Here is a 57,671-nt window from a genome sequence, read left to right as displayed (position 1 = left end):
TGTAAAAGCGAGGATATTGACATCATTCTTGGTCTCAGCATGGGCGGCGATGATTATATGACGAAGCCGTTTAGCCCAAGTCAGCTCGTGGCCAGAGTCAAAGCTCTCCTCCGTCGGAACTCGATTCGAGAGCAGCATCAGGATGATCCGCAATTAGTCAAATTCCCCGGACTAGAAATCGATCTCGTTAGCCACATCGTCCGAGCGAATGGTCAAACGATCTCCCTTTCTGCCAAGGAATTTGACTTACTGTCCCTCATGGCCAAAACACCAAATCGCGTTTATAAAATCGAGCATCTGTTTGAGCTTATCTGGAGCTTGGACAGCATGGGCGATCCACGCACACTCATTGTACATATCAGCAATCTACGTAAAAAAATTGAACTTAATCCAGCTGAGCCTCGCTACATCATTACGGTAAGAGGCGTTGGGTATAAATTTAACGGATCCGCTGTATAAATTTAGCGATTCAACCAATTGGTTATGAGTTGCTGAAGAGGTACAGCGGCCGCGGCTATGACAAGTGCTGGCAGCATATTCGCCACGTTGATTTTTTTGATTTGCAAAATATTGATACCTACGCCGATTACAAGGACGCCGCCTACCGCGGTGATCTGGACAATCATCGCGTCCAGCGACGCTTGGCTGAACGCCATGGCGATCACTGTAGCTAACAATGCGATCGTTCCTTGCATCACAAAAACGGATGCCGCGGAGAAAACAACGCCAATCCCCAATGTCGATGCGAAGATGATGGATAAGAACCCGTCGAGCAGCGACTTGGTGTATAAAATATCGTGATTATGCCGCAGGCCGCCATCCAATGGACCTAATATCGCCATGGCGCCGATGCAATAGATGAGTGTACAAGTGACGAAGCCTTCCGATATGCTGGCTGGTGCTGCTGGATGAGACGTCGGTTGCTTGCTCATCTTGGTCTGAAGCCAGTCGCCAAGCTTCGTTAGATTGGCTTCGATCCGCATCAACTCTCCGAGAATACCGCCAACCACAATACTCATGATAACGATCACGATTTGATCTGATTTGAGTGCCATTGTAATACCCAACACAGTTATTGCGAGCCCTAGGCCCTGCATGACTGTGTTTTTAATACTTTCTGAGATGCGGGGCAGCAGCATGCCAAGTAATCCTCCGATAATAATGGCCACTGCATTCACGATCGTCCCCCATAAAGCCATGCCTTTCATTCCCCTCTGCGTACAAACTATGATGACCTTCTCATTCTACATGATTCTTCTCATAATTTCCTAGCTCGTTGGAAATGGTAAGGATAAGCAACAGGAAAGGAGGCATGGAGAATGTCTAAAGACAAAACAATGGATCCCATGACAGGCGATACGGTTGAAACCGACGGTATTTATGCGAATGAGGCTGGGCAAGAGGTTACGCTTAAACGAGGTGATGAGTTTCCAGCCGATCTTGTTCTAGGACGCAGCACGTATGAGCTGCAAGGCTTTGCCGATGAGGCGGAGATTGATCACGATCAGTCGGAGCTTAACCCTATGCGTAAGCGCGTAGATGCACGAACCTAGTTTGACCGAGCATGTTTCTCTAGCTTGATTTGATGTACAGCTGAACCGAGCAGCCTCCATGGCTTCTCGGTTTTTTGTTCGAAACATACGGTCCTGCCAGGACAGCGTAACCGTTTATTCCAACTATGTTATACTAATGGGATGATATTGTTTATTTTGCCCTGGGGGATACGGATATGACACGCATAATAATAATTACAGGCGGCACACTGGGTGATTGGGCCTTAGAGGAGATTCGTTCGGATGATATCCTTGTAGGCTCCGATAGGGGGGCGCTGTTTCTCATTCAAAACGGCTATAATCCTCATATTTCGATGGGGGATTTCGACTCCGTGACTGCTGACGAGCTCGCCATTATTCGAGCTTCGAGCAAAGAGTTCATTGATTGCGATCCGATCTACAAGGATCTGACGGATACGGAGATGGCTTTCAATTGGGCGCTGGATCAACATCCGAGCCAAATTCTGCTCGTCGGCGCGTTAGGTACGCGGTTCGATCACTCGCTTGCCAATGTGCATTTGCTCCGCAAAGGCATGGCCCAAGGGATTCCCTGTGCGATTATGGATGCCAACAATCTCATCATGGTGATCGATCAATCCACACGCGTACGAAAGGGTCCATACACACATATTTCGCTGCTCCCTCTTAGCTTGGAGGTCAAGGGAATCACGCTGCACGGCTTCCAATACCCCCTCCAGCAAGCGACACTTGAAATCGGGATGTCGCTTGGCATCAGCAATGTTCTCCTTGAGCCAGAGGGGCTCATCGAGCTGTCATCAGGCCTATTGCTTGTTATTCAGAGCAAGGACTAGAGAGAAAGTACATAAAAACTTGGAAATTCGACACTCTCATCTACGCCATAGGGCATAATGAGCACAAAGAAACGCCAGCTGCTTAACAGTTGGCGTTTCTTTTATGCTCATACAAATGTGGCTAGACGCCTGCCCTACATCGCAGCGGCGAGCTTTTGCACAAACTGCTCCAGATAGCGCTGGTCGATGTCGTCGAATCGGCTGAGGCTCGGGCTGTCGATGTCTAGTACACCGACGAGCTCGCCGCCCGCAACAATCGGGATCACGATCTCCGATTGCGAAGCTGCATCGCAGGCGATATGCCCAGGAAATGCGTGGACATCGGGAACAAGCACAGTTTCCCTGCGCTCAGCGGACGTACCACAAACCCCTTTACCGAAAGGGATTCTCACGCAAGCCGGCAATCCTTGAAAAGGTCCCAACACGAGCTCCTTCCGATCAAGCTGCTCATCCACCAAGTAGAACCCTACCCAGTTCACGTCCTCCAGAAATTGCCCAAGCAATGCAGACGCGTTCGCCAGATTAGCAATGCGGTTCGGTTCATCATGTATCAAAGCTTCAACTTGCCCAATCAGCAAGGTATATTGTTCTTCTCTAGTTCCACTATAGTTCGATTTCGCAAACATCTGTCATCATCCTCTTCTACCTAGTCTATCTTTCATCATACCAAATGAATGGCATCACGCCAAAAGATAGCGGAAACAGACTAACTCTGGCGCGATAGCCTCGATCGGCAGCCACTTAGTCGATTATTTCGACGATCTCAGACCGCAGAGCGCTTTTTCCCTCGAGTTAGTCGATTATTTCGACGATCTCAGACCGCGGAGCGCTTTTTCCCTCGATTTAGTCGATTATTTCGACGATCTCAGACCGCGGAGCGCTTTTTCCCTCGATTTAGTCGATTATTTCGACTAAAACTGGGCACTCAGGCTGCTTTGGCGGTCACTAAGTCAAAAATCGACTTAACCTGCCTCTCATGCGTAATCGACCGTCCGTAAATCGACAAATGTCGATTTAGTAAAAAGGAGAATCGGCTGACTCAGCCGACTCCCCTATATTATTCTTACTTTTGCCCATCATATAAATCAACTTGTATGTATAACTTATCCAAACCTTTTAAGAATGAATGATAGAGAAAACGATCGTCTTCCCATCCGACTCCAACCGTGTTTCCACCGAGAAGTTGCCTATTTGCGTCGTTGTTGTTTCGAGCTCACCTTTCGCTGCTGCACGCTCGCACGCGTCCGTAAATTGACGATTAAAAATGTCTGCGTCATACCCAAATAGGAAATCTGTGAACTTGCGAATGCTTTCCGTATTGCGGGCAAGCACCCCATCCTCCAGTTGTACCGTCACCCCATAGGTTGCAAACTGTGGATCCAACCATAGAGAAGCTTCGTTGCTGTTGCGCGCTTCTGCCGTTGCCCCGCTTAAAGCTTGTGCTTTGGCTTCCGCATTCCGAAATAGACGCAGTGTCGTCTCTTCCAAATCATAATTCGTCCCGCGCAGCTTGCCTGCCTCTTCCATCACTTCATACGCTTGCAGCATGCGCTCATCTGGGAAAACGAGCTTCTTATAGCTGCCATCCTTGGTAGGTACTACTTTAATAAAAGCGTCGTTATCGTTCTTCACGATGAGCCGCTTCGATTTCGTTTGCAAACGTGTAATGATTTGCAGTGCTTCCGCACGTGTCACATATTGCCCTACCCCGAAGTAACCGTTCGGATACCCTTCCATGATCCCTTTGGTCATCGACTCGCCGATAAACTTCTGCTGTCTGCTCGTTGCGCTCTGCAGATCGCCGAATTGGGATGCGGCCTGAAGACTGTACGTTTCATCCTCCAGATATTCGGTTTCCTTCAACAAATAGTACAAGATCTCTGCAACATCTTCCCGCTTCAAGGAAGCTTTATAATCAACGAATTGTCCCTTGCTGATAAAATGAAGGTCGCTTGCCAGATCCAAGTAGGGCTTCGCCCAGTAACCGACGGTGTTCGGCTTAAACGTGAAGTCCCGGTAATCCTGCTGCAAAATATTTTGATTACTCGCACTTAACGTTTGCAAAAAGCTTGTTTTCCACTTCCGTTCGCCATTCGGGAACTTATCTGTGAAGGCTAACAGCACAATTTTCACAAATTGGTCTGCGGTGACAGTCTCATCAGGTCGAAAAGTCCCATCTGGAAATCCATCAAGTAAACCCTGCTGTACCATTTGAACGATCGTCTGCTCCGCCCAATGTCCTCCAATATCCTTGAAGCCCGCCGCTTCACTTCTACCTTGCAGGCTACCTATCGTTAATAGGCAACCGATTGTTGCAATCGTCAGCCATTTCGTCCATCGTTTCATCGCATTTTCTCCGCTTCTATGCTAATTTTCGGCACTCACTTCCACCATTCTCTAGGATAAGCCTTCTACTAGTCTTTGAGAACATGCTAAAAAGCCTATTCACCCAGGCCGGATATGCCCACCCTTACTGGGACTATAGCCGTATAAAATGGCAAAAAGACCCTGCCCTCTACTAGGTAGAAAGCAAGATCTGCTATTTCGAACGATGATTAACCTTTTATTTTGGTGCCTGCTACCGCCTTGGCAGAGTTGTAGTAACGCATCCAGTCGACGATGTACATCATTTTAGCTAGGTAATCAGGTGCACTCCCTTGTAAATGGCTGTACTGCTCTTCTTGCAGTAATTGGTGCAGCTCGTACCCCTTCGTAAAAAGGGCCTTGGTGAATGCTTCTTCTGTTTGGGGCTTGTAGAGATCCGTTCCTCGAGAAAGTTCAATTTCCTCAATAATCGTGCCGCGATAGTAGGGGTAAACATTCACCTGCAGGCCCATATCGATGTAAGCTAAACCTGTATATTCAAAAGGAAGCCAAATTAAATTCGTTTTCTTGTCTTCTAGCTTCACGGTGTACACTAAACCTAAGTTCAGGGCAATCGGCTGCGGATAATTACTTATTTGTCCGGATCGCAAATGATCTGCTATATGCTCAACGAAATTCATGCTGCTCTTCCTCTCCAAAGGATCTAGTCCTTCCTTCATATTGCGTGCTATGGCGCTTCGTTGTCAACTCCTACTTCTTCTCTTGTCTAGGTGCTTTTTCCTGCCAATTACGACCTAGCCTATTAGGAATTCCTTCATTCGGATTAAGTCATGAACAGACGGATGAACGAATACGTTCAGATGAGGCGTAAAGGGGCGGCGGCTTACGAATGGTGTGAGTAAAACTGTGGAAAGTGTTTATTTACCAATGAACTTTTCACGACTTCATGCGTCTATATAGGAGAGGTGAGAGAATTGGAAACGACCGGTGTCCATGTATTTGATTATTTGAAGTACATCGCAGAAACAACAGATCAGAAGGTGATCCTTCGCAATTTAATGGAAGCCTACGGAAATGATGTGTGGAATTATGCATTCAGCATTTGTCGCAATAAAGATGCAGCCGACGATATTGCTCAAGATGCTTTCTTAAAAGTATATCGCAATCTGACGACTTTCCGTGGTGAGGCTGCGGTAAAAACTTGGTTGCTTACGATAACCCGCAATACCGCTTATGATTATATGCGCAAAGCTTTTTGGCGCAAGGTGACCCTTGTAGGCTTCGTCCAATCGGGTGGCACCACAAGCTCCGCAGAAACAGAAGCGGTCGAAAATTTATATGCAAGTGAGATTTGGCAAAAGGTTATGTCTTTATCCGCAAAATATAGAGAAATTTTAATTCTTCATGCGCATTATCAGATGACCACCAAGGAAATGGCAGCTATTCTGGCCATCTCGGAAGGAACGGTTAAATCCAGGCTTCACCACGCCAGACTTAAGGTTCTTAGTCTGAAGGAGCGTGAAGCGCTTGAAAACTCCTGATCCGGATGACTTCCAGAAGCAATTGGAAGATGGGCCCCTTCAGCAGAAGGGGTTCACCTCCAAGCTTCAGCGTGACATTGAGGAAACGATTCGACACAAGGAACGAAACAAGTCCAAGGTAAAGCCTCTTCTCTGCGTCGCTGGTTTGGGTACTGTCTTAGCTCTCGTTCTTCTTTTCCCATGGCATACCCTGCATACGCAAAGCGAGGCGGCGGCTCTCGAAGGGAAACTGATGACGGCGGAAGTAACTGTCTCCACTCCCCCTCCTGCTCCCATCAGTACAGCGCTGCTAATTGGACTACGGACGGAGCACGAGCCTTCCACAAGCGATCCAGGAAGCGTTTTGCCACCGCTTCGTTACAGCACCTATCGGACGATGCTCATAGCGCCCGTTCGCGGGCAATTGCAGAAAACCTCTGAAGGAACAGGCATTTTGATGCCGTATAAGCAAAATTTCTGGAAAATTGACTCCGTCACACATACGACGAGCAAGGGTGAGTCTCACTATTTATCTGCTCATTTGGCAGATCAGCCTGCTAAGTCTGAACGCTTCGCGACACCAGTTGATCAGGAGTTCAATCGTGTTGAAACCCTGTTGTTTGCAGGCAACCAATATGTCTCTGTTGCTGAAACTGAGGAAGCTTGGAATGGCAATGCCCCTTACCGAGCGGATCGCATTTGGGTGCGTACACTCCCACAGTTGAAGGAAGCGCGCACCATGCAATTCTACAAAAAGCCAGTGGACAAGAATCATGTGTCTATTATGGATGTCTTTGGCGGCGCAAGTATAAATAGTGAGCTTGCCTCGATGTCGAGCGTCGGAGACAATGCGTCAAGTGAGGTTTCTGGGCAGAGCTGGACGGTGCAGCGTGAGCCAGGCCAGTGGGTTGGCAAAGTTGCTGAAACAACAAAAGTTGGTTTATCAAGACCTGATTCTTACGTGCTTCGGGATTTCCCGCGCGAGCTACCGGATAAAGTCGTCAATCACGACGATATCTGCTGCTCCTGGAGCAATATCAAGGCTTCGTGGCCGCAAGCCACGGATGTGTTAACCTCGCCGATGGACGATATGCTTGTCATTTTCGAGGGAGATAAGCTCAAATTCTACTCCTACGGGCAGGCACCCGGCAGTATGCCTCAGCTTACCTTGGATTTGCAGCCTGGCGAACAGCTTGTCATGGCGCAATGGGCCACCGATCACTATGTCCAGGAATGGATTGAGAAGGTCGGTCGCTATTTGTCGACTGAGACTGGGATCGTGAGCAGGAGCCCATCGACAGCGGCAGCCAAAGAGAGTGCTGCCACTCGCTGAAACATAAATACACAACAGCATGATGCAAAAACCCGCTACGTCTCTCGGACATAGCGGGTTTTATTGCGCTTTCAGCTTCGCTGGTGATTACCAGCCTTTGCGATCACGCAAGCTCGTGATATGAGCAATATGATGATTGCCATGCCATGCGTAGTTGCCAACATTCCAATCCAGTCGAATGGTATTCCCTGACTCTGGATGGACGAACGCACGTGCAAACTGCTCCTGCTGCATATCGCGAAGAAGGATCATCCAGCGGCTGTGCAAGGCGTCTAGCAGCGCAAGCGACAGCTCTACTGGCGCGGACTTCCCGTCGCTAAGCTCAGCCCAGCGATCCTCGTAATACGGCCGAATCGTCGGCTCTTCTTCTGTCAGTGCCAATTTGAACCGTGTGTAGCTGTTCATATGGCTGTCTGCGACGTGATGTACGACCTGACGGAGCGTCCACCCTCCTGGGCGATACGGAGTGTCCAGCTGCTCGTCCGAGAGCCCAGCGACAGCCTCACGCAGTCTGCTTGGCGTCAGCTTAATATCAGTCATCCACTGCAGGAGCTGTGACTCCGAGATTTCACCTTCGTGTTCAAACAATCCGATCGGGAAACGCAAAGTATCCATATGACCAACCTCCTGAATATTGAGTCAATTCAACTTCTACTTCTAACATACTTCAACCATCTTATCTAATCAATTTCTATCCTGCTGCTACCCTATTTCTATCCTATACCTAGCCTTTAGCTCAAACTATGCCTAACCTACCACTCCTACAGCTACGCCTTGTACGCGTCCATAAAGCCCTGAACAAAACGGGGATCCCACTGGGTCCCCTTCCCCTCCGCGAGAATGGCCATTGCCTTCTCGACCGGCATTCCCTTCCGATACGGACGATTGGACGTCATCGCATCGAACGCATCGGCTACCGCAATGATGCGGCCAAACACAGGGATATCCTGGCCCTTCAGGCCATCCGGATAACCGGCACCATCATAGCGCTCATGATGTGAGCGCACGCCTGGGAGCAACGGAGCCATCGCCTCGGCGGGCTCAATCTGCTTTAAGATCGATTCACCCAGATCAGGGTGACGCTTGATTTGCTCGAATTCCTCTTCGGTTAATCGGCCATCCTTCAAGAGAACCGCATCGCGTACACCGATTTTGCCGATATCGTGCAGCAGCGCTGTCTTGTTCAACCAATCTAGCTCCTGCTCGCTCAGGTTCACCGCTCGTCCAATCAGCAAGGAGTACTCGGCAACGCGCGTTGAATGCCCTGCCGTGTACGCATCTCGAGCATCGAGAGCTGCCGCAAGTGTAGCATAATAGCTCTGCAGGAGCTGATTGTTCATTTTTTCACGGGCATCAAGGCCCTTCACCATATGGTTAAAGCCCGCAAACAACCGCGAGAACTCATCCGAATATAAGTCGGAGGCTCTTACTTGGAGATCACCGGACTGAACTTGCTTCATCACTCTATGTAAATCTTCAATCGGCTGTTGAATATCACTGGCCAGCATGCGTGCACCTAAAGAGGAGAAGCCGACGCCCAGCAAAAGAATAATTGCCGCCCACTTCCAATAATCAGCGATCAGCTGGGAGGAATCCACGCTTGTGCTCAACCGAATTTGCGTTGCTAAGCTAAAAAGAAATAGCGGCATCGTGCCGATAAGAAATGCACTCAGCTGAAACTTCCGCCCAATCGATACGATGACGCGTCCATCCAACGAGACGTCTTCGCCATAAATCCGCTGCCCTAACTCGCGTATATGTATCAGCATGGGCCGAATGGCTTGCGCGGTCGTAAAAAACTCAAGCAACGCATGCATACTTGCTATCAATATGGCCCCTATGCCCGCCAGCCCGACATAAAAAGCAGGCAGTGTCAACCAACCCCACGCAATCCCCAAGCTTGCCATGGTCATAGCAGGAATAGATAATCCCAAAAAGTGCGGCCCCATAATCCGCATTACCGACAAGGCAGGGAAGCGATGTGTCTGTAGATATGCCGCTCGAATTGTCGCCAGCGATGGCGTCTCTTGACCCATCATTTCGCGGATAGGCCTCATGTGCCTCCGAAAAACCAGAAACTCGGCAAGCATCATCACGCATAACGAAGAAATCATAATAATAAAAACACGGAATAATTCAACGCCCGAAATCGTGAGCGTCGTCGAAATAATGACCCCGCCTACAACAAGCACAGCAATACCCGAACCCATCATATAATTTCGTAAAAGATCACGTAGAAATTTCCTATATATAAGCATACGACTCCCCGCCTCTATTCAAGCTATCCTCACTGCGAAGTAGACTCGCATCCCCTCCATTGTATCGTAATCTGCTAAATTCCGCTTGCTATCTCTATGATTAGAACAGGCATTCTACCATTCTGATTAAAAGAAATAGGCCATACTCTATAAGTGAGAGTATGACCTTGATTGTTGGGTGCGTGTGCGCCCGGCCCCCATCCTTACCCTTCCCGTTTCAACGTCGGGTCGGCATCCGTCCCCAAGAACGCGCGTGCCAAGTCGGTCACGCTTTTGCCTGTGAGTGTCTGGGTGATTTCCGGCACCTGAGCGATCATTTTGGCAATATCACCAGTGATCCGATTCACGCCAGACGTCGAGCCGTCCTGCGAAATCACGGTGATCTTATCCACGTTGCTCAGCGGAGCCGCAATTTTCTCCGCCAGCTCCGGCAGGATGCGGAGAATTTCAACCGTAACCGCAGCCTGCGTGTACTGTTTGTAGGCTTCCGCCTTCTTCTCCAGCGCTTCCGCTTCCGCAAGCCCCGCTAGGCGTACAACTTCGGCGTTCGCCTTCCCTTTGGCAAGCTCCGCTTCCGCCGTGGCCTCGCCGCGCTTTCTCGTCGACTCCGCATCCGCCTCGGCTTCAAGAATTTGCCGCTGCTTGCTTACCTCAGCGCGCATGATGGCCGCCAGCTTCTCCGCTTCAGCCGGCTTAATAACAGAAGCCTCAAGCTCCTTCTGCTTCAGCTCGACCTCGATCTGGCGAACGGTTTTGTTCGCCTCCGCTTCCATCTGACGGATACGTACCTGCTCCGTCACGAGCAACTGCTGAATTTGCTTTTGCTTCAATTCATATGCCAAATCCGCTTCCGCCTGACGACTCGTCGTCTCCTGCTTGAACTCGGCTTCCTTCATGCTGAGCTCCTTACGGTACTGGGCTTCCTTCGCGGACGCGGCACTCTCCGCTTCAATCGTCAATTGATGCGCTTCCGCCTTACGAATGGCCGATTCCTTTTCCGTATCCGCCTGCCGAATTTGAATATCTCGCTCTACTTCAGCTTTGGCAATGCTCGCGCTTTTGCGAATCCGCTCCACCTCAGGTACACCCAAGTTCTCGATGTAGCCCTGATCGTCAGCCACTCGCTTCAGCACGAAGGAAATGAGATTGAGCCCCATTTTATCCAAATCCTCTGAACACGTTTCCCTCATCTTGCTGTTGAGCTCATCCGGGTTCTTGAGAATGGATTCTACCGTCAATTGCCCAACTAACCCCCGTAAATGCCCTTCTACAGAATGCAAAATCATCGCTTCCCGCTCCGCCATCGTATGATCGAGAAATTGCTCGGAAGCGGTTGCGATCGCGATGGGATCACTTTGGATTTTGATTTGAGCGACAGCTTCGATCTTGAGACGAATACCTTGCAGAGAAAACATCGGCTGATCTGGCTTCACATCAAAGCTCGTGAGCATCATTGAGATGGTTTTGTAGCTCTGAAAGCCGGGGATCACGAACGTCCCGCCGCCTTGCACGACCCTTTTGCCACCTAAACCATACACGATCATCGCCTCATTCGGCGGCACTTTCTTATATGCTTTAACAATTGAAGCCAGTAAGATAAAAACAACAACCACAATAGCAACTACCATAATAAGTACGGAATACATCATATCTGCCCTACCTCCCAATCATTCCTAACTATTGTTTAAAGCAAGAACCTGCTAGTCAAATTCACTAAATTCCGTCACCGTACCAACACCTTTGCTTATGTTCAAAATAACAACCTTCGTCCCTTTCGCTAGGGACTCACCATTCTCCGAACGAACACTAATGGAGCGAGTGGTTCCTTGGAGCACATACACCATTTCACCCATGCCTTTCCCGATAATCGGAACTGTCAGCTTACCTAACTGACCGCTAAGCTCAAAATCGCTCTCCTTCATGCTGTCATCATGCTTATAAATGACCTTGGCGTACAAAAGGAAGAAGAGCCACGCCATCACAAAACCAGCAGCAATGGCAAGGAGTAGAATGAGTACACCACTCGTCATGCCAACCTTGTTAAGGATGTACCCCATGCCGCCGAACACGGTCAAACCCGCGAGCAGCGAAGACATGTTGAACATCGAGGGTCCACCATGCCCCTGTCCATGTCCATGCGCACCACCAGCATCCCCATGCAGCTCGAAACTGTCTACACCGAAGAGTGTGATAAGCAGCGTCAGTACGAGGCCTACAAAAAAACAAACAACAAACAATGTCATCATCGGCTTTTACCTCCCACATAAATATAGACGAAACTGGGAATAAAAGGTTTCGTTTCAAGCTTGTACAAAAAAAATCCCCCCACATAAGTAGGAGGATCTCCGATAGTTTAACTGTCCAAGCAGAACAAACGACTAGTTATACAAGAGCTATTCAACTACTCGAACAAAGTTCGTCTCTAGCTGTCATACCAGCAGATCAGCATAGAAAGCTTGCTTATCTCTCCTTAAAAACTACCTAGAAACACACAATTTAACCAGTCTTAACCGCGCCGCGGCGAAATAAATAAAGCAGTATCTATGAACCCGCAGGATGTACACGTCTTATTCCTTCGATGCCAAATTCAGTACGCACAAGGGGATACCGCACAAGCAAGAATAGAGCTTCAGAAGCTTAAACAGCAGTTTCCATTCCGGACAGACATTCAAACTGAACTTGAGAAATGGAAGGTTTCCCGCTAAGCCAATTAGTCCAATATAGCCGATATAATTTAGTAATTTGTTTCTCACTACCACTAATAGTCCGATTCCGGCGCATTAATCGCCCATTTTCTCGAGCAGTTGGTTGTTTGGGTTAATTTAGGTCCGTTTTTTAGGACTATTCGAGGAATTCTGCGTTGCAAAGTGGAAATAGTTCGTTGTTTTCGGATTAATGGGAGTAGAGAAGGGAAATTCACTTCACAGCGCATCCTTCCGATACTTCTTGCGTATAATCTTTCGATGGCTTATCGTTAAATCTATTAAAACTAAGGAGTAGATTATCTCATGCACACAAAAAAATGGACTTGGTTAATTTCGGCAGCAATGGTAATCATGATGTTGACGCTAACGGGTTGTCAATCAATACAAGGCCTGGAACTGGCGAAAGCCGTCCAAAATGGCGCGTCTGTGAAGTCGTCCGAGTCAAAAGGCACGCTGCAGTTTGATCTCGTTCCTAGCGATACTTCAAAGCTAACAGCAGAAGAAAAAGCAGCGTTTGCTGCCCTGCAAAATGTCAAAGTTGAGCTTGCTATCAAAACACAAGACAACCAACATGCATCTGTAGACGGCACAATTATTTACAGTAAGGGTACGATTCCTTTCAACATTGCCACAGAAGGTACAAAGATAAACCTAAGCATTGAAGGCTCTAAAAAGCCGGTTGTCATTGATCTTCTAGGCGGCGCGAATCTTTCTTTCTTGAAAATATTACCTAAGGCAATTCAAGAACAATTCGGTAACAAACTTCTTGAGATTAAACCTGGTCTTATCGGACTCATTTTAGGAAATACCCCTGATCCAGATTCTATTACCATTTCACCTGTAACGGATAAAGTGAATGGCGAGTCACTTTCCTTACAAAAAGCACATGTTGCGCTTAGCGGCACGGAACTAGCCTCTCTCCTGCAAAAGCTGCTTGCTAATGTCCTTGCAGATGAAAAAGGCTTTAAAGAAGTGCTAAGTCAGTTGTATGATGCAATGGAACCCGTAATCCAAGAACAAATCAAAGCCGGAGATACGAGCCTTACGCTGCAAATTATGACCAACAAAGAACTTGCTCTTAGCGTGGTGTATGACCCTATTCACAATCTTTTAGCGGGATTGGCTGATTCCTTAACCTCAACAACAGGCTTATTCGATCCTAACGCTTCCCTTCAGGCAGATGTCTACATCGATGGAGATAAACAAGTTCGCAAGCAAAACCTAGCATTGAACCTCCCACTTACAGACTCCAAGATTGGTGCTTCAGCGGTTAAGGTTTCCTTTGTAAATGAAACTTGGAATTTAAATAAACCTGTAACGGCTAGCACGATTAATACATCTGGTGCACTTCCACTTAGCCTGGATGCTACAGCGATCTTTAAGCTGCTAGCTAACCAAGAGAAGCAATCCACGTTGTACAAAATGCTGAAAGATGATCTGAAAGTAACGAAAAAAGATGTCAATATGGCTACCGATGGATCTGGAGCTACGGAAGATGCGCTGCAACCATTTATTGATGCGAATGGCAAAACGATGGTGCCTGTACGCTTCGTCTCTGAGCAACTTGGTGCTGAGGTAGGCTGGAACGGTGAGCTTCGTCAAGTTACGATTACAGACTTCATCACGGGTCGGACGATTCTGCTAACGCTGGATAGCAAGCTTGCCACAGTAAACGGCGTTGCTGCTCCTGAGCTAGAAAGTGCAGCGACACTTTCTAACAATTCTACTTTTGTACCTATTCGCTTCATCGCTGAACAGCTTGGCTGTATCGTCTCCTTCAATGACGACACCCGTGTCGTCACCATCCACCGAGACTAAAGCAGAAAAGAAGCGCATGGGCAATCACCCTTTTCGAACGGCTGAATAGTCTAGAAGTGAACCTAGGCAAAAAGCCTGCTGCGGAGGCGCAGTCGTACGCGAAGGAGTGACCGTTTATGTATAGCAACCCTATGCAACCCCATGGGCCGCAAGGTCATCATGGACATCATGTTTTGTACCAAGCAGAACCCAATTGGCAGCACATGATGAAACAAAAAAGAGATGGGATCATGCATGCCATCCATCCGCATTTGGGCCGTAAGGTCCGTATCACCACAATCGATGGGCATACACATGAAGGTGTCCTGATTAATGCAGATGGTCATCACGTGTATCTTCATGTCGACCCTCATCATGGACACCATCATGGTCATAACAGACCGATCTATACACCAGCTCAATATAACCAAATAATAACGCTCGTGCTCTTTGAACTCTTAGTCATTCTTCTACTTGCCTAAAAAACAAAAGCTCGCTCCTCAAGGTCCTCAGGGCCAAGAGTGGCGAGCTTTTGTATCTGGTCAATGCTGCATGGAGCGTTTGAAAATAACTTTGATGTTTTTTCAGAAAAGTGGAATAAGCTTCCCTAATAATGGATATATTATCAAAGCTGCGTTAATGATTTACGAACTCTTCGGAACGAGTTGATTCCGCCGATGAGGAGCGCAGGCACAAATTATTGTTGGAGGTTTATGAACACATGGAAACTGGTACGGTGAAATGGTTTAACGCAGAAAAAGGGTTTGGTTTTATCGAAATGGAAGGCGGTAATGACGTATTCGTTCATTTTAGCGCCATTACAGGGGAAGGTTTCAAAAGCTTGGATGAAGGCCAACGTGTGCAATTTGAAGTTGTTCAAGGTAACCGCGGACCGCAAGCTGAAAATGTAGTCAAGCTGTAGTCCTTCATCACATATTGCTTTAACTGCTTGCGCGTCAGAGTCAATTATGACAAGGAGGAGTTCGATTGTATTTTTCAAAAAAATCATTGGAACCAGTACCGGAAGAACAAACCAGCATCTGGACCTGCAGCACTGATCAGTGCTCTTGCTGGATGAGAGATAACTTTTCTTTCGCCGATAGTCCCGCATGTCCGATTTGCAATTCATCCATGGTCAAGGATTTAAAGATGCTCCCCACCTTATCGAACACAAGCAGCAGGCGATGAATACGTGATCGTTTGTGAGTATCAAGGCTAGAAAAAGCTCTCACCGACTCCGCAAGGAGTTGTTGAGAGCTTTTTTCTTTAATATGCGCTCATTCGCCACAGCTTAATCGGCCTTCGGATGTACCATCTCTTCCGGCCGGACGTAGCTGTCGAATTGCTCAGCTGTTAAGTAGCCGCTGCGCACAGCCGACTCCTTCAGCGTCAGCCCTTCCTTATGGGCTTGCTTCGCAATGCTGGCTGCCTTCTCATACCCAATATGCGGGTTGAGAGCGGTAACCAACATGAGCGACTGCTCCAGATTGCGCTGAATCACCGCGCGATTCGGCTCCATGCCTGCGAGGCAATGGTCATTGAACGAGCGCATGCTATCGGCCAGCAGCCGCACGGACTGCAGGAAGTTGTGGATGATAACGGGCTTGAACACGTTCAGCTCGAAATTGCCTTGGCTGGCGGCGAAGCCGATGGAAGCATCGTTGCCCATTACCTGGCATACGACCATCGTCATCGCTTCGCTCTGCGTGGGGTTGACCTTGCCCGGCATGATCGAGCTGCCGGGCTCGTTCTCCGGAATCGTGATTTCACCGATTCCGCAGCGGGGACCGCTGGATAGCCAGCGAACATCGTTGGCTATCTTCATTAAGTTCGCCGCCAGCGCCTTGAGCGCGCCGTGGGCGTAAACGATCTGATCATGGCTGGTCAGCGCATGATATTTGTTCTCGGCCGAGACGAAGCGCGTGCCCGTCTCGCGAGCCAGTGCTTCGGCGACGCGGGCGCCGAATTCGGGATGCGCGTTCAGCCCCGTACCGACGGCGGTGCCGCCGATCGCGAGCTCGCGCATCGTATCCACGGCGTTGCGCACCATGCGCGCCGTATTGTCCAGCATCGCCCACCACCCGCTGATCTCCTGCCCCAGCGTAAGCGGGGTAGCGTCCTGCAGGTGGGTGCGGCCGATCTTAACGATGTCGGCGAAGGCCGACATCTTGGTGTACAGCGTCGCCTGCAGCAGCTCCAGCGCAGGCAAAAGCTCTTGCTCCACAGCGATGACACCGGCCACGTGCATCGCGGTCGGGAACGTATCGTTCGAGCTTTGCGAACGATTCACATCATCGTTGGGATGGATGCGCTGGGCGCCATCCCCGAGCAGTTCGCTGCCTCGGCGGGCGATCACCTCGTTGACGTTCATGTTCGACTGCGTCCCGCTGCCCGTCTGCCAGACCACGAGCGGGAACTCGTCGTCCCAGCGACCCTGCACGATTTCATCGGCCGCTTGCGAGATCGCCTCCGCCTTCTCCGGCGGCAATCCGCCGAGGTCGCGGTTGACGTGAGCGGCTGCTTTCTTGAGCAGCGCGAAGGCGCTTATTAATCTTATCGGCATCCGTTCGGTGCCGATTTTGAAATTTTCGAAGCTGCGTTGGGTCTGAGCGCCCCACAACTTATCCACAGGCACTCTGATTTCCCCCATGGTATCTCGTTCTATCCGATATTCTTGCGTCATATATGCCCTCCATGGTCAGTCCGAACTACATCATCTTTACTTCATATACCTACGAATACCTACACGTTGGTAAGCATAAACATGCATGGGATAGTTTCCCCCCATTATTGGCGAGTTATGAGCCGCAACTGGTTATCTTGCCGAAGGACGAGCTATAATAATAGAAATTGGAGGAGATTCACTTATGGAAACAAAGCTAGCGATCGTCGTCCGCTCCACGGAGATTGATGTGAATGGGCACGTGAATAATGCGAAATATTTGGAGTACCTCGAATGGGGGCGTGAAGAATGGTATGAGACTTGTGCGCTATCTTACGAGACTTTTGGTGAGCTTGGTATTCAAACCGTGACGGTGAATATCAATATTAATTATCGAAAAGAGTGCAAGCAAGGGGAGCATCTAACCGTCAGCTGCCGACCTGAGCGAATGGGCCGTTCCAGCTATGTTCTGCAACAAGAAATCCGCAACCAGCAGGGTGAGCTGTGTGCGGATGCGCTCGTCACGAGTGTAACGATGGACAGCATAACGCGCACAAGCCGGGAGGCCCCGGCGGAGTTAAGGAAGTATTTTGCCTAATGCCTAATCTTCTCTCAATCTCGCAGGACGTGTTAATGGGCAATCAACAAGAGCCGGTGCACCGGGTATAAATTCGGTCAGCTTCCGCATATACGTTGTGGGAAAAAACGTGTAACTATGAAATATACCTTGTAGACGCTCTTCGCTTCATTGGTTAATTCCATATATTAGACTTCCTTTTTGGTAGTAGTTTCCTCCCACTCGGATGTAATTATGCATCTGTGGATAACTTCTGACCGATTGGCGTCGGGAGTCCATCCATGCTCGTCATATTTTTCGCTTGCCAGTAGTTGAGCAGTCCTTCCTCACCTTGTTTGGTCGCCCAATTCTGCAGCGTATTCCGCTCACCCTCATAGGTGTAAAAAGGAACGCTAAAGCCGCAGGACGACTTCACCTCATGGATATCTACGACTATGATCTGTCGCGCACCTGGCAGCAGCTCGAATTTGGGTGCCAGTCGATCCCATTCAACAGACCCAGGCAGGACAACGCGGCCTTTGCCATACAGCCTTATAATTTGAGGCGGTCCTTCGATGGCCATGAACATGATGGTGATGCGGCCATTTTCCGCTAGATGCGCGCTGGTCTCATTTCCACTCCCGGTCAGATCCAGATAGGCCACTTCACTTGGAGATAAAATTCGCAGTACATCGTGCCCCTTTGGTGAGATATTGACATGTCCTTCTGAAGATAGCGGCGCCGATCCTACGAAAAATATATGTTGCTTGGCGATAAACGCCTCATGCTCCGGTAGCATGGCTTCGAATGATTTCCCCATTCACACTCACTCCATTCTCATTTCCATTTTCTTCTATTATGTTCCCCATCACCCTATTTGTGAAATATATATTCAACGCACTCGTTATAGGAAATTCCTATAGTCAGGTGATGCAATTCGTGCATCCCAGACTACATGAAGAAGAGCTTCCCCCTCGTTTAAACGCGATGAAGGGAGAGCTCTTTTTTTGCACACGATGTTAAATCGTGCTGAATCATTAACCAAACGCCCAGCTTGCGAATATGGTGTAGCAAAAACGTAGGGATGATGACACATGAACGACCTAGATTTGGAACACCAACCGGTTAGTATACAGACCTATCAGGTGCTGCGCGACAAATTGAATTTGTTGTACCCCGCTGTGATCCACCTGAACCCGCCCATGGTGCAGCACACCATCAACACAACGATTGTGGATGCCGTGAATAAGCAGCTGCACGATCAGGGCTACCCGCAAAACCCGACGACGGACGTTACCGCTTATTACGAACTCAAAACGAATGAACGTCGTGTACTTAGTTTGTCTTTGATCAATTATGCCTTCTCGGGCGGAGCTCATGGAAACACGATCCAAAAGTCGCTGACCTTCAGCACGGAAACCGGTAAAAGCTATTCGCTGAGTGAGTTATTTAAGCCTGGCAGCGATTATGTCGCTGTGCTAAGTGCAATGATTGACGCCGAAATAAAGCGGCGCGAGATTCCGTTGTTAGTGGAATTCAAAGGCATTCGGCCTGATCAGGATTTCTATATTGCGGATAAATCGCTCGTTGTCTATTTTCAAGTCTATGAGCTAGCCGCTTATGTGTATGGGTTCCTATACTTCCCGATTTCCGGGTACGCGCTCCAGGACATCATTGCAGAGGACAGCCCGCTTGGGAAAATGATGTATTAGTATTAGACACAGAGAATAATTTGTCGGCTGAAATTACCTTTGTTCACAGTACAGCGTGAATCGATATGAAAGCCCGCTTTGGTCAAAAGCGTGTCGATCTGCTCTGTCGTGACAATAACCGCGCGCCGCGCCAATTGGCGAGCGGTTTGCAGCATTTCCAGCTTCTCTGCTTCCGGCAGCACAGAGCAAAGATTGTACGGCATGTCCAGGATCAGCGCATCGTAGATGGACTGTGGACTGCCTTGCGGGGTTGCAGGATGCGGAACGAGCGTCCGCATGTCGGCTACTTGGACCACATCCGGCATGCCGAAGTGGTCCAGATTCACCCGCGCGCCGCGCACGGCCAGCGGGTTCAGATCATACCCCACAATGTCGATCCCCATCGACATCGCCTCCACCAGCACCGTGCCCATGCCGCAGCACGGGTCAATGACCCGCGTGCCCGTCACCTCGGGCACGGCAATGTTCACCACCGCCCGCGCGAGGCGCGTACCTAGGGCGGTGGAGTAGTTCTGCGGCTTCTGCTGATGCTGAAGCCAAACGGCTTCGCCGTAGCTGCAGTCGCCGAACAACCACCGGCCTCCCAGCTCCGTCACGGCGAACCATTGCTCCGGCCTGCGCATCTCGGCCTTGCCGCGCAACCCCAGACCTAGTTCGCGCTCGACGTTCCGCTGGCGGTCATAGCTGACCGCCGTGTCCGTCTCCGCGAACACGACCTTGAACGTTGCGCCGCGCACGGTCAACGCCTCCAACTGCGAGGCCAGCTCCGGCAGACTGTCGGCCTCAAAGGCAACATCCATCCGCAGCTTCAGAAACGGGCTGCGGCTCGGCTCTACCCTGTGCGCGCTGACGGCGTAGCGCGCACCAATAACGGCGTCTGCGCCCAACAACGTGCGCAGCTCTAACTGACACAAAGCCTGCTCATCCTCATGACAGGCAAATACATAGATATGTTCCACTTGCTATCCCTCACTCTTCCCTTAACACTATGCAAATTCCTGAATAACCTGCTTCACGAACGTATCCATCGTTTTACACAAGAACATATCCTTCCGATACACAATCCCCACTTCCTTCTGTGGAACAGGGTCGATAATCGGGATCGCGCACAGCTTCTGTTCATGCATCTGAACGCCCATACCCTCCACATAGGATTGAGGTACAATGGCCCCGCACACATGATTCTTCGCCATTTGCAGGAGAGACTCCAATGTGGACAGCTCCACAATCGGCTTCCAAGCAAGGCCAATTTGTGCGCAGTAATCATCCATCATTTGGCGAACGTAGAACTTCTGCTGCAGCATCGCAATCGGAATCTCCGTGAGCTCTGCCAGCCGTATTTCCTTCACCTGCTCTTGGGCAAATAGATGCTGAGCCGACACGACGAGCTGAAGCTTCTCTTGGTACAACGGTATACACCGCAGCTGCTCGTCCTCCTCCGGCAAAAATACAACACCGACATCCAACTCATTGCTCAGCAGCTTCTCTTTGGTCTCCTCGGTGGCCAGCTCCATCACGGAAAGCTCGATTTTGGGATACTTTGCATGAAACGTCATGATCGTCGCCGTCAGCAAATGATTCCCGGAACAACCGATCCGCAATCGTCCGCGCTGCATCCCTTGGAGCTCATTCATCGCCATTTGCGCTTGCTCCAGCTCGTGAAAAATGTTGCGACTATGCTTGCGCAGAATCTCGCCCGCTTCGGTCACGTAAACCTTTTTGCCGATACGCTGAAAAAGCGGAGATCCCACCCGATCCTCCAACAATCGGATCTGCTGACTGAGTGTAGGCTGGCTGATGCCCAGCTTCTCAGCTGCTTTGGTGAAGTGCAGCTCCTCACACACCGCCAAAAAATACACTAACAACCGATAATCCACCTGAGATCCTCCGATCATAGCTAATAACTATGATAGTAATTGATAAATCGCAATTGATCAATGATTGCGAATTTACTACAGTTAAGGGTAATAGATTTTTAGGAACTTTTAGGGAACGCTCCATATGAAAGGTGGCCTCTTACATGTACGGAACCATTCGCATTGAAGCTAATCACAGCTTCAAAACCATGCCCAATTTAGACGAGAATCTCGGGTTTGGGAAGCATTTTACAAGTCATATGTTTATGATGGATTACGAAGAAAGTCAGGGCTGGCACGATCCACGCATCGTTCCTTATGGTCCGATCTCACATGATCCCGCTGCAATGGTTTTCCACTATGGGCAAGCGGTTTTCGAGGGTATGAAGGCTTTCCGCACCGAGAGCGATGACATTGTCCTGTTCCGACCTGATCAAAATGCGAAGCGCTTGAACCGCTCCAGTGAGCGACTCAGCATCCCGCAAATGGATGAGGATTTCGTTGTCAGTGCCATTCAGGCGCTGGTTCGTGTCGATGCCGCTTGGGTGCCGAAGAAGAAAGGTTCATCCTTGTACATCCGCCCTTTCATCATTGCTACGGAAGCTGCATTAGGTGTGCGTCCAGCTACGCAATATTCATTCCTTATCATTATGTCGCCTGTCGATGCTTACTATGAAGAAGGCTTGCAGCCAATTAACATCCTAGTGGAGAGCTATTTTGCCCGATCTGTTCAAGGTGGCACTGGTGTTGCCAAAGCGGCCGGTAATTACGCAGGCAGCCTTAAAGCGCAGACGCTGGCCAAAGAGCATAACTGCGCACAGGTGCTCTGGTTGGATGCCATAGAGAAGAAATATTTAGAAGAAGTCGGCAGTATGAACGTCTTTTTCAAAATCAGCGGAGAAGTTGTCACGCCTAGCCTTAGCGGCAGCATTCTGGAGGGTATCACGCGAGGAAGCATCATCCACCTTTTGAAGGCATGGAATATTCCCGTATCTGAGCGGAAAATTTCAATTGATGACATCGTGCAGGCTCATGCAGATGGGACGCTAGAGGAGGCTTTCGGCACTGGTACCGCTGCGGTTGTCTCGCCAATCGGCAGCCTGTTGTGGAACGGTACACCGATGGTGATTAACCAAGGGAACACAGGTGAGTTGGTGGAACGGCTGTACACGACGATCACGGGTATTCAAAGCGGCAAGCTGCCGGACACATTTGGCTGGATGTTAAAGGTTTAAATCAGACCAACAAACAACTCATCTACCCACCGTTTCCCACAAATAGATGGATTTTCTGACGGATTTACTCCCGCAATAGTCCGATATTGCCGAATTAATTTCATTGTCTTTATCATTGAATCCAAATTAGTCCGAATTAACCAAACTAAATCGACCTAAACAACGCTCACACAGGGAAAACGGGTAAATAGTTTGGCAAAATCGGACTATTGGTCTTTTTTTACAAGTAATACGCGATTTAGTTCGGAGATATCGGACTAATGCAACTTCAAGCGTCGCTGATGTATCCGCGCACGAACATGCGAAAAGACACCCATCGGGGTGTCTTTTTTTGTTTCAGCGGCTTGCGCCCACTGTCATTTTTCCACTTGCCCGTCATCGTCCTTCTCTTTCCCCTGCTCCTCTACTACGTGACCATCAATATCGATAATATCCTTGCTGATCACGACTTCAGCCCCGAGGAAATCTCTCAGCTTACTCTTCGCTTTCTTTCTGACCTCATCATCAATGCTCTTCGACACGGCCGCCAAGGCAAAGCCCAGCGCACTTAGATCATCAACATAACCAACAATCGGCAGTAAATCTGGCATTAGATCTAGCGGCAAGATGAGATACCCCAACGCACCATAGATTTGAACCTTCGCGCGGAGCGGCGTTTTCGGACTTTCCAACGCATAAAAAAGCAGTAACCCACTATAGATCACTTTACTGCCGGCTTTTTTGGCACCTTTTTTGAGCTTGGACCAGAAGCCATCAATAGAGAAATATTTTTCATATTTGGACGCATTCATTTAGCGATCACTCCATTCATCAGCATTTACCATGTATGCCTACTATTTTACACCTATCACATGCATGAAGTCTCGCTTTCCGCATATCTCTTATTGTTATGCTCAAATTGATTATAGTTTATCGCATCGGGAAACAATGGTGAGAAACCTCTTAGAAAGATGATTGCGGGAACCAAAAAACTCATACTTTCTACTATGGTGAAAATGGAGGTGTTGGTTGTGGCAGAAATTAAAATTCTTGATAATGGTCCCCTGCTCGTAAGTGGCGTTACCTTACTGGATGGGGAAGGAAAGCCAATGGAAACGAAGGAACAGATTCACCTGTGTCGTTGCGGACTCTCGTCTAACAAACCCTATTGCAACGGTGCTCATAAAGGCAAATTCGAAAGTCAGGTTCGCGCCTAGTACACACCAGAATACGACAAATAAGCTATTCCACAAAGGGTTGTTCTCAGGTAGATTCATCTACTTGGGTAACAACCCTTTTCCATGTGCAGAGCTCCAACGCAAAATTTACCCAAGTCCATCCAAAGAATGTCCCTATACAAATGGTCGCTCATCCTGTAAGGTTTTGAAATTAACATCTTGCAGCAAGAAACGAGGCCATCTATGCATTCAGTCCTACTTAAACTCACTTCCATCCGGCTGCCCTTCTGGGTCATGTTTATGAATACCTTCAGTATGGCCGTCGGATTTTATATGATGATCCCGCTGCTTGCCTCCTATTTATTGAACGACATCCTCCTGACAGTCAGCATGGTGGGGATCATCTCAGCGATTCGCAGCTTCAGTCAGCAAGGGCTTTCCGTTCTTTGCGGTACGTTGGCTGACAAGCTCGGGTATAAGCGTACGATTCTTATTGGCTTGTTGATCCGTACCTTCGGGTTCGGCATGTTCGGCTTTGTCGACAGCATCCCAGGCTTTATCATAGCTTGCTTCTTCTCTGGCTTGGGCGGATCCCTGTTCAATCCAGCTAGTTATGCGTATTATGCAGCACTGTCTACTTCGAGTAACCGCATTACCATCTATTCGATTCGTGAAATGCTAAGTAATATGGGCTTCGTCGTGGGTCCTGTTTTAGGCGCCTTACTCATGGGTTTCCATTTCAAATACGTCAGCTTGGCTGCTACCCTTATCTTCGCATTTTCCTTTTTCTTCAGTCTCTTCTTCTTACCCGCTATCCAGAGCGAACAATCTCGCAAGGCTTATTCAGGCATCTGGTCACAAATGAAAACTGTGCTGAGCAATCGTCCTTTTCGACGTTTTATGATTTTTACGATGATCTCGTGGTCCCTTGTCACCCAGTTATATATCGCCGTTCCGTTTCGTGTACATCAGCTTGCTTCTGATGCAAATATAGGGCTCATTTACAGCTGTGGCGCCATTGTCATGGTCCTTCTGCAGGTGCCCTTGTCCAAATTAGGCAACAATAAACTGCAGCCTTTTGGCGTGATGTCGCTAGGTACGTTGCTGCTAGCAGGGGGCTTATTCACAATGGGCATGATGGGTTCCATGTGGGGAATCTATGCGGGGGTAATCGCCTTTATGATTGGGCAAGTATTTCTGCAGCCAATGATGAATACCATGGTTTCCGACTATGCCGGGAATGAGCCGATTGCCAGCTATTTTGGTTTTAACAGCTTTGCTCTCTCCATCGGGGCCATTATCGGAAACGTCGGTGGCGGGTATTTGTATGATCTGGGGAATGTGCTGGGGTGGCAGGGTCTTCCGTGGATTTGTTTCTTCGGATTTGGACTTCTGAATATTATGTTTATGCTAAAAGAGCAAAGGATCTCAGGCAGCTTCATTCGGAAAGCCGCCTGAGAACCGTGCGCGATACGTTATCATTCACTTGTTTCTGACAATCTGGTAGCTCATGGCTAAAACGCCGTTACTGTAGCCTTTGGAGTCGATTAACTTGAGGTTCATTGGCTCCTCGATCCCATCGAAAAGACGCGTGCCCGACCCGGCTACCACTGGGCAGATGTTGAGGTTAAGCTCATCCAGCAGTCCTTCTCGCAGCAACGATCGCACGAGTGTTGGGCTGCCCGGGACCTGAATATTCTGTCCTGGTTGCTGTTTGAGCTTCGTAATTTCGTCGACGAAATTGCCTCGTAGCAGTGTCGCTGGCTGCCAATCTAGCGTATCGAGTGATTGCGAAACCACATATTTATGTGAATGGTTCAAAAACTTCGCCATCGGCACATCACTGCTCTGGTGCTGCCAAAATTGCGCCAAAAACTGATACGTTTGCGGCCCCAAAAGTACCGCATCCGCTTTTGCCACGCCTTCTGCGATGCGCTCCATGATTTCTGCGTTGCCCCATTTCTTGGGCGAGTTTTCTGGAGAGTCAATGACGCCATCCAGTGACATGAAAAGTCCTGCAACGATTTTTCTCATCGTTAATTTGCTCCTTCTAGGGCTTCATTTATTGATAATATGCCCAAATTCTAACATAAAAGGACGAGATTGATGAGGTAAAGCCGAAAAGTGCAAATGTGCATCTTTTACTCCCAAAATTTGCTGGAACTCAGTGAATGCGTGCAAAAAGTCTCATACTTGGAGGCCCAAACGGTGACACTAGCGGTAGAGTCAACCGACAACCGACACATATAAGACTCCAAGCCAAAAAGGACATTCTTGGATCCGCTAGCTAACTAGCTGAATGTCCCTTCTTCACCGAGTATACTCGTTAGGCACTCTACTCTACATTACTCAATGGCTCCATGCTCTCTCAACAAGCCAATCACCGCAGAATGACCTTGCTCTTTCGCCAGATCAATCGCATAGACGCCGTCTTCTGACTTCGCATTAACATCCGCACCATGTTCGAGCAATAGCCCAATGATCTGTGTACTATCCTTATGGAAAGCTGCCACATGTAAACTCGTATGCCCATTACTATCCATAATCGTCGGCTTCGCACGGTGAGCGAGCAGCAGTTGTATGACCTCTATGCTTCGCTCGCCAGCAATGGCTGCGTGTAATGCCGTATTAGAAGGAATATAGCTAACTTTAGAGTGCGATAAAGCATTCACATCGGCTCCATTTTCCAAAAGCAGCTTGACCACTTCTCCCTGACCGAAATGTGCCGCAAAGCCCAAAAGGGTAAGCCCATCACTGTTTTCAGCACTCGCAAGCGATAAATTCATATCCAGCAGATCCTTTACTCGATTAGCGTCGCCCGTGCGAGCTGCTGTAAATATGTCGTTGATCATATAAGGATGGCCTCCTCTAACTTGTATATATTTCAATTCGGCAAAAATCTTGGAATTCCCTTTTTTTTCCTAGCAAATAAATCACGCCCAACGGATTCCAAAAAAGACCCACAGCAGCCTAGCTGCAGGCCTTCCAATTTACTCCTTCTTCGGCCGACTTCGCACCTCATGTAGATAGGTCAGAACATGCCGCTCTTCCGAGTAAACGTATTCAAAATTCAGCTGAGAAGCTACTTCATGAGCCGTGTCACGGAACAAGTCACACATCGCAAACAGGGCATTCCAAATGCGATCGTAATCGGCATCCGAATACGTTGCTGTGAAAGCCTGCCATTCCTCAGCCGTTAGGAATTCTTGGATATACTTGCCGCATTTGCCTGCACTCATTGTAAAATCAGAACGCATCCCAATCTTCCACTCGATCATCTGGATCAGGACATTGCGGTTGATTTGCTCGTACATAAACATGACATAGGGCAACTCTTCGCGCCAAAGCCCCTTCGCTATATTTAAGCAAATCCACCAAAACTCATTGCATGCCCCTTGAAATTGTTTCTCCGATGGTCTGCGGATATGGTAATCCGTATCGCTCGCTAAAGGAAGCGGCCCTACGATCCCGTCCTTATTCAAAAGCAGTACGCTTAAACTATCTGGCTTCATCAATTGCCGCCGCTGTGCTAAAGGGATTAATGTGAGATCGATTCGATTCCCATCTTGAAATTGCATGAGATATACAATGCGTTCTGTTCGCTCTGTTGTTGGATATAGTTCATTATCATCCGGCATTTGCATCATAAGCCGCTCTCCAAAACGATCGATCCAATCGGGATCAGACCGGAATGAATCCGTTTCCTGTACGAAATAAACGATATCGTAATCCTGAAAATCGTCCCGCGGCACATTCGGATTTGTCCGTGAGCCGTTCATCATAACCGCGCGGATGCGCTCGTCATCTCGGGCCGTATCTAAAATTAAGGCCATCATTTCTTGTTCGCTTCGCATATTTACCTCCTAGATCACATGAGCACCATACATCGGAAGACTCCTTGTTCAATCCACACAAGATTCTCAGCCGTTAGCTGTTTCGCTCATCTATCATCCTCCTTGATTAACGCAGTATCCGGTCTAAGTTACTTATCACTGACCACAAATTAGGAATAACTGTAAAAAATACAGTTAAATTTGCGGTATCCGACTGCTTTGAGCAAGTAACTGGATTTCCTGTAGTTAATATAGCGTCATTTCCCCAGTTTGCTGATTTGGGGGCAGATTAACTGTATTTTTTCCATCTATTTGGTGATATTAGGCGATTTGAGCTAAAGTAGATGGATATTTTCCAGTTAGTTAGTTGGGTGTGTGACTTAATTAAGATGACAAAAAGCAGATTGATAATTTTACCACATAATCCCAATGTATCATAAAAGTGTAGCTATGGCTCACTCTGTTCGAGTAGTATCCCAGCCATCCCATTCCCATTCAACATTCACTCCCAAACCACACCAAAAAGGCTACTCCCGAAAGAGTAGCCCCATCACTGCAAATAAACCAAACACCGTTAACATCGCACCTGAGATGCGATTGATCCAGAGGAACGCCGTGCCTTTGATCCTATCTCGCAGCAAGCCAACCAGCAAACTCAACAGCATCCACCACAGCGCTGATCCCAAGAACACACCGATTACGAGCGAAATCGCTGGCGTGAAGCCTGCATCCGCGCTATCCCCCAGCCCAAGCCCCGCGAAGGCGCCTACGAACGACATGATGGTCATCGGATTCGTAATGGTGAGCAACAAGGTGGACACATACGATTTGAACAGCGTGTCCCCTGTCGCTTTTGCTGCCTCAACCGCAGGCTTGGAGCGGAAGGTTTGCACGCCCAAATAGATGAGGAACAGACCGCCGACCAGCTGCAGGATCAGCTTTTGATCCAACAGGAAGCTGGTAATCAGCGTCAATCCGAACCCGGCAATAAAGCCGTAGATGGCATCCGCCGTAGCTGCGCCGAGCCCCGACAAAAAGCCATGCAAGCGGCCTAACGTCAGGGTTCTGCGCATACACAAGATCCCGATTGGCCCCACTGGTGCTGCAATTGAAAAGCCAAGCAGTAGTCCTTTTAACAACGGGATCAGCAATTAAAACACCTGCTCACCGTCATAAGTAGCGATTTTCTTATATAGATCCGGACGACGATCGCGGAAAATACCCCATTCGATACGCTGAATTTCCAGCTGATCTAGGTCAAACTCAGCAACGAGAACCGTTTCCTCGTCGCGACCAGCTTCCTGAACTAGATTGCCCTGCGGACCTGCAATGAAGGAAGAACCATAGAAGTTGATGCTGGAATCCTCATCTTCTTCCTTGCCGATCCGATTCGACGCGATAACCGGCATCAAATTACAAGCCGCGTGACCGCGCATGCACATTTGCCAGTGATCCTTGGAATCGATCGAGCCATCCTGCGGCTCCGAGCCGATCGCCGTTGGGTAGAACAACAGCTCCGCCCCCATCAACGCCATTACGCGAGCAGCCTCCGGGTACCATTGATCCCAGCAAACGCCGACACCGATTTTGGCGTAGCGTGTTTTCCAAACCTTAAAGCCCGTATCGCCCGGGTTAAAATAGAACTTCTCCTCGTACCCCGGACCGTCGGGGATGTGGCTTTTGCGGTACGTGCCCATCACAGTACCGTCGGCATCAATCACAGCTAGCGAGTTGTAGCGTGCGTAGTTCTTTTTCTCATAAAAGCTGATCGGAAGTACAACCGCGAGTTCCTTCGCGATTTCACGGAAATGATTGATCGCTTTGTTCGTTTCCAGCTCCGTTGCGAAGTGGTAGTAGTCGGATTTCTCTTTTTGGCAGAAATACGGCGTCTCGAACAGCTCTTGAATCAAAATAATTTGCGCGCCCTTTGCCGCGGCTTCACGAACCAATTTCTCCGCTTTGGCGATGTTTTCTTCTATGTTGTCAGAACAGCTCATTTGCGTGGCTGCCACTGTCACTTTTCTCAATGGAATCACCCTTTCTTACTAGCTGGCATTTGCTGCGTCGTGCAGTGTACATTGCCGCCTTCTTTGATAATGGACATGCCGTTAATCGTGCGGATTTTGCGATCAGGGAACGTCGCTTGCAGGACATCAATCGCCTTGCGATCCGTCTCTTCAGCCGTCCCACCGAACACCGGCAATATAATGCCGCCGTTCACGAAATAGAAGTTCAAATAGCTAAGCGTCAAACGCTGCTCTTCAAAGAACGTAAGCGGCGGTTGTTCAATTTGGATAATCTCAAATGAACGGCCTTTCGCATCTGTCGCACTGCGGAGAATCTCCAAATTCTCCTGCGTAATCGCATAGTTAGCATCCGAAGGATCGTTGCAGACTTGCAGAATGATTTTACCTGGAGCCGCGAAGCATGCAATGTTATCCACGTGACCATCGGTCTCGTCTCCGTCCAGCCCCTTGTTCAGCCAGATAATTTTCTCCACGTTCACGAAATTGCGGACATGCTCCTCAATCTCCTCACGGCTTAGATCCGGGTTACGGTTCGTGTTCAGCAGACATTCTTCGGTAGTCAAAAGGGTGCCCTCTCCATCCACGTGGATGGAACCGCCCTCCATGACCAGCGGAGCGTCAAAACGCTTAATACCATGGTGCTCCGCGATTTGCGGGGCTACATTATCATCTAGATCCCAAGGCGCGTATTTGCCGCCCCAAGCGTTAAATGTCCAATTGACTGCCGCGATTTCTTGCTGAGCGTTCAACACGAATGTCGGACCGTTGTCGCGGAACCATGCGTCATTGTGCGGGATCTCCAGGAAATCCACGTTGGACTCTGTGAACATCGCTTTCACTTGCTCCGCATCGGAAGGGTTAACTATCACGGTAACAGGTTCAAATTCGGCAATCGCCTTCGCCAAATCCGCATAGCCTTGGGATACAACTGCGTGATCCTCAGGGTAAACCATCGACGCTTGCACAGGCCAAGAAATAAAGGTACGCTCGTGCTCTGTCCATTCTGCTGGCATGCTATAGTTTAAATCTTTAGGTTTCGTCATCATCAGTCATCTCACTTTATCTCAAATTGGTAATGAAAAATCCAAAATAAACGGCTACGCTGTCCTCTAAGGACGTATCACAGTGTTTATGGAGAAATATAGCCGACTTATTTACGTGAAACATATAACATCTTATATTTGAATAAAAACATCGTCTTTCATCATAACTCAAATGGAGCCTAGGCTCAATGTAATTAGTATCCTGCTTGCATTTTCCGCACCCTAGGGAAGCAAACCCCAAGTCGAAGTGATTCCTATTGACTTGTATCGTGTCCAAGTGCCGCATATTGATGCGGATGTTAGGTCGGATTACTCCCAGGTAGCTATTAGTCCGAAATTGTCGAATTAATTTCACTGTCCGCATGATTAAATCTTATTTAGTCCTAAAAAGCCTAACTAAATCCACCAAAACAACCCTCACGCAAGGAAAAAGAGCAAATAGTTCGGCAGAATCTGAGTAATGGTCTTTTTTTTAAGTAATTCCTCGTATTAATTCGGAAATATCGGACTAATGCAACTTCCGGTGAAGTTGTTGGAAAATAATAACGAGGCCATCCTTTAAAGGGTGACCTCGCGCCTCGCGCTGACTATCCCAGCCAACGGTTCATTCGAACTGTCAGGTACGGATACGTCAAATATAAGCCAGCTAGATAGAGAAGCACGGCTATGTAAACAGGCAGCAAATGCACAAAATCCGTGTATCCAATATGCGCATGAACGAACAGTCCTGCCACAAAGCCCGGCAGCCCACCCCATAGGAATGTCCACCACAACCAGCCTTCACCTTGATTGATCCCCCAAAGCGCTGAAGCGGTTATCGCCACTGCCAGTGAAAAAAGTGCACCGCCAAAGCCCGCGCGATCATGTGCGATAAGGGGGATGATGGCATCACTCCAAGCAGACAATTGTGAAGTGGTTAGACCCAAATAGGCCAAATCACTCGGGACGAATACGTCCGTAATCCCGACGATCGATATGGTAAGTCCGCCGATCCCTAAACCGAAGCCAAGTACCACGAAGCAGCATTGCCCCCACTGGGCTCTTAACCATACCCGATCATTTCGAAGACCTGGCGGCTTGCGAGACGGATAATCCTTCAAACCACGCAGCGTAAGCAGCAACATAGGCAGCAGAACTACCGCTGCAGCCGCATGAAGCGGATCGAAATATCCGTAACCGAGATAGAGAAAGAAACTGCTAAAGCCGACAACACAGGAAGATAGGACTGCGGTTCGAGCCCAATGCAGCCCGTAGCGTAAGCCGTGATGCGCTAGCTGATAATAGAAAATGCCAATGGAGATCATCGTCCCCGCTAAGGTGATGCGATCATGGGACATGAAATGAAGAAGATGTGTATTGAAACGAATAATTTCACTGCGGGATCTACCCAAAAAGTCTTCATCGTAAGGCAATACTACTGTCGTTGCTGCGATCAACCATGCTAGAACACCGCCAATCATCATGCCTAATCCTAGCAGGCTCATCCACCCCCAATTCGACCAAAAGGATGGGGTGGGTGGAGAGGATGGTGAAGGCGGGACGGATGGGATCTCCCCGTGTGGAGGAGTGATCGAAGGGTCGGAAGGTACTACGACATTGGAGGTCACAGGAGAAGTGATGCGATGATAAAGAATCGCTTCATTGATTCGCTTGGGCAGCCCTGGCCCCGCGTAGACGAGCCCGCTGTGCAGCATGACGCTATTCGCTCCAGCTGCCAGCAACGCGAACGCGTCCTCCGGCTGATGCACGCCGCCAGCCGCCACAATCGCACTTCGCTCGCCCAGCGCCTCGCGCAGCAGCCGGACCTTGCTCAGCTGCGCGCTGAGCAAAGCAGCGCCGCCGCCTACGCGCTCGCGGCGAGTGCCCGGCTCTCGCTGCGCGTCGCCGAGGACGACACCGCTGAAGCTTCGCGCGGTGTCCATCATGTCCCGCAGCTCCCCCTCGGGGATCTGCTGCGGCACATACAGCAGCAACGGCTTGCCCGGGGCAGCCGCTTGTGCCAGCTGGCGTACCTCATCGAGGTACGCCAATGCCTTGTCGGATGGCCAGCCTTCGGCAAGGCCATCTATGGTGAACCCCGCCGCGTACGGCGCCAGCTTGAGAAGCAGCTCCCGCTGCTCCTCAAGCGCTTCGCGCGGCGAGCTCCCCGGCATCGGCCGGAGCCGCACGAAGTGCGGCAGGCGATGCCCCGTGCCCTTGCGCAGGCGCGCAGCGATCGCGTCCGCGCCGTCGTTGACATAGCCATCGGGGTAGACGATGGCTTCCTCATCAGCCATGCGAGTAATCGATACATGGCTACTAACAGCTCGGACCGTCACAGGTCCGAGCTCGATGAAGCCGAGCCCAAACTGGGCGAGGGCCTTGTTTGCCGTGCCTTGTGGGTCAAGCCCGCCGCTGAGGCCAACCGGGCAGGCAATCGGCACGCCTGCAAGCTCGCTCGCAAGTAGAGGCGACATTTCCATGTGGCCCATCGTGCGGATCACGAAGGTCCCTCCAGGAATGCGACTTAGCCCGCCTATCGCATGCAGCGTAAGCTCTCTTGCCGTCCGACCCTTAAGCCGGAAAAGCAATGGTTTAAATAGCGTATGATACGACCAATCGGGCATAGGCCGCCTCCTCTTTTGGATGTTAGTTCCAGTATACAGCGTAACCGTCCACCTGCCCATAGACACACTTTGTTACCAATTCCTGTGATTATAATCACAGAGTTCCCCGCCTTTTGTTCGCTATACTGAGGACATCAAGCCATTCTATTGGAAATGAGATGATCCCACATGTTAAGCGAACAAACCATTCGAGTGATTAAATCCACCGTGCCTGTACTCGAAGTCCATGGTGTAGCCATAACCAAACGCTTCTACGAGAGGCTGTTCACGGCTCACCCAGAGCTGTTAAATCTATTTAATCACGCCAATCAAAAACAAGGCCGTCAACAATCAGCACTTGCCAACGCCGTATACGCAGCAGCTGTAAATATTGATCGATTGGAGGCTATTCTGCCCGCGGTCAAACAAATTGCGCATAAGCATCGCAGTCTAGGCGTCAAACCAGAGCAATATCCCCTCGTAGGCGAAAATTTGCTAGGAGCGATCAAAGATGTGTTAGGTGATGCGGCGACGGACGAGATTCTTGGAGCTTGGGCTGAAGCTTACGGGGTCATTGCGAGTGCTTTCATAGGCGTTGAAGCAGATATGTATACGAATTCGGCTCAGCAGCCTGGGGGGTGGACAGATTTCAGACCGTTCATTATCGCAAGCAAAAAGAGAGAAAGCGACGTCATTACGTCCTTCTACCTGACTCCGCAGGATAAGGGCCCTATAGCTGCATTTGAACCTGGACAATATGTCAGTATTCGCATTCAAATACCTGGAGAAGAGCACACGCATATTCGGCAATATAGCCTCTCACATGCACCTGGAAAGCCGTTCTATCGGATTTCCATCAAACGCGAGGACACCAATCCTGCTGTTCCTACGGGCAAGGTTTCCGTCTATTTGCACAACCAGGTTCAAGAAGGAACTGTCGTGTGGCTTTCCGCACCTGCAGGTGACTTTACATTTGATCCAGCCGATACGCGACCTATTACACTCATCAGCGGCGGGGTTGGGCTCACCCCTATGGTGAGTATGCTCCACGTACTTACAACCACGCAGCCGGATCGTCAAGTTACCTTTATCCATGCCGCTCAGAATGGGGCGCATCATGCACTTCGTCAAGAGATCGAGCAGCTTGCCGAGGAGCATCCTCAACTGACCGTTGCTTGGTGCTATGCGGAGCCGACAGCTGCGGATACCAGCGAGCAGGTTTATCACAAAGAGGGCTATCTCGATCTTCCATGGATTCAAAGCGTGGTGCCAACTGTGGATGGAAGCTTCTACTTCTGTGGACCCGTTCCGTTCATGAAAACAGTGAATCAAGCACTCATCGCATGGGGTGTTCCGGAAGCGGACCGTCATTATGAATTCTTCGGTCCAGCGGGTGCACTTACTTAACAAGTTTTGGGAGAAGAGCCTAGTCGCTCTTTCTCCCTGTTTCCCGTAGCAGCCGATTCACGGTTTCTCGGCGAAGCCCAATGAACTGACCGATTTCCTCTTGGGTTAGCACGTCTGTCAGCTTCAAGGTACCTATATATTGTTGAAACCATGTTTCCATTTTCAGCAATTTAGCCGCTGGCGTCATTTCGGTCAGTTGATCAATACGCTGCTGCATCATGCGCAGCTTTTCTTGTAATTGACGTGCGATCGTGCGAAAATGCTCCGGGCTGCGCTCCAAATCCTCATACCACTGCGCAGCAGGCAGCACTTCGATCTCACTAGTTACCAGCGCAATTGCAGTTGCATAGTAGGCACTTGGACTAATCAGCGAATGATGCGGAATCGTCTCACCGGGCACTATGATATTCACGAGCGTCGAATTACCGTCTTCATGTGATCGGACAATTTTCAACAGACCCGCATGCAGCCTGAATAGCGAGCCCGTCTCTCCTTGGCGGAATAGGATTTCTCCTTTATGCAGCTTCATCTACATGTCTCCTTCTATTTGAAAAAAAAGCGACAGCACCTTAGGCTGATCGCTTTTTCATTTTCACACTGATGACGGCGTGCTATAGTTCTTTCTTCAACGGCTCGAATGGTGTCCGAATCAACAGACGCGCCTGTGTTAATTTACCCGATAAGCTTACATACCAATTCAACTGCTCGACCTTACTAATAAGCCAAATCGAGATCAGCAACCCTGTTAACGACACGAAAACCGCAATCGGCAGAGCCCACATGGAGACTGGATGAGCAAAATAAGGGATGAACGAAACCGCCAAGATTGGCGCGGCATTCCATTTGAAAAATTGGATTAAGGTGATCGTCACGAGAGCTGTCAGGAAGAAGGAAATGGCTCCCGTGCTTATGGTGTAAAATAGACTGCCCATCGTCACCGCGATAATGGCTCCGATAATAATGCGGCGAATTTCCTTGATATTATCTACGCGATGCATGAATAGAAAACTGAATGCCCCCAGCGTTGGGTAAAAAACCATCTTCATCGATGGAAAGTGATAGGAAGCCCAATATGCTCCCATCAAGTAGCAGCAAATAATAAGTGAACGAAGAAACATCGTTGGTTCCCGTCCTTTTCTATAATGGGATACATGAGGCCGTTCAAACTAGACCTATCCCATTTTACAAAATAGACAGAGATTCAGTCAATGACTTTACATATCATGTAAAGTTATTACTGCCTCGTATGTCGCTTAGCTAGCTCCGATCCACGGACACTGTTGTCGAAGCAAAGAACTTCGCCACAGCAAAAGACGCCGCCCCAAGCACAGTAGACCGATCACGAAGCTCCGAAAACTCCACCTTCAACTGCTTGCGCGGATGCGGAAGAGATCGTTTCTCCAGCAGCTCCAGCAATGGCTTCATGAGCCACTTCTCCCCACCGGCAAGTCGCCCACCCAGAATAATAAATTCCGGATTATATCCGTTAATGATGTTCACCACACCGACCCCAAGGTAGTAGCCCAGCCGCTCAAAAAGCTTGATGACCGCTATGTCGCCACTTTCCGCTTTGCTTAATAGAGTCTCTAAATCGACATCGTGCCCGATCTCTTTCTCCGCTTGCTCCAATAACGCATGCTCCGATGCGTAAAGCTCCCAGCAGCCAAAGCTGCCGCAGCGGCATTTGGGACCGTCATGCTGAATTGAGATATGGCCGATCTCGCCGGAGAAACCCGTCGCGCCGCGATACAGTTCGTTTTTAATAATAATTCCTGCACCGATCCCCATTCCGATGGACACATAAATGAGGTTCGCGGTGTCTTTGCCTGCGCCAAACTGCTTCTCGCCCACGGCCCCAGCATTCGCTTCATTATCAATCACAACAGGCAGCCCGAACTCAGCTTCAAGCTGGCTCTGCAGCGGTACATTTTCCCAGCCCAGATTGGGGGCAAACAATAAATTCCCCTCCTCATCACAGATGCCTGGCACGCCAAGGCCAATACCAATAACGCCATACACGCTCTCAGGCGCCGTTTCAATTAGTTCACGAATCGTTGTTTTCAGCAGGCCGGTAACCTGCTCCACGGATTCATTGTGATGCTGGATGCGATTCTCGCGAATCACTTTCCCCGTCAGATCCGTAAGCACAGCCAAAATGTCATGCACGCCAAGATCAACGCCAATCGCATATCCTGCCATGCCATTAAAAAGCAGCATCATCGGCTTACGCCCGCCGCTCGATTCCCCGACACCGATCTCTTCCACGAGGGAACTCTCGATGAGTTCATTCACTAGACTAGAGACCGTCGCCTTCGTCAGCCCCGTTATCTCAGCAATTCTAGCGCGTGAAATCGGTGAATCTGTACGAATGTGGTGCAGCACGATCGTTTTATTTATTTTTTTCACGAGGTTTAAGTCGCCTGTTTGTTTCATTGGTTATCCTCCATACCGTTCCAAATGCTGTGAAATAAACGGCTACGCCGTCCTCCTGGGACGTATCACAGTGTTTATCAAAAAATATAAGCATTGTATTGTGTGAAACCTATACGCTTATATTTCGAGTCATCGCTATGAGAATGATTCTAACATAGAAGACTTTTTCACGCACCAACTAAGTTTGTTTAATGAATTTACAAACTATTCGAATGATGCTATGATGACTTCATAAGCATTTATCATTCATTTATACGGAGGCTGAATTCATGAGCTACTTTGACAACATTCAAGCAGTTAATTACGAGGGCCCGACATCCACGAACCCACTTTCCTTTAAATTTTATAACCCAGATCAAGTGATTCTAGGCAAAACAATGCGTGACCATATGCGTTTCGCAGTTGCTTACTGGCACTCCTTCTCTGCTAATGGTTCGGACCCATTCGGCGCTGGCACTAACATCCGTGCTTGGGACAAATACGACGGACTAGAGCTTGCCAAAGCTCGCGTTGATGCTTGCTTCGAGCTTCTAAACATTCTAGGTGTGGACTACTTCGCATTCCACGATCGCGATATCGCGCCTGAAGGCAGCACCCTGCAAGAAACGAATGCAAACCTCGACGAAATCGTTGGTTTGATCAAAGATAAAATGGCTTCCACAGGCAAAAAGCTGCTTTGGAATACAGCAAACATGTTCACGAACCCGCGCTTCGTTCACGGGGCTGCTACTTCCAACAATGCTGAAGTTTTTGCTTATGCAGCAGCACAAGTGAAGAAAGCTTTGGATCACGCGAAAGAGCTTGGCTCTGAAAACTACGTATTCTGGGGCGGCCGTGAAGGTTACGAAACGCTTTTGAACACGGATCTTGGTCTTGAACTCGACAACCTAGCGCGCTTCCTGCACATGGCTGTAGATTATGCCAAAGAAATCGGCTACACAGGTCAATTCCTGATCGAGCCTAAACCGAAAGAGCCTTCCAAGCACCAATACGATTTCGATGCAGCTACAACACTTTCATTCTTGCAAAAATACGACTTGCTTCCTTACTTCAAGTTAAACCTTGAAGCTAACCATGCAACGCTTGCTGGTCACACGTTTGAGCACGAGCTTCGTGTAGCTCGCGTTAACGGCATTCTTGGTTCCATCGATGCGAACCAAGGCGACTTGTTGCTAGGTTGGGATACAGATGAGTTCCCGACTGACTTGTACTCGACTACAATGGCGATGTACGAAATCCTCTTGAACGAAGGCGGCATCGGCCGTGGCGGCGTGAACTTTGACGCCAAAGTTCGTCGTACTTCCTTCGAGCCAATCGATGTTGTGTATGCACACATTGCTGGTATGGACGCATTCGCACGCGGCTTGCAAGTTGCAGCGAAATTGATCGAAGACAAAGTATTCGACAACATCCTTGATACTCGCTACGGTTCCTTCAAGTCCGGTATCGGCGCAGACATCGTGTCTGGCAAAGCGGACTTCAAGTCACTAGAAGCTTATGCACTTGCCAATAACGGACCAATCGTGAACCAATCCGGCCGTTTGGAATTGATCAAAGCGACTGTGAATCAATATTTGCTTAACGCTTAATCTATGTAAAAATGTGAAAATCCCGCTTCAGCCGTTGGCTGGGGCGGGATTTTTTTCGATTGAAGCCCTAGTAGGAGCGGCTCCAGCCGCGGTGATAGCAATCTTTGTGACGATAGATAAGTTAGCGTTCTACCGACATGTTACTACTCTTCCATTTTGATTTCATTTGAATGGGATCCAACATGTACGTGCTGAACAGGGTTCAATGCATCGTCATCGTTGTTATCACGAACTGTTTTTTGCAGAACAAAAGAGGACATTGTCAGGAACAAAGCCGTTACGGCGTAGTAACCTTTGACGGAAAGAATCTGCTCCAAATTAATAATCCCGATGAACATGCCCAGTAAGGCTAAAGCGAACGAGCTCCACGCCAGGAATGTGAAAGCCGATGTATTCCTTTTACGGGATTCGTACCCATCTTCCAAATTGTCTCGAATGACCTTCTGGAGTACGAACGCCGACATGGTAAGGAACAGCGCACATACCGCAAAATACCCCTTCACGCTAAGCGATTCCTCGAGTGTATATATCCCAATAAACATTGCCACGAAAGCCCCAATAAAAGACGCCCACGCCATAAAGGTAAATGCCGTTGTATTCCGTTTCCGCTGATTCATCATATTAAAATCCCCCTATCGTTGCCCTGCAACGAGTTATGAATGACTTGCTCTTGTTACTTAGTATATGGCGCTTTGTCTGGTCTAACTAGTACTATCTTCCAATAGTACCTACTCCTAAGACTTCCTAACATGAATTGCGCCTAAATGACGCGAAAGGAGTTGACACCCACATTTTAGTACTGTATAGTACTATTCATGACAAAGACAAAAAAGATTACCAATCGTGATGTTGTGCTCCAGACTGCTATGAACCTCTTTCTGACCAAAGGCTATTTGGCCACGAGTATGGACGAAATCGTGCTCGCTAGTTCGGTATCGAAAACGAATATTTACTATTATTTTAAAAGCAAGGAAGAACTCTTGGCCGCGATTCTCGATCAGCTTATCCAGACCTATTCGCAGCAGATGCAGGACATCGCAGCTCGTTCAGACTTACGTGTGCAGGAGCGGTTTGATCTGTTCCTTCAAAGCATGACAGGCACCGAAACTAGTTTCTTAGCCGGCTGCCCCTTCCTCACCCTGTATACGCAAATGCCGCAGGAGGCGGACGAACTCAAACGGAAAGTAGGCTTATTTTTTCAGGATCAAATGCACCTGGTCGAAGGCCTGCTCGTCGAAGGTGTGCGCAAAGGAGAATTCTCTCCTACACTTCCTACAAAAGCTGTCGCTGGGCTCATCGTCTCAACGCTCGAAGGCGCTCTTTTTCTACAGCATGCGAATCGAGATCCGGCTTTGCTAGGTCAGACGCTTACTACTTTAGCTCATTTGCTAAAGTAATTTTTTTGACCACGACTAGTACTGAATAGTACTATTGATTAATTGGAGACGAAACGGAGGCTATTCCATTGGCACATATTTTTATAACTGGCGGTACTGGATTTATCGGAACCCACACGTTAGACCAGCTTTCCCATGAGAATCACACGGTGTCCGTGCTCGTTCGGTCAAGATCGCGTTGGGAGCAAATTTGTAAGGGGCTTGGATGGACTGCTGTGGTGGGAACCTCTGCGGAATCCACGCGTATGCGCGAAGCTGACACTTTCTCCAACAGGATCCGCCCTGTAATCGGCGATTTGAGCATGCCTTGTCTTGGTTTGAGCCCTTCTGACAGGGATATGGTCCTGACTGCAGATGTTATCATCCATTCGGGCGGACCGATGAATATCCTGATCAGTGAGAACGAGGCACGCAAGGTTTTCTTGCAAGCTGCGGAAGAAATGCTTCGATTGGCTGCGGACATTCAGCAGCGCGCGGGATTAAAGCATTTTATCCATGTGGTTGGCTTCAAAAGCCCTTGGACAGATGAGAATATGCACAATCCCGCTCCCCTGATCGCGCATTTGGAACAAGGGCCGCCTTATGAGCTTATGAAATGCCTCGCAGATTTACGCATTCGGGAAGGTGCTAAGGCGTTGGGATTTCCTCTATCCATCGTGCATCCTAGTGTTGTCATCGGCAGCTCGCTGCATGGAGAAACGCCTCAAACTGGCGGTCTCGGCATTCTCGTCCGTGCTACCGCGCGCGGCTTGATGTCTATCGTACCCGGCGGCTCTACACATTGGTTGCCGCTTGTCCATGTCGATCATGTCGCCTCCTTTATCCATTTATTAACGAAAGAGGCGACACCGTCTTCGCAAACCTACTATTTATTGGATGATCCCAAGGTGAGCCCCTCCATGCAGGGTCTAGTTTCACTGATCGCCAAAGAATTGCGTGTCGGTAAGCCTCACGGATCGATCTCGCCAAGATGGCTGATTAAGCTTTTAGGCACACCATTAGGACAAAAGCTTGGTATTCCGAAGGAATCCCTAGAATTTATCGTGAAAACGAACACACCTTTCCCGATTGCACCGAAAGAAAGCTTGCTGCACAAACACGGGCTCCCGAACACAGTACGCAGTGAGATGCTGCCTTTTACGATTGCAGATCTTGATTTTCAGCTGGTGCATGGTCCCATGACTAATGAGGGGTTTGTGCGAGGGAAGCGAGGGCCTTTGGCTAGTCTGGAACGGAGTGGGATGCTAGATCGACGTGTAACGGAGCAGAGACAGGAACGGAGTGAACTAGGGCGAGTAACATGGAGTGACTCCAAACAGAGCGTAGAACGCATACCTTTCGTGCGGCCAACGTCCACCCTCCTTTTCGTGCACGGCACGTTGAGCGGAGCGGATTGTTTGCTCCCTCTGGCGTCGCAATTCCCAGAGCACGACGTCTGCCTGGTCGATCTGCCAGGCTTCGGACGTTCGCCCTACCATCACGCTGCCGACGTGATGGAGGGCCACATCGCAGCGCTCGTCGAGGCGATCCGCGCTTTCGACACCCCGGTTACGCTCGTGGGCCACTCGCTGGGCGGCCTCCTAGCCGCCCACGCCTACGCTCGCGTACCGGAGCGGATCCACAGGCTGCATCTGCTGCAGCCTGCCCTGCACCCCGCCGCGCGCAAGTACCGCAGCGCGCGTCTCAACCTTCTCGCGCTGCGCTGGCTGCGCGAGAAAGACCTGCGGAAGCAGCTGCTGACGCAGGGCTGCTTCACGGACATAAGTGACATACCGACTTCGTATGTCACTTATGTCCTGCAAGAGCTGCAGTCGCCGCGTGTGCGGAAGACGACTGCAGAGACTCTCTCTGCGCTGGCCTGCGCAGAGGCGGTTCCCCCGCAGCAGCTGGCGGAGCTGCTGCAAGAGGCCTCGATCCTGTGGGGCACACAGGATCGCGTATTCGCTTTGGCGGAGGAGCTTCGCTCCGCCCGCGTGCTCGAGATCGGGGCGGCGCACCATTTCCCGATCTCGCACCCCGAACTGACAGCCCAGCTGCTGCGGCAGCAAGGTCTATAGCCCTTTATCCATAAGCTCGCCTGTCTGCCCATGCGCTGGGTCCGGATAGGCGAGCTCTTTATCTTTTTCACCCAAGACATTCACCTATCGCCCACCAGCCGAATAACATAAGAGAAAACCTTCATCAAGGCCATTCCAGGGATGAAAGTTGAAGCAAACAGGCTCGGATACAGTCATTTCCGACTTCCTATCTCCTGAGCCTCCCACTTTGGGCGTCTCAGTTGAGCTTTAGCGAGTTTCACCTACTGAGACTGCCTTACGGGGAGGCTCGGTCATCTTTTTCAAGGAGGAAAACCCTATGCAAATTCACGTTGTCCAAAAGGGACAAACGTTGTATCGCATTTCACAAACCTATGGCGTGTCGGTCGAAGAAGTGGCAGCGGCGAATGAGTTGACCCCCAGTCAATCGTTAGTCATCGGACAGGCATTAGTTATTCCAATTGTCGGCTCCTACTACTGGGTGCAGCCTGGCGAGGGCTTGTACCGAATCGCACAAAAGCTCGGCATAGATCTAGACACACTCGCTTCCGTCAATGGACTTACGTTATATCAACCATTGCCGGTCGGTTTCCGATTATATATCCCCCCAACCACTCGTACACAAGCCGAGGTAAATGCTTATATTGAACCTAGAGGCGCGGATGTGTCGCCCGTTCTCGTTCAAGCTGCGCGAGAAGCGGCACCTCATTTGACCTATTTAGCTCCTTTCAGCTTCCGTATTAACCGAGACGGCACCTTGGTCAATCCGCCGCTTAACAATATGCGAGAAATCGCCCAGCAGCATGGCGTCACCCTGATGATGGTGCTCACTAACCTTGAGAATGATCAATTCAGCGCAGAGCTTGGGCACGTTATCCTAACTGACGAAGCTGTTCAAAATCGCCTGCTTCAGAACATCGAAACAACAGCGGAGAAGCTCGGGTTTAAAGATATCCATTTTGACATTGAACATCTGTTACCCGCGGATCGTGAGGCTTACAACAGCTTCCTGCGCAAATCGGTGGATCGCTTTCATCGTAAGGGGTGGCTGGTCTCCACGGCACTCGCACCAAAAACAAGTGCCACACAAGCTGGAGCTTGGTACGAAGCTCATGATTATAAAGCGCATGGCCAAATTGTCGATTTCGTCATTATCATGACCTATGAATGGGGCTACAGCGGCGGACCTGCTATGGCCGTTTCCCCGATCGGACCTGTTCGCAAGGTGTTAGAGTACGCTCGCAGTGAAATGCCCTCTTCTAAAATAATGATGGGGCAAAATTTGTACGGCTACGACTGGACGTTACCCTTTGTCAAAGGAGGCGCCTATGCCAAAGCTATTTCACCTCAGGCTGCGATCGATCTGGCCCGCAAATATAATGCGCAAATTCTGTACGATTACACCGCGCAAGCGCCGCATTTTAACTATTGGGATGACGCTGGCAAGGAGCATACGGTCTGGTTTGAGGATGCTCGTTCGATTCAAGCCAAGTTCCGTTTGATTAAAGAGCTTAGTCTTCGTGGTATTAGCTATTGGAAGCTGGGACTTAAATTCCCGCAGAACTGGCTGCTGCTTGAAGAAAATTTTAAAATCGTAAAACGCAGTTAACTCATAGAAGCCCCCTTCCCTTAATCACGGGAAAGCTGGGGCTTTTTTCGATATCCAAGCCTTCTCTCCATGCATAACTTCTCGTTCCCGGGGGAATATATGCTTACCTACACTGAATGACCCCTATCTACTAAATCCTTGGAGGCATGGAATAATGGTTCGTTCTATCAAATTAGCGTCTATTTCCTTCCTTACTTTTTCTCTACTGCTCGTGGCACATCAATATCGGCTGCATGCGCATGATCACGATCAGCACCTGTCGCAGACCGAAAATCTGCAAAGCTTGAAGACAGGCCCTGCCACCATGTATCAGACTAACCCCTTTGGCATGCCAGGGGCAGACACGCGATTACTCCCTGCTGCTAACTTGAATGGCCATGCAGCTGCTTATGGAATTACACCGCCAACGGCATTACGTGTTTCAACACTGCAAGCTCAGTCCGTTGTCGCTGCGCCCAAAGATAAAACCAGACACTGGTACACCTACCTAGGTTTATTGGGCTTACTCGGCATACTTGGACTGGGATCCCGCTCCAATTCTTCTTATTCGGAATAGCTTCAGGGCCAAATAAAAGCCTAGTTCCTGATCTTGGAACGGGCTTTTTCGCATGTTTTCAAGACAAATGTTTATTTTATAGACTTTTGTTTTAGACTGCGATAAGATAAGGAGAGAACGACGAAAGAGGGGAGCTTCCCATGGATCGTGAACAGCAAATCCTAGCGCTTATCCGTCAAAACCCTTTCATCTCCCAGCATGAAATGGCCGGTATCATCGGTATCTCCCGATCCGCCGTGGCTGGTTATATTGCTTCGCTGACCAAAAAGGGAACGATTCGCGGCAGAGCCTATGTCACCTCGGATGAACAAATGGTTGTCTGCATTGGCGGAGCAAATCTCGACAGTAAAGCCATTAGCAAGCAATCGATCCGCTTAGCTTCCTCCAATCCCGTGACGGTTTCTGAATCCTGCGGCGGCGTTGCTCGTAATATCGCTGAAGCACTAGCCGGATTAGCTTGTCAAACGGCACTTATAACGGTGGTTGGTGATGATAAAGCAGGCCAGTGGGTGCTAGAAGAAACGCGACGTCGAGGCGTCGACGTTAGCCAAGCCATCGTGCTTAAGGGAGCGAACACGGGGTCATACACCGCCCTTCTCGACACTTCAGGCGAGATGTTTCTCGCTTTTGCCAATATGGATATTTATGATACATTCACGACTGCGATGCTCAGGGACAAATGGTCCCATATTGCCGCCGCCAAGCTTGTGATCGCGGATACGAATCTACCGAGTGACACCTTAGAGGAGTTAATCCGTCGATGTCAGGCGGAGGATATACCGCTCTTCATCGATCCCGTTTCCTCGGAGAAGGCGAAAAAGCTTCCGTTCGATCTTTCCGGTGTGACGGCAATTTTCCCGAATTTAGAGGAAGCCGTTCAACTAGCTCATACGCCTTTAACCAAAGGCCAGGATGTCATTGATATGTTCTATTTAGAGCCTGACCGCACGAAAGTTGCTGGGGGCATTCGAGAACGCGGCGTGAAGCATGTTTTCATTACGCTAGGCAGCCAAGGTGTCCTCTATGTTGGTGAAGAAGGTGAACAATTGTTCCCTCCGATTCCAACCAATGTGGTTGAGGTCACGGGCGCTGGCGATGCTTTCTTGGCTGGTATTGTCTATGGCGTCACCCGTCAACAATCGTATTTAAAATCTTGTGAATACGGCCTTGCGGCTGCGCACATTACTCTTCAAACCAGTCAAACCACGTCCAGCGAGCTGAACGAGGAACGCTTACAACTTACGATAAACACGATGGCTAAAGGAGATTAAACCCATGTTACCTACCTCATATTTAACATTTACCGATGAAGTGAAGGAAGCTCTTGCGAACAATAAACCGATCGTAGCGTTGGAAACGACGATTATTTCTCATGGGATGCCTTACCCTCAAAATATCGAAATGGCGAAAAAGGTGGAACAAATCATCCGCGATAACGGCGCTGTTCCGGCAACGATCGGCATTATGGATGGCAAAATCAAGATCGGCTTAAACGAGCAGGAGCTCGAAGCTTTCGCGACGAACGGTCATGTTGAAAAAGTGAGCCGCCGCGACTTCCCGTATATCCTCTCTTCGGGCAAAATCGGCGCAACCACGGTATCTGCGACGATGATCGGCGCTGCTTTAGCGGGCATCGAAGTGTTCGCTACCGGCGGTATCGGCGGTGTTCACCGCGAGGGTGAAACCTCGATGGACATCTCCGCTGACTTGACGGAGTTAGCTCAAACAAACGTCGCCGTCGTCTGCGCCGGCGTGAAATCGATCCTCGATATTGGACGTACGCTCGAGTACTTGGAAACCCACGGCGTGCCCGTGGTTGGCTACCAAACGAGCGAGTTCCCGTCCTTCTACGCCCGCGAGAGCGGCTACGGCGTTGACTTCCGCCTCGATGAGGCGGCTGACGTGGCTGCCATGCTCCGCACGAAGTGGGAGCTGGGCCTCAGCGGCGGCGCCGTCATCGCCAACCCGGTCCCAGCGGAATCCGCTATGGACCATATTGAAATCGAAGCCGTCATCCAGCAAGCGCTGAATGAGGCCAAAGAGCAGAATGTGACCGGCAAGAAGGTCACGCCATTCTTGTTAGCGCGGATTAAACAGCTGACCGAAGGGCGCAGCCTGGATACGAACATCGCGCTCGTTTATCACAATGCGCAGACCGCCGCAAGGATTGCGGTTGCGTTGAAGAACTAGGTTTTAACATCAAATAGGGACATCACTACTCTAAGATGCAATGGACACGTAACGTGCCATACATCGTCAGAGAGTGATGTCCCTTTTTACTTTAACTTGATCGCTTCTTCGGAAGTAGCGCGGTGATTACTCTGTTACCCATATCGTTTTTTGTGCAAAAGGTAACCGCGCTGCCTTTGTTGGCATGGCGCCCTCTGGGTAACCGATATAGATGAAGCCGACCATATCTTCTTTACCGACAAGACCGAAGTTCTCTTTCATTTTCGGATGGTACGTGGGATCACCGGTACGCCAGATGGCGCCCAAGCCCAGCGCATGGGCAGTCAGCATCATGTTCTGCACAGCGCAGTGCACAGCAGCATACTCCTCGACCACAGGTACAACTGGCTTCTCAGCTGGAGAGACCGCCACCGCGATCACGAGTGGAGCTCGGAGCGCTTTCTTCTCATTGCTGCTGCGCAGCTTCTCTTCTTCCTCTTCAGACAGTACCGCATTTGCACCTGCCTTCGCTTCCGCAATGGCGACCTCGGCATAGCCACGTCCTAGTAGTTTTCTGCCTTCGCCTGACATCACCCAGAACCGCCAAGGCTCCGTATTCGCATGATTAGGCGCCCAGACGCCGGCTTCCAATATCTCCTCGATTAGCGCGTGCGGAACCGGATCCTGCTTAACCTTCCCAATACTTCGTCGCTGACGAATCGCTTCTTTCACATCCATGCTTCTCACTCCCACTTCGGTTCATATCTAAACTTAAATGTACATGTTCCCACTCTTATTTTCAATTTATATCACTATACGCACCTCGCTCCCGCACAAACACAAAAAAGGACCCCAACGAGCCTAACCTCGCGGAGTCCTTTCCCAAAACGTCTATGTGCCAAACCTTATTTGTCTTTTTTAGCGTGTGAACCGTCGCAGTTGCCCTCCGTGTTTTGCGTGTTGCCGCATGCACATTTACCCATGATCTCTACCTCCTCCAAATGCGATGTTGTTGGGTTTATTATATCTAACTCACTTACATTTGTAAAGCAGTTAATTAAAAGTTAGTTAATGAGGATAATTATCATTCTCATTTGACCCACCCATGCACACTCGCCTACAACTTACATATATTGCTAGTGCTCATCATTTTACAGAAAGGGGTCGGTCTCGATGTACAACGACCCAACTTTGTACCCCTATCCCCCAGTTCAGTATCATCAATATCCTGCTCATCCGTACCACTATGCACCTTACTGGGCGTGGGACCGCAACTATCCGCCTGTTAATACCAAAATGCTTTCTAGCTCAGTCGTTACTTCTGAACATCTATTGAAGGATGCCAATCTTCTCGTCAAAAAGCTCACAGACCCCGCGATCGCCCAGCAATTAATGACGAATGCTCAAAGAGGCAATCAAAAAGAAGTGGATCGCATCGTTCAGACCTTCGGCAGTGAGTCCGACATCAAAACCAGCTACTCCCCTAGTGCTATACAGTTCATGGTTGGTCCTCGCATTACCGGAAATCCATGCTGTCTAGTCACGATCATGCTCAAATGGGGCGAATGACAAAAAGAGCAATCTCGGCTCCTTAAGGAGTTGGGTTGCTCTTTTGTTTTGTAGAATAACGCTACATACGCCTCATATTTAGCTTTTACTTTAATGCTCAACGAACATCTACACTGCTCAGAAGCGGCCACGTAACCGCTAGCCAATGGGCTGCTGCAATGAGCACTAGCCAGTATACACTGTAATAAACATCCAACTTGGAGTAGGAGGATACATAATAATACGTGCGTTTACGACTCATCGAAAAACGCTTCGCTTCCATTGCAACTGCCGTCCTATGGGCACGGCGAATGCTTTGAGCCAGCAGCGGGATAGCGATCATTCGCATCGTGGTATACCACGATGTGAGTGGATTCCGCTGCTTGCGCTTGCCCCTAACCTTGAGCGCGCAGCGAAGCGTCTGGAACTCCTCTAAGATGACGGGCAGCATACGCAGTGCTGCTAGAAAGCTGTACGCGTACTTCGGCGCTACCTTCCACTGCTGCATCATCGCGTAAAACAGCGCGACAGGCCGCGTGGTCAAGCTGAACAGTAAGCCAACCGAGGCTACTTGCATACCGCGCAAACCAAGATGGATACCGCGGTAAAAGCTTTCCTCTGTGATTCGAATAATCCCGAAGTGAAACCATAGGGTCTCTCCGGTCCCGAACATCATCATCCCCGCAGAGGATGACACAAAGATGAGCAGAAATGGCGACGCATATAGCAATAATCTTTTGGCAGGATGACCCGACAGCAACGCCAGCGGAAGCAGCGCGCCGATCGTCAGGAACAGCATCAAGTTAATGTTATGTGTGAAAACGACCACGATGAATAGCAGAATCGACAAGACGAGCTTCACACCTGGATTCACCCGATGCAGCCACGTTTCGCGAAAGCTGAAGGTTATTTGCATATCAGCGGCTCACCTCCGGTGACGGCATGCGTTAGGGGTGCGGGCGCGCTTTCTGTAACGCGCCCCGCTTCGACCTGCCAGACGCGCGTAGCCCAGCGCCGGACGATCTCGTGATCGTGGGTTACCATCACGATCACAGTCCCGCTGGCGCGCAGCAGCTCCAGCTGCTCGAGCATGCGCAGCGTGCCGCGCGCATCGAGCCCGAAGGTGGGCTCATCCAGCAGCAGGATGCGCGGCCCGCGAACCATCGCGGACGCCACGCTCAACCTGCGCTTCTGGCCCATCGAGAGCTGGAACGGGTGCCGCTCGCGCAGCGCGAGCAGGTCGTACTCCTGGAGCAGCAGCTCAGCCGCTGCCCACTGCCCGTTCCTCGGCTGACCCTCTGGCATGCCATAGGTCAGCTCTTCCTCCACGGAGTTCGTAACGAACTGGAACTCCGGGTTCTGGAACACAAAGCCGACTTGCTCTGCAAGCTGCTCGACTTTGTTGCCCTTTGCGCCCGCGATCACACAGCTTCCGCGGGTCGGAATGAGCCGCATGATTGCGAGGAGGAGCGAGCTTTTGCCTGCGCCGTTGGCACCGACAACGGTGATCCAATCGCCAGGATATACATGAAAGTTATCCACAGAGGTCCTGATTTGTCCGCTGCGAAGTCCGACGAAATCCCGGAAGACCATGACGGGCTCTATGGACTGTAGGCTTTGTTGGAGGGTTCCTTGCTCATCTACCTTCGCATTCGCTTGCGGGTTCTCCTTGGCATAATCCTCCCACACCTCGGGATACCAAATGCCATATTCCCTGATCTGTTCCTTGTACGTCTTGAACATGGCATCCGGTGCCCCATCTGCCAAAACTCCACCCTCAGGTGTCAGGATGATCAAACGGTCGAGAAGATCCAGCATGCCGCTAATTTTGTGCTCAACGATGAGGAGGGTTTTGTCCCCGCTAATCGACCGGATCGTGTCCCACACCTGCTTCGTGCCCTCATCATCCAACAGCGCCGTGGGCTCATCGAGGAAGATCACCTCTGGCTCTAACGCCAGTACGCTGGCAATTGCTAGTCGCTGCTTCATCCCTTGAGACAGCGTACTAATCAGCGTGTGAGCATCCGGTAAATGAAGGCCGACCAGCGCCAAGTAATGCTGAATGCGCGCAGGCATTTCTTCGCGCGGCACTTCCTGATTTTCCAACACGAACGCGATCTCTTCGTCAATATAGGGCATACAGAACTGCGTATCTGGATCCTGAAACACATACCCCCACCGGCTAGGTCTGCGAATCTCATCCGCTTTGAGCGGAAGCTCGATCATGTCAGGGACGATCCCGCTCAGTACCTGAAGCAAGGTAGATTTGCCGCATCCGCTTGGTCCCAGAAGCAGCACCTTCTCACCAGGCTCGATGGAAAAGGAAACCCCCTGAAAGATCAGGGGGGCGTCGTCACCGGGATATTTTAACCGTAGATTCGTAACGCTCATTCCTTCACTCATCTCAATTACCCCAGTACGTCGTAATCTTTTTTGGAAACGGGACGAATCAAATTCAGTACACCCGTGCGAGACAATGCACTCGTCAAATAGTACGCGAACACACCAGCGATCAAAGCGCTGCCCAGTAGTCGCAAGCTAACGAATAAAACGTAATTCCAGAAGGTCAGCTGCTCGATATAGCCATAGTAGGTATCCACAAATATGGACATGATCGCTGAAGCAAAGGCTGCGAGAATGGCTACCCCCACGGTTGTACGACGGTAGCGGAATAAGGCAAACGCCAGCTCTGCACCAAGTCCTTGAAGCAAACCAAACACGAGCGTTGCCACTCCCCAATGGCCGCCATATAGTGCCTCAATCGTTGCAGCCGCCACTTCTGCCAACAGGGCAACCCCTGGCTTACGGATAACGAGGAACGCGAAGGTTGCGGCCATGAACCACATGCCGTAGCTCAACTGCTCTGCATGCAAGCCTAGCGGCTTCAATAGATCATAGAACGGTCCCCAAATCCGATAAATCACACCGAACACCGCTGAAATGACAATCGTGATCAAAATATCAGTCAGCTTTAACCCTTTTTTACTTACTTCTTGCTGTGCCATCTTCTACTCGACTCCTTTTCCCAATCCATATTTGTCAATGAGATAGGCGAACATGCCAACCTTGGATACATCGCTCCATCGTCCTTAAGGACAAAAAAAGCCCGCCGGATTAACGGCAGGCTTGAACATTTGTGCAAAAAAAGCACATCAGGTCTCTACGCTGGCATTATCCAGATCAGATTAACGGTCAGTGGCATAGGGCCACTATCTCAGCCTGACTTCATCAAGCACCCGTGTTGCTATTCATTTGGCTTAACTGTAGCGGATTAGCCGCTTTTTGGCAATCCTTTTTTTCCCAAAGATTTCTCGTAGAAGTTGACTCTACCCCAAAGAAAAACTACAATTTGTAGTGTCTTCATTATTTTTCAATAACTAGAAGGGGACTGATACGATGACAATGTTGCTCAATATTGGACTAGCCATACTCATTGCGGCTATTAGTAGCTACGTGCTGGCAGCAAGAATGAACAACGATAACAACTCACGGTTGAAAAAGGCCGAAAAGCAAGCCCTGAAGAAGAAGCATAAAACCTGGCTCCTAATTTCACATGCCCTACTCATTATCGCGATTGGCAGTATAGGTACTTCACTCATTCAAAGCTCAGCCAGCAAGTATAGTCTAGATACGCTTAATTACCATGCCAACATTCAGGTCACAACAGATAAAGATTACGGACGCGATCATAAGGACGGCACCTTGATGTACGAGATGAAAATCCCTACATCGGGCATACATAGCCCTCATGATTTGAAATTCGGATTCTATAAAGAGAGACCTGGTTATGAGATGCTTGTCCACAATCTGGAGCATGGCGATATCATCATTCATTATCATCCAGATGCACCGAAAGAGCTGCTCGATCAAATCGAGTACTTGACCCATTTCAAGACCGCCGGCGCAGGTGTTCTCGCGGTTCCCAATGTGGATGTGCCTGCCGATCAAGAGGTCGTTGTTACAGCTTGGACGAAAACGATGCCACTCGCCAAATTCGATGAAGCTAGTGTCGGCACGTTTATTTACGAATATATCAACAAAGGTCCTGAGCAAATTCCGGCTAACGTGCGTCTTGGCGGCGGAACGATGTAGTTATTTGCGAATGGTTTCACGATCTGAAACTAGCTCGGTTGGTACTAAACCCGTAATTCTTCGGAATACGCGATAAAAATAAGAAGGATCGTTATAGCCGATAAACTCGGCTATTTCGGTTACAGTCAGAGCGGAATGCCGCAGCATGTAGACGGCTGTTTTGATCCTCGTGACGTGAACGAATTCGCTGATGGTTTGACCTGTAACTTGACGAAAAAGGGACGCTGCATAATTCGGAGATCGGTTAATGCAAGCACCTAGCTCATCCTTTGTTACATGTTCGCGGTAATGATTCTGAATATATCCCTTCATTTGTTCCACGAGTAGTGCGGTTGCCGAGGTTGTGGCCGCTTGATCCCACTCCCGCTGGAGATACACAAACAGCTCTTGCCCGTGCGCTTCGCATAGCGCCTGGTAATAGGGCTGTTTGTCTTGCCACCCTCTGTGCATCAGTCGCAGCCGTTCGGCAATGATATCGAATTTCCCCGTTTGCCGGCAGGTGTGGGACGTAAGTTGAAACAGCGGGAAGACGTCCGAGGCTGTTCGTGCATCGAAGTGCAGCACAAATTTCTCATGAATTTTGGTGGGCACACTTCGTCCATAATAGGGTGTATTGCTTGGAATGAGCAGCCATTGCCCCTTCTCTAGCACTTGTTTTTTCTCGCGAATCCAGTACACACAGCGGCCATAGATCACGAAAACAAGCGTCCAATCGGGGCGAATATTGGGCTGTTCCTCGTTCCATGTACTGCTTTTATCATAGTGGATGCCTGTTAGCTGCATAGGAGTCTCGCCATCCTTTTATCGTACTATATTACATATAGCATACTATAGTTCATAGAAAGTCGCATCAATAAGGCATATAATGAAGCCAACTAATCTCTTACATTCGAAAGGAAGTCCTTCACGATGCGTAAAACGAAAATCATTTGTACCATGGGTCCTGCATGCGACTCCGTCTCTACCCTGAAAGAATTAATTCGCGCTGGCATGAGCGTCGCGAGATTAAATATGGCTCACGGCGATCTGGACGAGCACCGCGGTCGAATTCAGCGTGTACGCCAAGCTGCCCAAGAAATGGGTACAATTATCCCGATTCTGATGGATATCAAAGGTCCTGAAATCCGCATCGGACAATTGAAAGATGCTTCCTATGATTTACAAACGGGCGATCGTATCGTCTTGACGACCGAACAAATTATCGGCGACTCCAGCCGCGTATCCGTGAACTACCCAGGTTTGCCCCAAGATGTGAAACCTGGCAATCTTGTGCTAATCGACGACGGCTCCATCGAGCTGCGCGTTGAAATGATTGACGGTACAGAGGTTACTTGTACGGTATTGAACCCTGCTCAGTTGAAACAACGTAAAGGTGTTAACTTGCCGGGCGTACGTACTTCCCTGCCAGGTGTAACCGAGCGCGATGTGATGCACATCAAATTCGGTGTTGAGGAAAACATTTCGATTGTTGCCATGTCCTTCGTTCGTAACGGTAACGATGTTCGAGAGGTTCGTGCGCTTCTGGAGCAGCACGGCGCAGGTTTGACACCGATTATATCGAAAATTGAAAACGAAGAAGGCATGACGAACTTCGCTTCCATCTTGGAAGCATCCGACGGTATCATGGTTGCCCGTGGCGATCTTGGTGTTGAAATTCCGACTGAAGAAGTTCCGATTGCACAAAAAGATATGATTCGTGCTTGTAACCTAGCTGGTAAACCGGTTATTACAGCTACGCAAATGCTGGATTCCATGCAGCGTAACCCGCGTCCGACTCGCGCTGAAGTGAGTGACGTCGCTAATGCCGTTCTTGACGGCAGTGACGTTGTGATGCTTTCCGGCGAGACAGCTGCAGGGAAATATCCGATCGAGTCCGTGACGATGATGGCCACAATCGCTGAGCGCGTTGAGCAAACAATGGTGCGCAGCTCCTTGGTTGATGCACAGCTTCAATCCAACAACGAAATCACGGAAGTGTTGTGCCAAGCAGTCGTATCCTCCGCGAACAAGCTGCATGCTGCCGCGATTTTGACACCGACCGAGACTGGCTTCACAGCGCGAATGATTGCCAAATACCGCCCAGAAGCTCCGATTATCGCGGTGACGACTAGTCAACACGCGATTAGCCAATTGAGCATGGTACAGGGCGTTATCCCTGTTCTTGGTGAGTTCTGCGAATCGACGGACGCGATGATTCGCTCCGCGATCAGCCAAGCTGAGACGCTTGGTTATGTGAAAAAAGGCGACCTCACTGTCGTCTCCGCCGGTATTCCGGTTGGGAAGTCCGGTACAACTAACCTGTTGAAGGTTGAGCGGGTATAGGGGCACCGCCTCAGCAAGCTTGGATCGAGATAAGGTGATGGTATCATCTTATTTCGGGCTTTTTGCTGTTCTTGCTAGAAATAAAGTGATGACGTAACGCTATTGTGATAAAACCTGAGAAAACATCAGCTTTTGGCGTTATTAGCGTTATCGCGTAACGCTAATTTACAATTGGGTGTCCGCTGGTGAGGAATAGCGTTATCCTGTAATGTTATCTAAAGCCGCTTGCATAGCCTTGGGTCCTGAACGGTAGGTTCGAAATTTCGAGCAATCGCGAGGAAATCGGCAGTAGACCTATAAGCCTCCCTTCCACCTTTGTCCGGTGGAATGGGGGCTTTTTGAGTTGGCGAGGCGTCCTTGGATCGGCCTGAGTGATGAACCCGCTAAATTTGTTGGAAAACGGGACACACTAGAGTAACAATTTTCAATAGCGCAACGGAGGACGGCTGTGATTATTCGACTTGGATTCGTATCTACCGCAATGGCGATTTTCAATAACACGCCTAGCTCGACGTTCACCTATAAGCTTTTCTCCGAGCGGCCGCGCGAGGAGGCGATGCAGCGTGCCATTGCAATTGGTCGCAAAAACCTCCAAGCGACACAGCGAATTCTCTATTATAATGCGGCTCACGGCATTCGGTTGTTCCGGCTGTCATCCGCACTAATCCCACTGGCGACTCATCCGGATGTGCGGATTGATGTGGCCGCCGAGTATGCGGACGAGCTGCGAGCTCTCGGCGACTTTGCAAAGGCGCACGATATTCGGCTCAGCATGCATCCGAACCAATTCACGCTCCTGAATGGGAGCGATAAGGTGGTCGATGCCGCCATCGACGATTTGAATTACCATACGGCTATTCTAGATGGCATGGGGCTGGACGAAACAGCCATCATTAACATCCATGTTGGCGGCGTATATGGCGATAAAGAAGCCGCTACGCAGAAGCTCTTCGATAACGCACCGAAGGTGCCGAAGCATGCGATGCGGCGGCTTACGTTTGAGAACGATGACAAAACGTACACGCTCGAAGAAACGCTCGTGGTCAGCCAGAAGCTGCAGCGGCCATGTATGCTCGATTTACACCACGACTGGTGCAATCCCTCGGCGGTTTCCCCTCTTGAGCTGCTGCCCCAGATTGCGCAGACTTGGGGCGACCTGCCGATGAAGATCCACGTCTCCTCGCCTAAGAGCGAGAAGGAATTCCGCTCGCACGCTGACTATATCGAGCCAGAGATGCTGACAGCTTTTCTCAAAAGCTGCAAAGAGATCGATCTCCCCCGCATCGACGTCATGATTGAAGCGAAGGTAAAGGATTTGGCATTGTTCCGTTTAGCTGAGCAGCTGGGTAAAATCCGCGGTGTTAAGCGGCTGGATGGCGGGGTTTTGAGCTGGTGAGAATAGTTTACACAAAATAAAAACCGCGTCTGATGTCCTCAGACGCGGTTCTTTTTCGTTGTATCGATGACGGGTGTCGCGAGATTACTATTCTTCACATGGCGCAAGGCATTAATCTCTCCTCCGATAATGATAATGAGCGCTGAAATGTAGAACCAAGTCATCAACACGATGATCCCCCCGATGCTGCCATACGTCGCGCTGTAGCTCGTGAAGTTATTGACATAAAAGGAGAAGCCCCACGACGTACCTTGCCAACCAGTGGCTGCGAATATGGCGCCTGGCAGCACGCTTTTACACGTTAAGCAGGTATTGGGCGCGATGTAGTAGATACCGATGAAAACGATGAAAATAATAATAAAGTTAATAATCCACCGCAGATGGTTCCACAGTTCAATATGTGCTGCCGCTATATGAACATGCTCCGCCGTCCAATCGCCAATACGATGTCCGAATACGCTGAGCAGCAGCGCCGATACGATCACCACGAGCATACCTAAAGTCAGCATAACGGCTAGAAAACGTGAATGGATGAAGCTTTTGCGTGCTGGCAGTCCATACGCTTTATTTACTGAACGCACGATCGCATTCATCGCCGCGCTGGCACTCACTAAGGCTAAGATTAAACCGAAGGACAGCGTGCCCCCCCTTTTGACATCGAGGATGTTACTGAGCGTATCCTCCAACCACCCCGCCACAGCACCCGGAATATATTCACGGATTAAACCAATCACATCGTCAGAGGAGAAAGGCAAGTACCCCAACAAGCTCATCACAAATAGCAGCAGCGGAAATATGGAGAGCAGAAAGTAGTACGCGCACTCAGCAGCAAGCCCCGTGGCATCGTGTTCGTTAAACTGTTTCCACAGCAATTTAGCGTAAGATTTAACCATACGTCTATTTTTCCTTTCATACGGCTGTATTTGTGATAAAATAGATGGTTCAGTCTTGTAAGAGAAACATTGTCATGAAACAGGTGGTCACATGAATTCCATACCTATGTATACAACGCCGTCAGGCTTTAAACCAACCACAGAGCGCCCCATTCCGCACGCAAAGATGGCGCTTCTTACGAATAGCACGGAACTCGTGCCCGATACGGATGCAGATAGCTACTTTTTCCGTGAACTAGAGGAGCACGATATTCTGCTGAATGAAGCTCAGATCCAAGCTGTGCGCCATTTCAAAGGTCCTCTACTTACACTAGCTGGCGCAGGTTCTGGCAAAACGACGGTACTCGTGTGCCGCGTCGCTTACTTACTCCGTGTTCATCAGGTACAAGCTGCGAATCTGCTTCTTATTACGTTTTCCAAAAAAGCCGCTGAAGAAATGCGGGAACGTCTCACGACGATGCCTGGTCTTCATGCAAGTATGGCTAATGTGATGCAGGTGCGGACGTTTCATGCTTTTTGCCTGCGATTACTGCGAATGAACGGGTTGCAGCAGGAGATTCTGAGCGATGGCCGCTTTCAGCAAATTGTTTTTAAGCGGATCATGCTTAGTATGGGCCTGCAGGATACGTATCAGCCTGAAGTGCTTATTTCGCTGCTTTCCTCCTATAGAATGCAGTTGATCGAGGTCGAAGATCTCCCAGAAGCGACGGAAGAGGAGCAGGAAGTAAAAAAGATTTTCGTGCAGTATGAACAGTGGAAAATGGAGCAACAGAAGATCGATTTCGATGATATTTTGATCAAAGCGTATCAGCTGCTCCTTCAAAACCCCGACGTTCTCCGCTCCATGCAGCGAAAGTTCACGTACATCAGCGTCGATGAGTTCCAAGATACGAATACCGTTCAGTATGAAATTATTAAAATGATTGCGACAGCTCACCAGAATTTAATGGTTGTGGGTGACGATGACCAGACGATTTATTCGTTTAATGGGGCGAGAAATGAATTTATTTTGCAATTCCATGAGCAGTACCCTGCCGCTACAACCGTTACTTTGGATATCAACTACCGGTCAACGTCAAGTATTGTTGGTTTGGGGAACGCGATCATTAAGCACAACGTGCAGCGGAAATCCAAAACGCTTCTAGCAACGAAGGAAAGTACGCTGAAGCCGCACTATGTTAAACCTGCAAATAGTGATGACGAAGCCGATTGGTTAATCAACGATATTCGGCTCAAGGTTGCTGAGGGCGGCAGC

The 57,671-nt window shown here is 49.5% G+C and carries 57 protein-coding genes, 1 pseudogene and 1 riboswitch (2 of these 59 cut by a window edge); of the genes and pseudogenes, 27 read left to right on the top strand and 31 right to left on the bottom strand.

Going from position 1 to position 57,671, the window contains the following annotated elements:
* Positions 1–459, top strand: the 3' portion of a protein-coding gene (locus AC1DVJ_RS05920; RefSeq protein WP_477589113.1) for a response regulator. Its footprint begins 243 nt before the window's first position; 459 of the gene's 702 nt are visible here — the last part of the coding sequence; the start codon falls outside the window, past its left edge; the stop codon is at positions 457–459.
* 2 nt (positions 460–461) lie between these two features.
* Here AC1DVJ_RS05920 and AC1DVJ_RS05915 read toward each other — a convergent pair whose 3' ends face one another.
* Positions 462–1,199, bottom strand: a complete 738-nt coding sequence (locus tag AC1DVJ_RS05915) for a DUF554 domain-containing protein (RefSeq protein ID WP_477589111.1) — start codon at positions 1,197–1,199, stop codon at positions 462–464.
* Positions 1,200–1,319: 120 nt separating this feature from the next.
* On the opposite strand from AC1DVJ_RS05915, the gene AC1DVJ_RS05910 reads away from it, so the two are divergent.
* Entirely contained in the window at positions 1,320–1,553 is a 234-nt protein-coding gene (locus AC1DVJ_RS05910; protein WP_477589110.1) for a hypothetical protein, read from the top strand.
* Between the two features lie 176 nt (positions 1,554–1,729).
* Positions 1,730–2,365, top strand: a complete 636-nt coding sequence (locus tag AC1DVJ_RS05905) for a thiamine diphosphokinase (protein ID WP_477589109.1) — start codon at positions 1,730–1,732, stop codon at positions 2,363–2,365.
* A gap of 134 nt (positions 2,366–2,499) precedes the next feature.
* On the opposite strand, the gene AC1DVJ_RS05900 is transcribed toward AC1DVJ_RS05905, so the two are convergent.
* The 3 genes from AC1DVJ_RS05900 to AC1DVJ_RS05890 all read right to left on the bottom strand — a co-directional run bounded on the left by AC1DVJ_RS05900 (position 2,500) and on the right by AC1DVJ_RS05890 (position 5,409).
* Positions 2,500–2,991 (bottom strand): GAF domain-containing protein, encoded by a 492-nt coding sequence (locus AC1DVJ_RS05900; protein ID WP_477589107.1) that lies wholly within the window; start codon positions 2,989–2,991, stop codon positions 2,500–2,502.
* 490 nt (positions 2,992–3,481) lie between these two features.
* Positions 3,482–4,711 carry an S-layer homology domain-containing protein gene (locus AC1DVJ_RS05895; RefSeq protein ID WP_477589106.1) on the bottom strand — a complete coding sequence of 410 codons (1,230 nt, stop codon included), beginning with the start codon at positions 4,709–4,711 and terminating at the stop codon, positions 3,482–3,484.
* Positions 4,712–4,920: 209 nt separating this feature from the next.
* Positions 4,921–5,409, bottom strand: coding sequence for a hypothetical protein (locus AC1DVJ_RS05890; RefSeq protein ID WP_477589104.1), 489 nt, complete (start codon positions 5,407–5,409; stop codon positions 4,921–4,923).
* A 255-nt stretch (positions 5,410–5,664) separates the two neighbouring features.
* On the opposite strand from AC1DVJ_RS05890, the gene AC1DVJ_RS05885 reads away from it, so the two are divergent.
* Both AC1DVJ_RS05885 and AC1DVJ_RS05880 read left to right on the top strand, forming a co-directional pair.
* On the top strand, positions 5,665–6,231 hold the full coding sequence (locus tag AC1DVJ_RS05885) for an RNA polymerase sigma factor (protein WP_477589102.1): 567 nt from the start codon (positions 5,665–5,667) through the stop codon (positions 6,229–6,231).
* Entirely contained in the window at positions 6,218–7,543 is a 1,326-nt protein-coding gene (locus AC1DVJ_RS05880; protein ID WP_477589100.1) for a hypothetical protein, read from the top strand. The genes AC1DVJ_RS05885 and AC1DVJ_RS05880 overlap by 14 nt, the downstream gene beginning before the upstream one ends.
* Positions 7,544–7,630: 87 nt before the next feature.
* Here the strand turns inward: AC1DVJ_RS05880 and AC1DVJ_RS05875 are convergent, their stop codons facing one another.
* The 4 genes from AC1DVJ_RS05875 to AC1DVJ_RS05860 form a co-directional block, all read right to left on the bottom strand.
* Positions 7,631–8,158 (bottom strand): YfiT family bacillithiol transferase, encoded by a 528-nt coding sequence (locus AC1DVJ_RS05875; protein ID WP_477589098.1) that lies wholly within the window; start codon positions 8,156–8,158, stop codon positions 7,631–7,633.
* 152 nt (positions 8,159–8,310) lie between these two features.
* Positions 8,311–9,801 carry an HD domain-containing phosphohydrolase gene (locus AC1DVJ_RS05870; RefSeq protein ID WP_477589097.1) on the bottom strand — a complete coding sequence of 497 codons (1,491 nt, stop codon included), beginning with the start codon at positions 9,799–9,801 and terminating at the stop codon, positions 8,311–8,313.
* Positions 9,802–10,004: 203 nt separating this feature from the next.
* Positions 10,005–11,450 carry a flotillin family protein gene (locus tag AC1DVJ_RS05865; RefSeq protein ID WP_477589095.1) on the bottom strand — a complete coding sequence of 482 codons (1,446 nt, stop codon included), beginning with the start codon at positions 11,448–11,450 and terminating at the stop codon, positions 10,005–10,007.
* 51 nt (positions 11,451–11,501) lie between these two features.
* Positions 11,502–12,047, bottom strand: a complete 546-nt coding sequence (locus tag AC1DVJ_RS05860) for an NfeD family membrane protein (RefSeq protein WP_477589092.1) — start codon at positions 12,045–12,047, stop codon at positions 11,502–11,504.
* 762 nt (positions 12,048–12,809) lie between these two features.
* Between AC1DVJ_RS05860 and AC1DVJ_RS05855 the strand changes: the two genes are divergently transcribed.
* The 4 genes from AC1DVJ_RS05855 (at position 12,810) to AC1DVJ_RS05840 (ending at position 15,491) form a co-directional block, all read left to right on the top strand.
* Entirely contained in the window at positions 12,810–14,324 is a 1,515-nt protein-coding gene (locus AC1DVJ_RS05855; RefSeq protein WP_477589091.1) for a copper amine oxidase N-terminal domain-containing protein, read from the top strand.
* A gap of 116 nt (positions 14,325–14,440) precedes the next feature.
* On the top strand, positions 14,441–14,785 hold the full coding sequence (locus AC1DVJ_RS05850; protein ID WP_477589089.1) for a hypothetical protein: 345 nt from the start codon (positions 14,441–14,443) through the stop codon (positions 14,783–14,785).
* A gap of 239 nt (positions 14,786–15,024) precedes the next feature.
* Positions 15,025–15,225, top strand: coding sequence for a cold-shock protein (locus AC1DVJ_RS05845; RefSeq protein WP_028555458.1), 201 nt, complete (start codon positions 15,025–15,027; stop codon positions 15,223–15,225).
* Positions 15,226–15,290: 65 nt separating this feature from the next.
* Positions 15,291–15,491 (top strand): cold-shock protein, encoded by a 201-nt coding sequence (locus AC1DVJ_RS05840; RefSeq protein ID WP_081787428.1) that lies wholly within the window; start codon positions 15,291–15,293, stop codon positions 15,489–15,491.
* 103 nt (positions 15,492–15,594) lie between these two features.
* Here the strand turns inward: AC1DVJ_RS05840 and fumC are convergent, their stop codons facing one another.
* Positions 15,595–16,986 carry a class II fumarate hydratase gene (fumC, locus tag AC1DVJ_RS05835; RefSeq protein WP_477589087.1) on the bottom strand — a complete coding sequence of 464 codons (1,392 nt, stop codon included), beginning with the start codon at positions 16,984–16,986 and terminating at the stop codon, positions 15,595–15,597.
* A gap of 184 nt (positions 16,987–17,170) precedes the next feature.
* Between fumC and AC1DVJ_RS05830 the strand changes: the two genes are divergently transcribed.
* The gene (locus tag AC1DVJ_RS05830) at positions 17,171–17,563 is read left to right on the top strand and encodes an acyl-CoA thioesterase (protein ID WP_477589085.1); all 393 of its coding nucleotides are present in this window, start codon (positions 17,171–17,173) and stop codon (positions 17,561–17,563) included.
* A 211-nt stretch (positions 17,564–17,774) separates the two neighbouring features.
* On the opposite strand, the gene AC1DVJ_RS05825 is transcribed toward AC1DVJ_RS05830, so the two are convergent.
* Positions 17,775–18,341 (bottom strand): pyridoxamine 5'-phosphate oxidase family protein, encoded by a 567-nt coding sequence (locus AC1DVJ_RS05825; RefSeq protein WP_477589084.1) that lies wholly within the window; start codon positions 18,339–18,341, stop codon positions 17,775–17,777.
* 274 nt (positions 18,342–18,615) lie between these two features.
* Here AC1DVJ_RS05825 and AC1DVJ_RS05820 point away from each other — a divergent pair, with 274 nt between their 5' ends.
* A complete protein-coding gene (locus tag AC1DVJ_RS05820; protein ID WP_477589082.1) occupies positions 18,616–19,233 on the top strand; it encodes a DUF3298 and DUF4163 domain-containing protein in 618 nt (205 codons plus the stop codon).
* Between the two features lie 2 nt (positions 19,234–19,235).
* Here AC1DVJ_RS05820 and AC1DVJ_RS05815 read toward each other — a convergent pair whose 3' ends face one another.
* Together AC1DVJ_RS05815 and AC1DVJ_RS05810 are read right to left on the bottom strand one after the other, a co-directional pair.
* Positions 19,236–20,192 carry a TRM11 family SAM-dependent methyltransferase gene (locus AC1DVJ_RS05815; RefSeq protein WP_477589080.1) on the bottom strand — a complete coding sequence of 319 codons (957 nt, stop codon included), beginning with the start codon at positions 20,190–20,192 and terminating at the stop codon, positions 19,236–19,238.
* A gap of 27 nt (positions 20,193–20,219) precedes the next feature.
* Entirely contained in the window at positions 20,220–21,110 is an 891-nt protein-coding gene (locus tag AC1DVJ_RS05810) for a LysR family transcriptional regulator (RefSeq protein ID WP_477589078.1), read from the bottom strand.
* Between the two features lie 143 nt (positions 21,111–21,253).
* Between AC1DVJ_RS05810 and AC1DVJ_RS05805 the strand changes: the two genes are divergently transcribed.
* A complete protein-coding gene (locus AC1DVJ_RS05805; protein ID WP_477589077.1) occupies positions 21,254–22,324 on the top strand; it encodes a branched-chain amino acid aminotransferase in 1,071 nt (356 codons plus the stop codon).
* Between the two features lie 356 nt (positions 22,325–22,680).
* Here AC1DVJ_RS05805 and AC1DVJ_RS05800 read toward each other — a convergent pair whose 3' ends face one another.
* A complete protein-coding gene (locus AC1DVJ_RS05800) occupies positions 22,681–23,115 on the bottom strand; it encodes a YkvA family protein (protein WP_477589075.1) in 435 nt (144 codons plus the stop codon).
* Between the two features lie 219 nt (positions 23,116–23,334).
* Here AC1DVJ_RS05800 and AC1DVJ_RS05795 point away from each other — a divergent pair, with 219 nt between their 5' ends.
* Positions 23,335–23,520, top strand: a complete 186-nt coding sequence (locus tag AC1DVJ_RS05795; protein ID WP_477589074.1) for a CDGSH iron-sulfur domain-containing protein — start codon at positions 23,335–23,337, stop codon at positions 23,518–23,520.
* 204 nt (positions 23,521–23,724) lie between these two features.
* Positions 23,725–24,939: an MFS transporter gene (locus AC1DVJ_RS05790; RefSeq protein ID WP_477589072.1), complete on the top strand. Its 1,215-nt coding sequence runs from the start codon at positions 23,725–23,727 to the stop codon at positions 24,937–24,939.
* Positions 24,940–24,963: 24 nt separating this feature from the next.
* Here the strand turns inward: AC1DVJ_RS05790 and AC1DVJ_RS05785 are convergent, their stop codons facing one another.
* The 7 genes from AC1DVJ_RS05785 to AC1DVJ_RS05755 form a co-directional block, all read right to left on the bottom strand.
* Entirely contained in the window at positions 24,964–25,515 is a 552-nt protein-coding gene (locus AC1DVJ_RS05785; protein WP_477589070.1) for a dihydrofolate reductase family protein, read from the bottom strand.
* A 311-nt stretch (positions 25,516–25,826) separates the two neighbouring features.
* Positions 25,827–26,333, bottom strand: a complete 507-nt coding sequence (locus tag AC1DVJ_RS05780) for an ankyrin repeat domain-containing protein (RefSeq protein WP_477589069.1) — start codon at positions 26,331–26,333, stop codon at positions 25,827–25,829.
* Positions 26,334–26,471: 138 nt separating this feature from the next.
* Entirely contained in the window at positions 26,472–27,335 is an 864-nt protein-coding gene (locus tag AC1DVJ_RS05775) for an aminoglycoside 6-adenylyltransferase (RefSeq protein ID WP_477589067.1), read from the bottom strand.
* Positions 27,336–27,841: 506 nt separating this feature from the next.
* The gene (locus AC1DVJ_RS05770; protein WP_477589273.1) at positions 27,842–28,462 is read right to left on the bottom strand and encodes a LysE family translocator; all 621 of its coding nucleotides are present in this window, start codon (positions 28,460–28,462) and stop codon (positions 27,842–27,844) included.
* Positions 28,463–28,465: 3 nt separating this feature from the next.
* Complete coding sequence (aguB, locus tag AC1DVJ_RS05765) at positions 28,466–29,341, bottom strand: N-carbamoylputrescine amidase (RefSeq protein ID WP_477589066.1); 876 nt, start codon at positions 29,339–29,341, stop codon at positions 28,466–28,468.
* A gap of 5 nt (positions 29,342–29,346) precedes the next feature.
* On the bottom strand, positions 29,347–30,384 hold the full coding sequence (locus tag AC1DVJ_RS05760; protein ID WP_477589064.1) for an agmatine deiminase family protein: 1,038 nt from the start codon (positions 30,382–30,384) through the stop codon (positions 29,347–29,349).
* 587 nt (positions 30,385–30,971) lie between these two features.
* Positions 30,972–32,990, bottom strand: a complete 2,019-nt coding sequence (locus AC1DVJ_RS05755; RefSeq protein ID WP_477589062.1) for a dihydroorotate dehydrogenase — start codon at positions 32,988–32,990, stop codon at positions 30,972–30,974.
* A 168-nt stretch (positions 32,991–33,158) separates the two neighbouring features.
* On the opposite strand from AC1DVJ_RS05755, the gene hmpA reads away from it, so the two are divergent.
* On the top strand, positions 33,159–34,376 hold the full coding sequence (gene hmpA / locus AC1DVJ_RS05750; protein WP_477589061.1) for an NO-inducible flavohemoprotein: 1,218 nt from the start codon (positions 33,159–33,161) through the stop codon (positions 34,374–34,376).
* 19 nt (positions 34,377–34,395) lie between these two features.
* Here hmpA and AC1DVJ_RS05745 read toward each other — a convergent pair whose 3' ends face one another.
* From AC1DVJ_RS05745 to AC1DVJ_RS05735, 3 genes are all read right to left on the bottom strand, one after another.
* Positions 34,396–34,905 (bottom strand): Crp/Fnr family transcriptional regulator, encoded by a 510-nt coding sequence (locus AC1DVJ_RS05745; RefSeq protein WP_477589059.1) that lies wholly within the window; start codon positions 34,903–34,905, stop codon positions 34,396–34,398.
* A gap of 82 nt (positions 34,906–34,987) precedes the next feature.
* Positions 34,988–35,422 carry a hypothetical protein gene (locus AC1DVJ_RS05740; protein ID WP_477589058.1) on the bottom strand — a complete coding sequence of 145 codons (435 nt, stop codon included), beginning with the start codon at positions 35,420–35,422 and terminating at the stop codon, positions 34,988–34,990.
* Between the two features lie 211 nt (positions 35,423–35,633).
* The gene (locus AC1DVJ_RS05735) at positions 35,634–36,809 is read right to left on the bottom strand and encodes an ROK family protein (protein WP_477589057.1); all 1,176 of its coding nucleotides are present in this window, start codon (positions 36,807–36,809) and stop codon (positions 35,634–35,636) included.
* A gap of 269 nt (positions 36,810–37,078) precedes the next feature.
* Here AC1DVJ_RS05735 and xylA point away from each other — a divergent pair, with 269 nt between their 5' ends.
* Entirely contained in the window at positions 37,079–38,398 is a 1,320-nt protein-coding gene (gene xylA, locus AC1DVJ_RS05730; RefSeq protein WP_477589055.1) for a xylose isomerase, read from the top strand.
* Between the two features lie 143 nt (positions 38,399–38,541).
* Here xylA and AC1DVJ_RS05725 read toward each other — a convergent pair whose 3' ends face one another.
* Together AC1DVJ_RS05725 and AC1DVJ_RS05720 are read right to left on the bottom strand one after the other, a co-directional pair.
* Positions 38,542–38,862, bottom strand: a complete 321-nt coding sequence (locus tag AC1DVJ_RS05725) for a YiaA/YiaB family inner membrane protein (RefSeq protein ID WP_477589272.1) — start codon at positions 38,860–38,862, stop codon at positions 38,542–38,544.
* A pseudogene (locus AC1DVJ_RS05720) lies at positions 38,839–38,976 on the bottom strand (YiaA/YiaB family inner membrane protein); the annotation flags it as partial. The gene AC1DVJ_RS05725 and the pseudogene AC1DVJ_RS05720, both read right to left, overlap by 24 nt.
* Before the next feature lie 237 nt (positions 38,977–39,213).
* On the opposite strand from AC1DVJ_RS05720, the gene AC1DVJ_RS05715 reads away from it, so the two are divergent.
* From AC1DVJ_RS05715 to AC1DVJ_RS05690, 6 genes are all read left to right on the top strand, one after another.
* A complete protein-coding gene (locus AC1DVJ_RS05715; RefSeq protein ID WP_477589054.1) occupies positions 39,214–39,795 on the top strand; it encodes a TetR/AcrR family transcriptional regulator in 582 nt (193 codons plus the stop codon).
* A 68-nt stretch (positions 39,796–39,863) separates the two neighbouring features.
* Positions 39,864–41,852: an alpha/beta fold hydrolase gene (locus tag AC1DVJ_RS05710; RefSeq protein WP_477589052.1), complete on the top strand. Its 1,989-nt coding sequence runs from the start codon at positions 39,864–39,866 to the stop codon at positions 41,850–41,852.
* Positions 41,853–42,150: 298 nt separating this feature from the next.
* On the top strand, positions 42,151–43,440 hold the full coding sequence (locus AC1DVJ_RS05705; RefSeq protein WP_477589050.1) for a LysM peptidoglycan-binding domain-containing protein: 1,290 nt from the start codon (positions 42,151–42,153) through the stop codon (positions 43,438–43,440).
* Positions 43,441–43,594: 154 nt separating this feature from the next.
* A complete protein-coding gene (locus AC1DVJ_RS05700; RefSeq protein WP_477589048.1) occupies positions 43,595–43,996 on the top strand; it encodes a hypothetical protein in 402 nt (133 codons plus the stop codon).
* 140 nt (positions 43,997–44,136) lie between these two features.
* A complete protein-coding gene (locus AC1DVJ_RS05695) occupies positions 44,137–45,267 on the top strand; it encodes a carbohydrate kinase (protein ID WP_477589047.1) in 1,131 nt (376 codons plus the stop codon).
* A 4-nt stretch (positions 45,268–45,271) separates the two neighbouring features.
* A complete protein-coding gene (locus AC1DVJ_RS05690; RefSeq protein ID WP_477589046.1) occupies positions 45,272–46,186 on the top strand; it encodes a pseudouridine-5'-phosphate glycosidase in 915 nt (304 codons plus the stop codon).
* Between the two features lie 126 nt (positions 46,187–46,312).
* Here the strand turns inward: AC1DVJ_RS05690 and AC1DVJ_RS05685 are convergent, their stop codons facing one another.
* Positions 46,313–46,903, bottom strand: a complete 591-nt coding sequence (locus AC1DVJ_RS05685) for a nitroreductase family protein (RefSeq protein WP_477589044.1) — start codon at positions 46,901–46,903, stop codon at positions 46,313–46,315.
* Positions 46,904–47,338: 435 nt separating this feature from the next.
* On the opposite strand from AC1DVJ_RS05685, the gene AC1DVJ_RS05680 reads away from it, so the two are divergent.
* Positions 47,339–47,734, top strand: coding sequence for a YuzC family spore coat inner layer protein (locus AC1DVJ_RS05680; protein WP_477589042.1), 396 nt, complete (start codon positions 47,339–47,341; stop codon positions 47,732–47,734).
* A gap of 97 nt (positions 47,735–47,831) precedes the next feature.
* Here AC1DVJ_RS05680 and AC1DVJ_RS05675 read toward each other — a convergent pair whose 3' ends face one another.
* From AC1DVJ_RS05675 to AC1DVJ_RS05665, 3 genes are read right to left on the bottom strand one after another with little or no spacing between them, the layout of a single operon-like run.
* Positions 47,832–48,629 (bottom strand): energy-coupling factor transporter transmembrane component T family protein, encoded by a 798-nt coding sequence (locus AC1DVJ_RS05675; RefSeq protein ID WP_477589040.1) that lies wholly within the window; start codon positions 48,627–48,629, stop codon positions 47,832–47,834.
* Positions 48,620–50,116, bottom strand: coding sequence for an ABC transporter ATP-binding protein (locus AC1DVJ_RS05670; protein WP_477589039.1), 1,497 nt, complete (start codon positions 50,114–50,116; stop codon positions 48,620–48,622). The genes AC1DVJ_RS05675 and AC1DVJ_RS05670 overlap by 10 nt, the downstream gene beginning before the upstream one ends.
* Before the next feature lie 5 nt (positions 50,117–50,121).
* Entirely contained in the window at positions 50,122–50,718 is a 597-nt protein-coding gene (locus AC1DVJ_RS05665; protein ID WP_477589037.1) for an ECF transporter S component, read from the bottom strand.
* Between the two features lie 135 nt (positions 50,719–50,853).
* Positions 50,854–50,963, bottom strand: a riboswitch (TPP riboswitch).
* Positions 50,964–51,109: 146 nt separating this feature from the next.
* Between AC1DVJ_RS05665 and AC1DVJ_RS05660 the strand changes: the two genes are divergently transcribed.
* On the top strand, positions 51,110–51,805 hold the full coding sequence (locus tag AC1DVJ_RS05660; protein WP_477589036.1) for a DUF3105 domain-containing protein: 696 nt from the start codon (positions 51,110–51,112) through the stop codon (positions 51,803–51,805).
* Here the strand turns inward: AC1DVJ_RS05660 and AC1DVJ_RS05655 are convergent, their stop codons facing one another.
* Positions 51,806–52,588, bottom strand: coding sequence for a helix-turn-helix transcriptional regulator (locus AC1DVJ_RS05655; RefSeq protein WP_477589034.1), 783 nt, complete (start codon positions 52,586–52,588; stop codon positions 51,806–51,808).
* 126 nt (positions 52,589–52,714) lie between these two features.
* On the opposite strand from AC1DVJ_RS05655, the gene pyk reads away from it, so the two are divergent.
* Positions 52,715–54,127, top strand: coding sequence for a pyruvate kinase (gene pyk, locus AC1DVJ_RS05650; protein ID WP_477589033.1), 1,413 nt, complete (start codon positions 52,715–52,717; stop codon positions 54,125–54,127).
* Between the two features lie 448 nt (positions 54,128–54,575).
* Positions 54,576–55,523 carry a UV DNA damage repair endonuclease UvsE gene (gene uvsE, locus AC1DVJ_RS05645; RefSeq protein WP_477589031.1) on the top strand — a complete coding sequence of 316 codons (948 nt, stop codon included), beginning with the start codon at positions 54,576–54,578 and terminating at the stop codon, positions 55,521–55,523.
* 38 nt (positions 55,524–55,561) lie between these two features.
* Here uvsE and AC1DVJ_RS05640 read toward each other — a convergent pair whose 3' ends face one another.
* A complete protein-coding gene (locus AC1DVJ_RS05640; protein WP_477589030.1) occupies positions 55,562–56,416 on the bottom strand; it encodes a YihY/virulence factor BrkB family protein in 855 nt (284 codons plus the stop codon).
* A 91-nt stretch (positions 56,417–56,507) separates the two neighbouring features.
* Here AC1DVJ_RS05640 and AC1DVJ_RS05635 point away from each other — a divergent pair, with 91 nt between their 5' ends.
* Positions 56,508–57,671 carry the 5' end (the start) of a UvrD-helicase domain-containing protein gene (locus AC1DVJ_RS05635; RefSeq protein WP_477589029.1) on the top strand. Its footprint extends 1,185 nt past the window's final position, so 1,164 of the gene's 2,349 nt are visible here — the first part of the coding sequence; it begins with the start codon at positions 56,508–56,510; its stop codon lies off the right edge, out of view.

The organism is Paenibacillus sp. P4_A9 (assembly GCF_056402415.1).
The sequence above is the reverse complement of the archived record's forward strand: the minus strand, read 5'-3'. Positions and strand labels throughout refer to the sequence as shown.

Coding starts and splice junctions, on each gene's coding strand:
- AC1DVJ_RS05915 (WP_477589111.1), bottom strand. CDS start 1,199: ATGGCTTTATGGGGGACGATCGTGAATGCAGTGGCCATTATTATCGGA.
- AC1DVJ_RS05910 (WP_477589110.1), top strand. CDS start 1,320: ATGTCTAAAGACAAAACAATGGATCCCATGACAGGCGATACGGTTGAA.
- AC1DVJ_RS05905 (WP_477589109.1), top strand. CDS start 1,730: ATGACACGCATAATAATAATTACAGGCGGCACACTGGGTGATTGGGCC.
- AC1DVJ_RS05900 (WP_477589107.1), bottom strand. CDS start 2,991: ATGTTTGCGAAATCGAACTATAGTGGAACTAGAGAAGAACAATATACC.
- AC1DVJ_RS05895 (WP_477589106.1), bottom strand. CDS start 4,711: ATGAAACGATGGACGAAATGGCTGACGATTGCAACAATCGGTTGCCTA.
- AC1DVJ_RS05890 (WP_477589104.1), bottom strand. CDS start 5,409: ATGAAGGAAGGACTAGATCCTTTGGAGAGGAAGAGCAGCATGAATTTC.
- AC1DVJ_RS05875 (WP_477589098.1), bottom strand. CDS start 8,158: ATGGATACTTTGCGTTTCCCGATCGGATTGTTTGAACACGAAGGTGAA.
- AC1DVJ_RS05870 (WP_477589097.1), bottom strand. CDS start 9,801: ATGCTTATATATAGGAAATTTCTACGTGATCTTTTACGAAATTATATG.
- AC1DVJ_RS05865 (WP_477589095.1), bottom strand. CDS start 11,450: ATGATGTATTCCGTACTTATTATGGTAGTTGCTATTGTGGTTGTTGTT.
- AC1DVJ_RS05860 (WP_477589092.1), bottom strand. CDS start 12,047: ATGATGACATTGTTTGTTGTTTGTTTTTTTGTAGGCCTCGTACTGACG.
- AC1DVJ_RS05855 (WP_477589091.1), top strand. CDS start 12,810: ATGCACACAAAAAAATGGACTTGGTTAATTTCGGCAGCAATGGTAATC.
- AC1DVJ_RS05850 (WP_477589089.1), top strand. CDS start 14,441: ATGTATAGCAACCCTATGCAACCCCATGGGCCGCAAGGTCATCATGGA.
- AC1DVJ_RS05845 (WP_028555458.1), top strand. CDS start 15,025: ATGGAAACTGGTACGGTGAAATGGTTTAACGCAGAAAAAGGGTTTGGT.
- fumC (WP_477589087.1), bottom strand. CDS start 16,986: ATGACGCAAGAATATCGGATAGAACGAGATACCATGGGGGAAATCAGA.
- AC1DVJ_RS05830 (WP_477589085.1), top strand. CDS start 17,171: ATGGAAACAAAGCTAGCGATCGTCGTCCGCTCCACGGAGATTGATGTG.
- AC1DVJ_RS05825 (WP_477589084.1), bottom strand. CDS start 18,341: ATGGGGAAATCATTCGAAGCCATGCTACCGGAGCATGAGGCGTTTATC.
- AC1DVJ_RS05820 (WP_477589082.1), top strand. CDS start 18,616: ATGAACGACCTAGATTTGGAACACCAACCGGTTAGTATACAGACCTAT.
- AC1DVJ_RS05805 (WP_477589077.1), top strand. CDS start 21,254: ATGTACGGAACCATTCGCATTGAAGCTAATCACAGCTTCAAAACCATG.
- AC1DVJ_RS05800 (WP_477589075.1), bottom strand. CDS start 23,115: ATGAATGCGTCCAAATATGAAAAATATTTCTCTATTGATGGCTTCTGG.
- AC1DVJ_RS05790 (WP_477589072.1), top strand. CDS start 23,725: ATGCATTCAGTCCTACTTAAACTCACTTCCATCCGGCTGCCCTTCTGG.
- AC1DVJ_RS05785 (WP_477589070.1), bottom strand. CDS start 25,515: ATGAGAAAAATCGTTGCAGGACTTTTCATGTCACTGGATGGCGTCATT.
- AC1DVJ_RS05780 (WP_477589069.1), bottom strand. CDS start 26,333: ATGATCAACGACATATTTACAGCAGCTCGCACGGGCGACGCTAATCGA.
- AC1DVJ_RS05775 (WP_477589067.1), bottom strand. CDS start 27,335: ATGCGAAGCGAACAAGAAATGATGGCCTTAATTTTAGATACGGCCCGA.
- AC1DVJ_RS05760 (WP_477589064.1), bottom strand. CDS start 30,384: ATGACGAAACCTAAAGATTTAAACTATAGCATGCCAGCAGAATGGACA.
- AC1DVJ_RS05755 (WP_477589062.1), bottom strand. CDS start 32,990: ATGCCCGATTGGTCGTATCATACGCTATTTAAACCATTGCTTTTCCGG.
- hmpA (WP_477589061.1), top strand. CDS start 33,159: ATGTTAAGCGAACAAACCATTCGAGTGATTAAATCCACCGTGCCTGTA.
- AC1DVJ_RS05745 (WP_477589059.1), bottom strand. CDS start 34,905: ATGAAGCTGCATAAAGGAGAAATCCTATTCCGCCAAGGAGAGACGGGC.
- AC1DVJ_RS05740 (WP_477589058.1), bottom strand. CDS start 35,422: ATGAAGATGGTTTTTTACCCAACGCTGGGGGCATTCAGTTTTCTATTC.
- AC1DVJ_RS05735 (WP_477589057.1), bottom strand. CDS start 36,809: ATGAAACAAACAGGCGACTTAAACCTCGTGAAAAAAATAAATAAAACG.
- xylA (WP_477589055.1), top strand. CDS start 37,079: ATGAGCTACTTTGACAACATTCAAGCAGTTAATTACGAGGGCCCGACA.
- AC1DVJ_RS05725 (WP_477589272.1), bottom strand. CDS start 38,862: ATGTCGGCGTTCGTACTCCAGAAGGTCATTCGAGACAATTTGGAAGAT.
- AC1DVJ_RS05715 (WP_477589054.1), top strand. CDS start 39,214: ATGACAAAGACAAAAAAGATTACCAATCGTGATGTTGTGCTCCAGACT.
- AC1DVJ_RS05705 (WP_477589050.1), top strand. CDS start 42,151: ATGCAAATTCACGTTGTCCAAAAGGGACAAACGTTGTATCGCATTTCA.
- AC1DVJ_RS05700 (WP_477589048.1), top strand. CDS start 43,595: ATGGTTCGTTCTATCAAATTAGCGTCTATTTCCTTCCTTACTTTTTCT.
- AC1DVJ_RS05695 (WP_477589047.1), top strand. CDS start 44,137: ATGGATCGTGAACAGCAAATCCTAGCGCTTATCCGTCAAAACCCTTTC.
- AC1DVJ_RS05690 (WP_477589046.1), top strand. CDS start 45,272: ATGTTACCTACCTCATATTTAACATTTACCGATGAAGTGAAGGAAGCT.
- AC1DVJ_RS05685 (WP_477589044.1), bottom strand. CDS start 46,903: ATGGATGTGAAAGAAGCGATTCGTCAGCGACGAAGTATTGGGAAGGTT.
- AC1DVJ_RS05680 (WP_477589042.1), top strand. CDS start 47,339: ATGTACAACGACCCAACTTTGTACCCCTATCCCCCAGTTCAGTATCAT.
- AC1DVJ_RS05675 (WP_477589040.1), bottom strand. CDS start 48,629: ATGCAAATAACCTTCAGCTTTCGCGAAACGTGGCTGCATCGGGTGAAT.
- AC1DVJ_RS05670 (WP_477589039.1), bottom strand. CDS start 50,116: ATGAGTGAAGGAATGAGCGTTACGAATCTACGGTTAAAATATCCCGGT.
- AC1DVJ_RS05665 (WP_477589037.1), bottom strand. CDS start 50,718: ATGGCACAGCAAGAAGTAAGTAAAAAAGGGTTAAAGCTGACTGATATT.
- AC1DVJ_RS05660 (WP_477589036.1), top strand. CDS start 51,110: ATGACAATGTTGCTCAATATTGGACTAGCCATACTCATTGCGGCTATT.
- AC1DVJ_RS05655 (WP_477589034.1), bottom strand. CDS start 52,588: ATGCAGCTAACAGGCATCCACTATGATAAAAGCAGTACATGGAACGAG.
- pyk (WP_477589033.1), top strand. CDS start 52,715: ATGCGTAAAACGAAAATCATTTGTACCATGGGTCCTGCATGCGACTCC.
- AC1DVJ_RS05640 (WP_477589030.1), bottom strand. CDS start 56,416: ATGGTTAAATCTTACGCTAAATTGCTGTGGAAACAGTTTAACGAACAC.